Raw genomic sequence first — 56,191 nt, forward strand, 5'->3', positions numbered from 1 at the left:
CCTAATGGTCGCGAAGAAACTCAGCGCTCCAAACGTTACCAAGACTCGCTTGCTGGATGCGACAGAGGCTCTCTTCATCAAGTACGGATACGACGCGGTTTTGTTACGGCAGATTACCGAGCGTGCCCAGGTCAACCTGGCTGCGGTGAATTACCACTTCGGGGACAAGGATTCCCTGATGAAAACCCTGCTGATGCAGCGCCTGGAGCCGCTCAACGAACAGCGCCTGGAATTGTTGGCACGTTGCGAAGCCGAATCCGATGGCCCGCTGGACTGCGACACCTTGCTCGGCGTGCTTTTCGCTCCGGCCATGGGCCTGGAGCGCAGCGACCCGGCCAGTGGAGAAGGGCGCTCGTTCATTCGTTTCCTGGGGCGCGTCTACAGCGATACGTCGCCGTTTATCCAGGAATACCTCAAAGTGCATTACCAACCGGTGTTCCAACGCTTCTTCGAAGCCTTCGCCCTGGCCTTGCCGGATTTACCGCGCAACGAGCTGGGGGTGCGCCTGCAATTTGCACTCAAAGCGATCTCTGGGGTGATGGCCGGTACCGAGCTGCGCCTGCTGATGAATTCCATGAGCCTCGGCCGCCCGGCCACCGACGCGGAAGTCATGGCCAAGCTGATTACCCTGGTCTCGGCAGCGATCCGCGTGCCACAGCAGAGCCCTGAAGCGGAAACCGCGCTGGCCAAGGTGCTGGACACCCAGCGCGCGATTCGTGAAGAGGCTGCGGCGCCAAGCGCTAAAGCGTCGCGCTGAACGGCGGTTTTTTCGAGGCAAAAAAAAGCCCGCTGGGGCGGCGGGCTTGATGTGCAACATTTGTAACGGATGAGGCTTCACCCTACGTCTCGGGATGTGAATAAAGCGTGAAAAATTTGTAAGGGAAAGTGTGAATATCGTTTTGAGCGAAACAGACCTTCAGATTTTCCAGTGCCCCGCAGTTTTGCCTAGGCGCTGGCGCATGGCATCCACATTCGCCGCCAGTTGCAGCGTTAACAACCGATACCCATCCAGTGCGCTGTACACCGGCGCATCCAGCGTGCGCTCGCGGCCCGTGCCGGTACTTGGGCGCTCCAGTCGTTCGGTCATGCCGGATTTCAATGCCCGCGCCATCCCCACCAATTGCACACGGATCTGCCGATGCTCGGCCTTCAAGGCGGCCTGCATGCGGGCCATGGCTTGCTCATCGCGTGGGTCGGGACGGGTGTTGCCGAGAATTTCCAAAGTGCTGATGCACAGGCGCAAGTGACGCTGGATGGCATCCAGTTCAGTCATGGAAATGCGCACTTCCTTGGATACCGACGGCATCAGCGAGCGCAGTTGCACCATTGCCGCGTTCAAACGGTTGAGCAGTTTGACGTGTTCATCATCGGTGACCGACTTTCCGCTGATGATCCGGCTGTAGATCTGCGCGCAGTCACGCAGGGCGCTGGCCAGGTTATAGCGCCACGAATACACGGCATACAGCGGCAGGGCGAAGGAGAACGCCAGGGCCAGGACGATACCGATGAGAATATCCACGGTGCGCCACAACCCATCCGACAACGGGTTGTCACCGTGGCCGGCGACGATAAACACCGTGATCGCTGACAGCAGCGCGATATAACCGCCTTTGCCGATGGCGTGATAGGAAAAGAACCCGCACACCACCGACATCAACAGATAGGTCAGCAGCGGCAGGCCGAAGTAAGCCTGTTGCACCACCAGCAGCAGACCGACACTGGCACCGATCAAGGTGCCGTAGGCGCGTTCCACGGCTTTTTTGCCGATATTGCCGTGGTGCTGCAACCCGCCGATCACGATCAACATGGTCACCGACGCCCATTCGCCGTGGGGCAGGTTGATGCCGGTGGTCAGCAGGATCGTGGCTAGCAAGCCGATGGACACGCGCACGGCGTGGATCAGCTTGGCATGCCGGTAGCGGCGGTAGGGGTCGAGCAAGGGGCGCAACAGGCGCCGGGCGAATATCGGCAGATTCATTGATAACAAAGGACCCTCAATTCTCCAGATATAAACAATCCAAATGTGGGAGGGGGCTTGCCCCCGATGACTGTGGATCAGTAAAAAATCGGTTAGCTGACACAACCGCTATCGAATCCAAGCCCTCTCCCACATTGTTTGACCGAGGTGAACTTAGAAGATGTAGTCAGTGGTCAGGAAGCTTGAATCACGGTTGCGCAGGATCTCGCTGACCAGTGCCTTGTTGCTCTCTTGGAACTTGGTCGCCACCAGGGTGCGGATCGAAAACACGCGCAACGCGTCATGTACCGACAGCGTGCCTTCAGCCGAGTTCTTGCGCCCGTTGAAGGGGAAGGTGTCCGGCCCGCGCTGGCATTGGGCGTTGATGTTTATGCGCCCGACTTGGTTGGCAAAGGTGTCCACCAGGCGCCCGATGGCTTCGGCGTTGGTGCCGAACAGGCTGAGCTGTTGGCCGAAGTCCGAATCCAGAACGTAATCGATCACGGTATCCAGGTCGCGGTAGGGCACGATCGGCACCACCGGGCCGAATTGTTCTTCGTGGTAGACGCGCATTTGCGGATTCACTGGGTACAGCACCGCCGGGTAGAAGAACGAACCGCGACTGACCCCGCCATTGGCATTCACCACCTGGGCCCCGTGCTGCGTCGCGTCGGCCACCAGGCCGTTGAGGTAATCGACCTTACCCACTTCCGGCAACGGCGTCAGCGAAACGCCGTCTTCCCACGGCATACCGGGCTTGAGCGTCGCCAGGCGTGCGTTGAATTTTTCGATAAAAGCCTCGACCACCTCTTCATGCACGAAGAGGATTTTCAACGCGGTGCAGCGTTGGCCGTTGAACGATAGCGAGCCGGTCACCGCTTCGCTGACGGCATTGTCCAGGTCCACCTCGGGCAGCACGATGCCGGGGTTTTTCGCGTCCAGGCCCAGAGCGGCCCGCAAGCGGTGCGGCTTGGGGTGCAGTTTCTTCAGGTCGCTGGCGGCTTTGTTGGTGCCGATGAACGCAAAGATATCGATCTTGCCGCTGGCCATCAGCGCGCTAACGGTCTCGCGGCCGCTGCCATAGATCACGTTGATCACCCCGGCCGGGAAGCTGTCGCGGAACGCTTCCAACAGTGGGCGGATCAGCAGCACGCCGAGCTTGGCCGGCTTGAACACTACGGTGTTACCCATGATCAGCGCCGGGATCAGGGTGGTGAAGGTTTCGTTGAGCGGGTAGTTGTAGGGGCCCATGCACAGCGCCACGCCCAGTGGCACGCGGCGGATCTGCCCGAGGGTGTCCTGTTCCAGCTCGAAGCGGCTGGAGCGGCGATCCAGCTCTTTGAGGGCGTTGATGGTGTCGGTGATGTAGTCGCAGGTGCGGTCGAATTCTTTCTGGGAATCCTTGAGGTTCTTGCCGATTTCCCACATCAGCAGCTTGACCACCCCCTCGCGCTGCTCGCGCATGCGCCGCAAAAACGCTTCGACGTGGCGGATGCGGTCAACCACGCGCATCGTCGGCCATTCGCCCTGGCCGCGATCGTAGGCACGCACGGCGGCGTCGAGGGCGGTGAGGGCGGTGTCGGCGTCCAGCAGCGGCGTGCTGCCGATCACCACCCGTTGGTCACCCAGTTGCACCGGGCTGTGCACTTGGGCCAGCGGGCCATTCCACACCCGCAACTGGCCGTTCACCAGGTAGTCACGCTGTTCGATGGGCGCTGCCAGGCGGTATTGCTCGGGGATGTCGGCGGTGGAAGTAGGAAACAGCTGAGCGAGCAAGGGCTGAGTGGTCATGGCGCTATCCCTATAATAGTTACAAAACTTGACTGGTGCTTGACTAGAGAGTCACCCAACCAAGGGCTCTATGGCAAGGCTTGCGCGCTTTGCAGTACGCAGGGCGACTGGCGCCGGGTAAACTGCGCGCCTTTCTTGAAGGAGTTCATATGAGTCAGTACCAGTCGGGCATTCTTGCTGCACCGGTGCCGTTGCAGGCCCGCCATCTGTTTTTCGCCGTGGATTCCCTGGCCGCCGTTCCCGTTGCGCTGGACGCGTTGGTGCGGATGGCGGATGCGGCGGCGGTGGTCGGGTTGGGTGAGCCGCTGGTAACCGCGCTGGGCGTAACCATTGACGGCTTGCGGCCGTTTCCGACGATCAGCGCGCCGGGTGTGCACAACCCGTCCACCCAACAGGCGCTGTGGGTGTGGCTGCACGGTGTGGATCGCGGCGAACTGCTGCTGCGCAGTCGCGCGTTCGAGAAGGCGCTGGCTCCTGGGTTTCGCCTGGTGCAGTCGATTGAAGGCTTCCGCTACAAGACCGGCTTCGACCTCACCGACTACGAAGACGGCACCGAAAACCCTCACGACGATGCTGCCGTGGACGCCGCCTTGACCGACGGTGGCGCCAGCTTCGCCGCCCTTCAGCAATGGCAGCACGACCTCGATGGTTTCGCCGCGTTGCCAGCCCAGGAGCGCGACCACATCATCGGCCGCCGCCACGGCGATAACGAAGAACTGGAAGACGCCCCCGAGTCGGCCCATACCAAACGCACCGCCCAGGAGAGCTTCACCCCTGAGGCCTTTGTGGTGCGCCGCTCCATGCCGTGGGCCGAAAATGGTCAGGCCGGCCTGATGTTCCTCGCCTTCGGCCATTCCTTCGATGCTTTCGAGGCGCAGCTGCGCCGCATGAGCGGCCTGGAGGACGGGATTGTCGATGGCCTGTACCGCATCAGTACGCCGTTGACCGGCGGTTACTACTGGTGCCCGCCGGTCCTGAACGGGCACCTGGACTTCAGCGCGCTGGCGGTCTGATCCCTGTCTGCCCTGGCAACCGCTACAGCGGTCATGCGCGCCGGTTTGCCTTAGGTACTTTTCACGCGGTCGAGCCAGGCAGGGTCCAGGCGGGTCTGGTCGGTGTCCAGCCCCAGCGCCTGCATCTTGCTGACGTGGGCCTGCATCTCACCGACCAACTGCGCCTGGGCGCTGGAGTTGGCGTCCAGCTCATGCATCTGGGTCAGCCCCAGGTGATAAAAGCGCAGCAGCTTAATGGCTGTCGGGTCATTGGCCTGCACTCCCTCGGTGACCTTGTGCATCACATTGGTCACGCTCATCAGACTGCGCTTGAGCTGCCAGCCATACACCGCTGGGGCCAGCCACGCCTGGCCCCAGAATGGGCCACGCACCAGCGCCAGGGTGATCAGCACACCGGCGAATACGCCGCCAACGTTGAAGCGGAAATTATCCCCGCCGGGTTCGCCGAACAGCGTCACCGCCAGGCTCGACAGCACCATGGCCAGGGCCAAGAACAGCACCGCCACGATCAGCGTGCTGCGGCGAGTCTGTTGGCGGTAGAGCGCGGGGTCACAGGGTTTGAGCTCGAACATCCGGGTCAGGTCTCTAGAGGATGGCGGGGTGGCATCATCGCACGTCAGGGCAAACAAGTTGAACGTTGGTGCGCGGGGCTTTCTCTAAATCGGTGCAGGCCACCCATTATGACGAGGTGAACCATCATGCCCGAGTACAAACAGCCACCGCCCGGCACGCCAGACCCCAACCGTACCCCCGGTGAGGAGGAGCGCGACAACGACGCTCTACGCCCCAATGATCCCGCGCATCGTCAGGACACCGACGATACGGAGCAAGCCGAGCAAGACCTGGAAACCCTTCACGATAAAGCCCGTCCGCTCTAGAGGAGATAGCCATGACCGCTCCAGACAAAGGCCCGCGCTCCAGCGAGCACGCCAGTGGCAAGGATGAGCTGGGTTTCGACCCGGACTCGCCGGATGTCGCCGATCCGCAGGTCGACCCCATCGGCCCGGCCATCGCGCCGCTGGACAAGGATAAGAAAGAACACCCGGAAAAAAAGCCGCCTTACGATCCGTTGGGCGACTTAAAGAAGTGATGCAGGCCCCGCTCGATTGAGCGGGGCTTTTTGGTTTAGGGGATGGGGTTATTTAGGCGGCATCCAGGTCACATTGGTGATGCCGTATTTCTCCGCCCAGGGGCGGGTGGTTTTTTTGACTTGCTCATGGCCCACGCGGCCAATGCGACTCACATGGGCAACGTCGGCGTCGACCGCCGCCCAATGCCAGGCCTCGGCGTTATTCATCACTTCGGCGCGTACTACAAAGGACTTCGGTTGACCGTGCAGCTGATAATTAATGGTGTAGATTTTTGCGGTACTCATGGTGCCTCCCTGACTTGTTATAAATGGATAGGAAGGCGTTTAAAAAGGTTCATTCAAAATGACAATCTGCACGCGGGCGCGGCATAGTGACGCCTTCGCCCGTGCTCAAGGACCGTGCCATGCCCCGTCTCACCCATTGCCAGCGCTACCTGCAACGCCTGGGCTACGAAACTCCGCCACCGCCCACCCTGCAAACTCTGCAAGACCTGCAATTGCGCCATGTTTGCACCTTTGCCTTTGAGAGCCTGTCGACCCTGCTGCACCAGCCGGTACCGATCGATCTGCCGAGCGTCGAGCACAAAGTATTGTTCGAGGGGCGCGGCGGCTACTGCTACGAGTTGAACCAGATGTTTCTGATGCTATTGCAGGAATTAGGCTTCGACGCGCGCGGCATCACCGGCCGGGTTGTCATGGGCGGCCCGCCGGATGCGCGTACGGCGCGTACCCATCGTCTGAGCCTGGTGAACCTGGACGGAGTGCGCTACATCACCGACGTGGGCTTTGGTGGCATGGTGCCGAGCAGCCCGTTGCAACTCGATACCCAGGCGGCGCAGGCCACGGCGCATGAGCCTTACCGCCTGACATTCGATGCGCAGGAGAGCAGCTATACGCTGTGGGCCGAAGTGGCCGGGGAATGGCGCGGCTTATACGTGTTCGACCTGCAAGTGCAGGCCGACATCGATTACGAAATCGGCAACTGGTACGTCTCGACCCACCCTGGCTCGCCCTTTCTGGGGCAGCTCAAAGTCGCGCGGCTGGCCGTTGGGGAGCGGCACACGTTGAATAACGCGCATTACGCAATTCACTATCTGGACAGGCCCAGCGCCAAGCGTACGTTGCAACACAGCGATGAACTGCTGGCATTGCTACGCGACACGTTCGGCATTCAGGTGCCTAAGCACCCACGTTTGAGCGGCGCATTGGATGACTTGATTCGCGCAGGCCGCCAAGAGCCTTGATCTAGAGCGTTCGCTGAACCGTTTTACCTCCAAAATCAGGTGAATTTTTTCGAACCTTTTGCGCGCGCGGAGGTTCGAAGCGGTTCCTGAATAATTTGTCCACCTGACAAGGAGATGTAAAACGATGTCCAAACTATTCGGATCATTCCTCAAAAACGCCTCGCTGCTTGCGCTGGCCACCGCGCCGGCGATGGTGTTCGCAGCGCCGTCCACCGACCCGATTTCCATCTTCGGGCTGCAGGGCAGCTACAACGATTTCAAACTCGAAGGCGGCAGCCAGAGCGACAAGGACCACATGCCCGAAGCGGGCCTGTTCTACAACTTCGGCAACAAGCTTACCGCTGAGTCCGGTTTTATCTACCAAGCCGGCATCGAAGCTAAATACGGCGAGAAGAGCGACAACAAACTCAAGGAAGGCCAGGCCGATCTGGACCTGGGCTGGCGTGCCGCGCTGGATGCGCGCAACTTTGTCGATGTGATCGTGGGCGGTGGTTACAGCTGGACCCGCTACGAGCCGGAGTCCAACGGCAATGACCTTGAGCTGACCACCAAATCGCCATTTGCCAAGGCGGCACTGGGCTACAACCACCAGTTCGATGACATGACCCTGCGAGTTGAAGCCGGCGCTCGTCACACCCTCGACGGCCGCGTCAAAGTCAAGGTTGACGGCTTGGGCAGCGACTCCGTCGACCTCAAGGACCGCACCAACCCGTACGCGGAAGTCAGCCTGCTGATGAACCAGAAAGGCAACCTGCCTGTGATGGCGGGCCTGTACTACACCCGCACCGAATACAAACTGGATGAAGACTCCCCCGTGGCCGACAACACCAAACTCAAGCGTGACGAGTATGGGTTCAAGGTCGGTATCGCGTTCTAACCCGTTTGTAGTGAGCTGGCTGATTGGATAAGAGGGGCTTTTGTGGTGACTGAGCTTTGTGATGTACAGGCTCTTATGCTGAACAGGCTTTTGTGGTGAGCGGGCTTGCCCCGCGCCGGGCTGCGCAGCAGCCCTACCAAAGGCACTGCTAAACCCGGCTTGGCATTCCACTGCAAACCTCCAACCCAATCCCCACAATGCAAAAACGGCGCCCGAAGGCGCCGTTTTTGTTTACTCACTTCCCGCTAAGCGATCAAACACCCAGCACCGCGTGCTGCACCAAGGTGAGCAACGGCTGTGGGTAGACGCCGAGGAAGAAGGCGAGCAGGGCGATGGCCAGCAGCATCACGCCGCCAGCTTTCTGTTCCCAATGCAGCTCGGCATCCACACGACGCAGGTTCGGCTCGATCAGGTACAGGGTGACCATCACGCGCAGGTAGTAGAACACGCCGATGGCGCTGCCCAGAATCAGCGAGGCAACCAGCCACCACTCATGGGCTTCGACACCGGTAGCGATGATGTAGAACTTGCCGATAAAGCCTGCGGTCAGCGGGATACCGGCCAGGGACAGCATCATCACGGTCAGCACAGCGGTCAGGTACGGACGGCGCCAGAACAGGCCACGGTATTCGTACAGAGCGTCGGCGTCACGGCCCTTGTAAGGGGACGACATCAGGGTAATCACGCCGAATGCGCCAAGGCTGGTGATCACGTAGGTGACCAGATACACACCGATGGCTTCCACGGCCAGGCCTTTGCTCGCCACCAGGGCGATCAGCAGGTAGCCGAAGTGAGCGATAGACGAGTAACCCAGCAGACGCTTGAGGTTGTTTTGAGTCAGCGCCAGCAGGTTACCGAACAGGATCGACGCAATGGCGATCACGGTCAGTACGTTGCTCAGCACGCCGGTGTTGGCAGCGGGGGAGATCTGGAACAGACGCACCATCACCGCAAACACTGCCACTTTCGACGCGGTCGCCAGGAACGCAGCCACCGGCGCCGGGGCGCCTTCGTACACGTCCGGGGTCCACAGGTGGAACGGCACCAGCGACAGTTTGAAGGCCAGGCCGATCAGCATCATCGCCAGGCCCAGTTGGGCGATCGGTGCAGGCATGTTGGTGGCGGCCAAGGCATGACCGATACCGGTGAAGCTCAGGCTGCCGGCTTCGGCGTAGAGCAAGGCCATACCGAACAACAGGAACGCGGAACCGGCGGCCGACAGCACCATGTACTTGATGCCGGCTTCCAAAGAGCGCTTGTTGAAGAAGGCATAGGCCACCAGGCCGTACGTCGGGATCGACAGCAGTTCCAAACCGATGAACAGGCCTGCCAGGTGCTGGGCGCTGACCAGCACGATACCGCCGGCCGCAGCCAGCAGGATCAGCAGGTACAGCTCTTCGCGGTTGCCCGGGTAGCCGGTGCCGCCTTCGCCGAGGTAGGCGTGGGCGAGGGTGACGCATGCCAGGGTGGCCACCAGGATCAACGCGATGTACAGCAGTGCGAAGTCATCGATCATCATCAGCGGGGTGACCGCCAACGGCGCGACCTTGAGGGCCGGAATGATCGACAGCAGGGCCAGGTTCAACCCGGCACAGGACAGCAGGAACGTTTGCGAGTGATTGCGGCGCCAGGCGATCGCCAGCATCACCACCACGATGGTGAGGCTGGTGATCAGCAGCGGCGCAAGCGCGATAAAGTGTTGGATCGTGAATTCCATAGCGCTCTTACCGGGCCGAAGCGAGTTGAGAGAAGGCGGTGCCGAACCACTGCTGCACGCCATGCATCGTTGCGGCAGAAGTGTCCAGGAACGGTTGCGGGTACACGCCGATGTAGATCAGCAATACCGCAAGACCGAGCACCATGATCAGTTCGCGCGCATCCATCCCTTTGAGGACAGTGTCGGACTTGGCGGGGCCGAAGTAAGCGCGGTGGATCATGATCAGCGAGTAGACCGAACCGAATACCAGGCCGGAGGTGGCGATGGCGCTGATCCACGGCGTTTGTACGAACGCGCCCATCAGGATCAGGAATTCGCCGATGAAGTTGCCGGTGCCCGGCAGGCCCAGGGACGCGGCGGCGAAGAACAGGCTGATCGCCGGCAGGTAGGCAATACGCGACCACACGCCACCCATCTCGCGCATGTCACGGGTGTGCAGACGCTCGTACAGCTGACCACTGAGGATAAACAGGGCCGCGGCCGAAACGCCGTGAGCCAGCATCTGGATCACTGCACCTTGCAGCGCCAGTTGGCTGCCGGAATAGATGCCGATCAGTACGAAGCCCATATGGGAAACGGACGAGAAAGCAATCAGACGCTTGATGTCGGTTTGCGCGAAGGCCAGGAACGCACCGTAGAAAATCCCGATCAGACCGAGGGTCATGGCGATCGGCGCAAATTCGGCCGAAGCATTCGGGAACAGCGGCAGGGCAAAACGCAGCAGACCATACGCAGCGGTCTTCAACAGGATACCGGCCAGGTCCACGGAACCGGCAGTCGGTGCCTGGGCGTGAGCGTCCGGCAACCAGGAGTGGAACGGCACCACCGGCAGCTTCACCGCGAAGGCGATGAAGAAGCCCAGCATCAGCACGTACTCGGTGGTCAGGGACATCTTGGTCTTCAACAGGTCGGCGTAGTTGAAGGTAATCACACCGGTGTTGTTGAAGTTGACCAGCACCAGACCCAGGATCGCCACCAACATGATCAAGCCGGAAGCCTGAGTGAAGATGAAGAACTTGGTCGCCGCGTAGATCCGGGTTTTCTTGCCGTCCGAAGAACTGTGACCCCAGAGCGCGATGAGGAAGTACATCGGCACCAGCATCATTTCCCAGAAGAAGAAGAACATGAACAGGTCGAGGGCGAGGAACACGCCGACCACGCCGCCCAGGATCCACATCAGGTTCAGGTGGAAGAAGCCCACGTGACGCTGGATTTCTTTCCAGGAGCAGAGTACCGAGAGGATACCCAGCAGACCGGTCAGCAGGATCATCAACAGCGACAGGCCGTCGAGGGCCAGGTGCACATTGATGCCGAAGCGCTGGATCCACACGTGCTTGAATTCAAGCGCGAAGGTGGGATCCACACCCGGTGCCGGAGCAAATGAATAGTCGCCATGGGCCCACAGCCAGAGGCCGAGCGCGAGTTCCAGGGACATGGTCAGCAACGCAATCCAGCGGGGGAGGGTGGCGCCGAAGCGTTCACCCATCCAGCAGAGCAGGCCGCCGATAAAGGGGATCAGGATTAGCCAGGGCAGAATCATGACGGGCTCGTTTCCTTTCGCAAGTTCGCAAAGTTCATATCAGACCGCTACCACTACGATGGCGCCGATCACCAGCACGGCGCCAGCCGCCATGGAAGCCGCATACCAACGCAATTGGCCGGTCTCGCTGCGGCTCAGGGCGGTGTGACCGCCTTTGGCCGCGCGCGGGATCAAACCAATGGTCTGGTCGAGCGGGTCTTTACGCAGTACATGGCTGATGGCCAGGTACGGCTTGACGAACAGTTTGTCGTAGATCCAGTCGAAGCCCCAGGCAGCGAACCACCAGGCCGACAGGAAACGGCCGATGCCACTGTTGGCCACGGCGGTCACGAAGCGGCGCTTGCCGAGGAACAGCAGGGCTGCCAGCAGGATACCGGCAATGGCAATGGCGCCCGAGGCGATTTCCAGGCTGTGCTTGGCGTCGCCGCCGGCATGGCCGACGCTTTCCGGCAGTACGCCGGCCAGTGGCGGGGTGATCATGGCGCCGATAAACGTCGACAGGATGATCAGCACCGACAGTGGCAGCCAGTGGGAGATGCCATGGCCTGCGTGCGCTTCGGTCTTGGCTTCACCATGGAAGGTGATGAAGATCAGGCGGAAGGTGTAGAGCGAGGTCATGAAGGCACCGACCAGGCCTGCGTACAGCAGGTTCTGGTTACCGCTGGCAAAGGCTTCCCAGAGGATTTCGTCCTTGGAGTAGAAACCTGCGGTCACCAGCGGCAGGGCGGCCAGGGCGGCACCACCGACGATGAAGCTGGCGTAGGCCAATGGCAGTTTCTTCCACAGGCCGCCCATTTTGAAGATGTTCTGCTCGTGGTGGCAGGCGACGATTACCGCACCGGAAGCGAGGAACAGCAGGGCCTTGAAGAAGGCGTGGGTCATCAGGTGGAAGATCGCCGCGTCCCAGGCGCCGACGCCCAGGGCCAGGAACATGTAGCCGATCTGGCTCATGGTCGAGTAGGCGAGGATACGCTTGATGTCGGTCTGCACCAGCGCGGCGAAGCCGGCCAGTACCAGGGTCACGCCGCCGACCAGGCCCACCAGGTGCAGGATCTCCGGCGCCAGGGTGAACAGGCCATGGGTACGGGCGATCAGGTAGACACCCGCGGTCACCATGGTTGCGGCGTGGATCAGGGCCGACACCGGGGTAGGACCGGCCATCGCGTCCGCCAGCCAGGTCTGCAGTGGCAGTTGCGCGGATTTACCCACGGCGCCGCCCAGCAGCATCAGGGTCGCCAGGGTGATCCAGAAGTCACCGACCTGGAATTTCTGCGGCGCCAGCACCAGCAGTTCCTGGATGTTCAGCGTGCCCACCTGTTGGAACAGGATGAACAGGCCGATGGCCATGAACACGTCGCCGATACGGGTGACGATAAACGCTTTGAGTGCGGCGTTACCGTTGTTGCGGTTGCTGTAGTAGAAACCGATCAACAGGTACGAGCACAGGCCCACGCCTTCCCAGCCGAAGTACAGGAACAACAGGTTATCGCCGAGCACCAGGAACAGCATGCTGGCGATAAACAGGTTGGTGTACGAGAAGAAGCGCGAGTAGCCCGCCTCACCGCGCATGTACCAGGACGCGAACAGGTGGATCAGGAAACCCACGCCCACCACCACGCCAAGCATGGTGATCGACAGGCCATCGATGTAGAGGGCGAAGTTGGGCTTGAAGCCCTCCACCGACATCCACTGCCACAGCACCAGGGTGTAGTGACCGCCTTCCGGCGGCGCCACGTTGAATTGCCAGATGACGTAGGCGGCGACGATCGCCGACAGGCCAATGGACCCCACGCCGATCAAGGCCGAAAGGTTTTCCGACCAGCGCCCGCGAGAGAACGACAGCAGCAGGAACCCGATCAGGGGAAACAGGAAAGTCAGAAAGATCATGTTCATCCGCGCATCTCACTGGCAGCGTCGATATCAAGCGTGTGGAAGCGACGATACAGCTGCAGCAGGATCGCCAGGCCGATACTGGCCTCGGCCGCTGCCAGGCTGATCACCAGGATGAACATGACTTGTCCATCCGGCTGGCCCCAACGTGCACCCGCAACGATGAAGGCCAGTGCTGCGGCGTTCATCATGATTTCCAGGCTCATCAACACGAACAGAATGTTACGGCGAACCATCAGGCCGACCAGGCCAAGGCAGAACAGGATGCCGGCGACCGCCAGACCATGCTCCAAAGGGATAGCAGGCATCGTCATTGCTCCTTGGCTTCGTTGCGGCCCAAGTGGAAGGCGGTGACGGCTGCGGCGAGCAGCAGCATCGACGCCAGTTCGACCACCAGCAGGTACGGGCCGAACAGGCTGATGCCCACGGCTTTTGCATCCACAGTGGTGTGGCCGATGGCCTGGCCGCTCTGGTGAGCGAACAGTACATACAGCAGTTCACCCAGCAGCAGGGCCGCGAGGACAACCGGGCCGAGCCAGATGCCGGGCTTGAGCCAGACGCGTTCCTGGGCGACCGAAGCCGGCCCCAGGTTGAGCATCATCACCACAAACACGAACAGCACCATGATGGCGCCGGCGTAGGCGATCACTTCCAGTACACCGGCGAACGGTGCGCCGAGGCTGAAAAAGGTCATGGCCACGGCGATCAGCGAAATGATCAGGTAGAGCAGGGCGTGCACGGGGTTGGTGTTGGTGATCACGCGAAGCGTGGACACAACCGCGATACCCGATGCGAAATAGAAAGCGAATTCCATCTTTCTTCCTTAAGGCAGCAAGCTCTTCACGTTGATCGGCTCGGCTTCGTTTTGTGCGGCGCCTTTTGGCTTACCCGCAACGGCCATACCTGCAACACGATAGAAGTTGTAATCAGGGTTTTTACCGGGACCAGAGATCAGCAGATCTTCTTTCTCGTACACCAGGTCCTGACGTTTGAACTCGGCCATCTCGAAATCCGGTGTGAGCTGGATCGCGGTGGTCGGGCAAGCTTCCTCGCACAGGCCGCAGAAGATGCAGCGCGAGAAGTTGATGCGGAAGAAGTCCGGGTACCAGCGACCGTCTTCGGTTTCAGCTTTCTGCAGGGAGATGCAACCTACCGGGCACGCCACGGCGCACAGGTTGCAGGCAACGCAACGCTCTTCGCCATCGGGGTCGCGGGTCAGTACGATGCGGCCGCGATAGCGCGGCGGCAGGTACACCGCTTCTTCCGGGTATTGCAGGGTGTCGCGTTTGCGGAAGCCATGGCCGAAAACCATCACCAGGCTTCGCAACTGGGTACCGGTACCCTTAACGATGTCGCCAATATATTTGAACATGGGTCAAATCCTCACTGAACCGCGCCCGCTGGCGTGTTCAACAACACAACGGCAGCAGTCACCAGCAAATTGATCAGGGTCAGCGGCAGGCAGAAGCGCCAGCTGAAATCCATCACCTGGTCATACCGTGGACGCGGAATGGAAGCGCGCAGCAGGATAAACAGCATGATAAAGAACGCGGTCTTCAGGAAGAACCAGAAGAACGCCAGCTGCGGCAGGATGCCGAACGGACCGTGCCAGCCGCCGAAGAACAGCGTGACCAACAGGGCCGAGATCAAGATGATGCCGATGTATTCACCGACGAAGAACATGCCCCACTTCATGCCGGCGTATTCAATGTGGTAACCGTCGGCCAGTTCCTGTTCCGCTTCCGGCTGGTCGAACGGGTGACGGTGCGTCACGGCCACGCCAGCGATGAAGAAGGTACAGAAGCCGAAGAACTGCGGAATGATGAACCACAGGTTCTGCGCCTGGTACTCGACGATGTCGCGCATGTTGAACGAGCCGACCTGCACCACGATGCCCATCAGCGCCAGGCCCATAAACACTTCGTAGGACACGGTCTGGGCCGAGGCCCGCAAGCTACCCAGCAGGGCGAACTTGTTGTTACTTGACCAACCGGCGAACAGCACCGCATAGACCGACAGACCCGCCATGGCAAAGAAGAACAGCAAGCCGATGTTCAGGTCCGCCACGCCCCAGGTCGGGGTGATCGGGATGATCGCGAAGGCGATCAGCAAGGCGCTCATGGCCACGACCGGTGCCAGGGTGAAGATCACCTTGTCGGCAAACGGTGGGGTCCAGTCTTCCTTGAAGAACATCTTCAACATGTCGGCGGCGATCTGGAACATGCCGAATGGGCCAACGCGGTTCGGGCCGTAACGGTCCTGCCACCAGCCCAGCAGGCGACGTTCGACGAAGCTGAGCAGGGCGCCCGCCACGACCACGGCCAACAGAATCACGATGGCCTTGACGACCGAGATGATCACGTCGATCACTTCAGGGGTGAACCAGGTCATTGCGCTGCCTCCTGCAGACCGTCAACGGTTTTGCCGAAGATCGCCGGCGGGATGCCGGCGAGGCCTTTAGGCAGTGCAACCAGGCCGGCACTCAGCTCTTCGTTGATACGCAGCGGCAGACGCAGGGTCTGGCCGGCAACGTTCAAACTCAGCAGGGCACCGTCGTTGACACCCAGGCGGTCGGCTTCGGACTTGGCCATGGACACGTAGGCGGCGGGGATGCGCTCCTGAACCGGTGCGGCCTTGGAAGAGTTCTCCTCGCTGCCGAACAGGTGGAAGAACGGCACGACCTGCCAGGTGCCCGGGGCCGGGTTGAAAGGACGCGGGACCGCCGCGAACCAGTTCAGCGAATCGCCCTGGGTTTCGATCAGGCGAGTGCCTGGGTCGCCGGCGCGGATGTGGCCACCGACTTCGTCCTGGAACTTGTTCCACGCCTGTGGTGAGTTCCAACCTGGCGACCAGGCGAACGGCACTTGCTGACGCGGTTCGGCCGAACCCGAATAACCTTCCATGGAGAAGGCGAACGCGGTGTCGTTATCTTGCGGCGTACGTGGTTCATGCACGCTGATATCGGCGCGCATGGCGGTACGACCGGAATAACGCAGCGGCTCACGAGCCAGTTTCAGACCCTTGATGCGGAATGCAGCGGACGGCGCGGCGTCGACGATACGTGCCAGTTGCGGCGCGCTCGCGGCAGTGGCGGCGGTGACGTGGTCGAGCTGGGTCCAGTCGATTGGCCGATTCAGCAGGGTGGAGCGCAGGGCATGCAGCCAGCGCCAGCCTTCATGAACCAGGATGCTGGCGTCCATGTACTTCGGATCGAACACCTGGAAGAAGCGCTGCGCACGGCCTTCCTGACTGACCAGGGTACCGTCGCCTTCAGCGAAGGTGGCGGCTGGCAGTACCAGGTCGGCACGGTCGCTGGTGGCAGTCTTCTGGTGGTCGGCGACGATCAGCACCTTGGCGGCGTTCAAGGCGGCGTCCACCTTGGCCGCGTCGGTGCGGGTATACAGATCGTTTTCCAGCACCACGATGGCGTCGGCGTTGCCGTCGATCACCGTTTGTAGCGCGGCATCCACGGATTCGCCACCAAGCATGGCCAGGCCGAGGCTGTTGGCTTCCGGTACCACGAGGCTGATGGAGCCGTTCTTGTCGCGCAGCTTCAAGGCCTTGGCGATGTTGGCGGCGGCCTCGATCAGTGCCTTGGAACCCAGCGAGGTGCCGGCGATGATCAGCGGACGTTTGGCGGCCAGCAGCGCGTCGGCGATGCGCTGGGCCAATTCGACGGCTTCGGCGTCCAGGCCGTCGACGGCAGGTGCGCTCGCGTCCAGGGCATGAGCCACGGCGAAACCGAGGCGGGCCAGGTCGTCGGGGGCGGCGTGCACGCATTCTTCAGCGATATCGTCGAGCTTGGTTTCCGCCAGGCTAGCGATAAACAGTGGGTTCAGCGCGTGCTGGCCGATGTTTTTCACGGCGGCGTCGAGCCAAGGCTGTACGCGCATGGCGTCGGCCATCTCTTCAGCCTTGCCTTTGACCGACTGACGCAGCGACAGCGCGATACGCGCGGCGGTCTGGGTCAGGTCTTCGCCGAGCACGAAGATGGCGTCGTGGTCTTCGATGTCGCGCATGTTCGGCACCGGCAGCGGGCTGTCGTTCAGCACCTGCAGAACCAGGCGGATACGCTCCAACTCACCGGCTTCGATACCGCTGTAGAAGTGCTCGGCGCCGACCAGTTCGCGCAACGCATAGTTGCTTTCGAGGCTGGCGCGTGGCGAGCCGATGCCGACAATCGTGCGGCCGCGCAGCAGGTCGGCGGCTTTATCCAAGGCTTCGTCGGTGCTCAGCTTCGCGCCGCCGGCCAACAGTGGCTGGCGTGGGCGGTCTTCGCGGTTGACATAGCCATAGCCGAAACGGCCACGGTCGCACAGGAAGTACTGGTTGACCGAACCGTTGAAGCGGTTTTCGATGCGACGCAGTTCGCCGTAGCGTTCGCCCGGGGAGATGTTGCAACCGCTGGAGCAGCCATGGCAGATGCTCGGGGCGAATTGCATGTCCCACTTACGGTTGTAACGCTCGGAGTGAGTCTTGTCGGTGAACACACCGGTCGGGCAGACCTCGGTGAGGTTGCCGGAGAACTCGCTTTCGAGCACGCCGTCTTCGACGCGACCGAAGTACACGTTGTCGTGGGCGCCGAATACGCCAAGGTCGGTGCCGCCGGCGTAGTCTTTATAGAAGCGCACGCAGCGGTAGCAGGCGATGCAGCGGTTCATCTCGTGGGAGATGAACGGGCCGAGGTCCTGGTTCTGGTGGGTACGCTTGGTGAAGCGATAGCGGCGCTCGTTGTGGCCGGTCATCACCGTCATGTCCTGCAGGTGGCAGTGACCGCCTTCCTCACAGACCGGGCAGTCGTGAGGGTGGTTGGTCATCAGCCACTCGACGACACTGGCGCGGAACGCCTTGGATTCTTCATCGTCGATGGAGATCCAGGTGTTGTCGGTGGCTGGGGTCATGCAGGACATGACGATACGACCACGGGTGTCGTTCTCGTCGGTGTATTGCTTGACCGCACACTGGCGACAGGCACCGACGCTACCAAGCGCGGGGTGCCAGCAGAAATAAGGGATGTCGAGGCCTAGTGACAGACACGCCTGTAACAGGTTGTCCGCCCCATCGACTTCGAGCGCTTTGCCGTCTACGTGGATAGTGGCCATGGTTCAAAGTTCTTCGTTGGCCCGTTGTCAGCGGGCGTGGCTAATGGAATCTTGTTATTCATGTGCATCTACACAGCCTTAAAGGCGTCAGCACATGACAAGGCGAAGGGCACGGACCCTTCGCCTGTTTAAGCGTTACGCACCGACCATGGTCGGTGATACCACCTGATTGAGGTCGCCTGCGCGGGTTGGCGCGATGCCGGCCTCGAATTCAGAGCGGAAGTATTTGATTGCGCTGCCCAATGGCTCCACGGCGCCCGGTGCGTGAGCACAGAAGGTCTTGCCTGGGCCGAGGAAACCGACCAGACCCAGCAGGGTCTCGATATCACCCTCGCGGCCTTCGCCTTTTTCCAGGGCCATCAGCAGCTTGACGCTCCACGGCAGGCCATCGCGGCATGGGGTGCAGAAGCCGCAGGATTCACGGGCGAAGAACTGCTCCATGTTGCGCAGCAACGAGACCATGTTGACAGTGTTGTCCACCGCCATCGCCAGGCCAGTACCCATGCGGGTGCCCACCTTGCCGATGCCGCCGGCGTACATTTGGGCGTCGAGATGCTCGGGCAGCAGGAAACCGGTACCGGCACCGCCTGGCTGCCAGGCTTTCAAGGTGTAGCCGTCGCGCATGCCGCCGGCGTAGTCCTCGAACAGCTCGCGGGCAGTCACGCCGAAGGGCAGCTCCCACAGGCCAGGATTCTTGACCTTGCCGGAGAAGCCCATGAGCTTGGTGCCCATGTCTTCGCTGCCTTCGCGGGCCAGGGATTTGTACCAGTCCACGCCGTCGGCGATGATCGCCGGCACGTTGCACAGGGTCTCGACGTTGTTCACACAGGTCGGCTTGCCCCACACGCCCACGGCGGCAGGGAAGGGCGGCTTGGAGCGCGGGTTGGCGCGACGGCCTTCGAGGGAGTTGATCAACGCGGTTTCTTCACCGCAGATATAACGCCCGGCGCCGGTGTGCACGAACAGTTCGAAGTCAAAACCCGAACCGAGGATATTCTTGCCCAGCAGGCCGGCGGCCTTGGCTTCTTCCACGGCACGGTTGAGGTGCTTGGCGGCGGTGGTGTACTCGCCGCGCAGGAAGATGTAGCCACGGTAGGTCTTCAATGCGCGGGCACTGATCAGCATGCCTTCGATCAGCAGATGGGGCAGTTGCTCCATCAGCATGCGGTCTTTCCAGGTGTTCGGCTCCATTTCATCCGCGTTGCACAAGAGGTAGCGGATGTTGATGGATTCGTCCTTGGGCATAAGGCCCCATTTGACGCCCGTGGGGAAGCCTGCACCGCCGCGGCCTTTGAGGCCAGCGTCTTTCACGGTCTGGACGATATCGTCCTGGGCCATGTCGGCGAAGGCCTTGCGCGCTGCGGCGTAACCGTTCTTGGCCTGGTACTCGTCAAACCATACCGGTTCGGCATCGTCACGCAGGCGCCAGGTCAATGGGTGAGTTTCGGGCGACCGCTGAATGCGGTTGGCCGGGCCGAAAGAAGTCAGGGTCATGGGTAGCCCTCGAGCAATTGGGTCACGCCAGCAGGCTGCACGTCACCGAATGTGTCGTCGTCGATCATCAACGCCGGCGCCTTGTCGCAGTTGCCCAGGCAGCACACCGGCAGCAGCGTGAAGCGGCCGTCCGGGGTGGTCTGGCCGAGGCCGATGCCCAGCTTGTTCTGGATTTCGCTGACCACGGATTCGTGACCGCCGATGTAGCAGACCATGCTGTCGCACACGCGAATGATGTGGCGGCCGACCGGCTGACGGAAGATCTGGCTGTAGAACGTGGCCACGCCTTCAACGTCGCTGGCGGGGATGCCGAGGATCTCGCCGATGGCGTAGAGGGCACCGTCCGGTACCCAGCCACGTTCCTTCTGGACGATCTTCAAGGCTTCGATCGACGCCGCGCGCGGGTCTTCGTAGTGATGCAGCTCGTGCTCGATGGCCGAGCGCTCGGTTTCACTCAAGGTGAAACGGTCTGTCTGGATAAGCGTGCTGTTCATGCTTAGCGGTCCACGTCGGCCATAACGAAATCGATACTACCCAGGTACGCAATCAAGTCCGCGACCATCTCGCCTTTGATCACCGAAGGGATCTGCTGCAAGTGGGCGAAGCTTGGGGTGCGAATCCGGGTGCGGTAGCTCATGGTGCCGCCATCGCTCGTCAGGTAATAACTGTTGATACCCTTGGTCGCTTCAATCATCTGGAAGGATTCGTTGGCCGGCATGACCGGGCCCCACGAAACTTGCAGGAAGTGCGTGATCAGGGTTTCGATGTGCTGCAGCGTGCGCTCTTTCGGCGGCGGCGTGGTCAGCGGGTGATCCGCCTTGTACGGGCCTGCCGGCATATTGCGCATGCACTGCTCGATGATTTTCAGGCTCTGGCGCATTTCTTCGACGCGTACGATGCAACGGTCGTAGGCATCGCCGTTGGCCGCCAGCGGTACTTCGAACTCGAAGTTCTCATAGCCGGAATACGGGCGTGCTTTACGCAGGTCGAAATCGCAACCGGTGGAACGCAGGCCAGCACCGGTGACGCCCCATTCCAGGGCTTCCTTGGTGTTGTACTGGGCGACGCCGATGGTACGACCCTTGAGGATGCTGTTGTCCAGGGCGGCCTTCTGGTACTCGTCCAGACGCTTGGGCATCCACTCGACGAACTCCTTGACCAGGCGCTCCCAGCCGTTCGGCAGATCGTGGGCCACACCACCAATGCGATACCAGGCCGGGTGCAGGCGGAAACCGGTGATGGCCTCGATGACCTTGTAGGCGCGCTGACGGTCGGTGAAGGTGAAAAACACCGGGGTCATGGCGCCGACGTCCTGGATATAGGTACCCAGGAACAGCAGGTGGCTGGTGATGCGGAAGAACTCGGCCATCATGATGCGGATGGTGTCGACGCGGTCTGGCACCTTGATGCCGGCCAGCTTCTCGACCGAGAGCACGTACGGCAGGTTGTTCATCACGCCGCCGAGGTAGTCGATACGGTCGGTGTAGGGGATGAAGCTATGCCAGGACTGACGCTCGGCCATCTTCTCGGCGCCACGGTGGTGGTAGCCGATGTCCGGTACGCAGTCGACGATTTCTTCGCCGTCTAGCTGCAGGATGATGCGGAAGGCACCGTGGGCCGAAGGGTGGTTAGGACCCAGGTTGAGGAACATGTAGTCCTCGTTGGCGCCGGAACGCTTCATGCCCCAGTCTTCCGGGCGGAAGCGCGCGGCCTCTTCTTCAAGCTGCTGCTTGGCGAGGTTGAGGCTGAACGGGTCGAATTCCGTGGCACGGGCCGGGAAGTCCTTGCGCAACGGGTGACCTTCCCAGGTCGGCGGCATCATGATGCGCGACAGGTGCGGGTGACCCGGGAAGTCGATGCCGAACATGTCCCAGACTTCGCGCTCGTACCAGCTGGCATTCGGCCAGATGCCGGTCACGGTTGGGATGCTCAGGTCGCTCTCGGACAGCGCGACCTTGATCATCACATCGCTGTTACGTTCCAGCGACATCAGGTGATAGAACACGGTGAAATCGGCGCCGCTCGGCAGCCCTTGACGCTTGGTGCGCAGACGTTCATCCACGCCATGCAGGTCATAGAGCATGACGTACGGCTTGGGCAGGTTGCGCAGGAAGGTCAGGACTTCGACGAGCTTGGCGCGCGCCACCCACAACACCGGCATACCGGTGCGCGTGGCCTGGGCGGTGAAGGCGTCAGGGCCAAAACGGTTATTGAGTTCGACGACCACATCCTGGTCGTCTGCCTTGTAAGGCGGGATGTACAGAGCACTGCCTGTAGTCATGGTTTTTTATCGCTTTCGGTCAACGTAAAGAATGAAGCCAGGTTTTCGTTCTATGAAAGAAGCGGCGCTGGATCAGACTTCGTCGGGGCTGCGCAGGTTGGTGACCTGAATACGCTGTTCGCGGCGCTGTTCCTTTTGTGACGGCATCTCGGCGCGATATACGCCTTGATCTCCGACAACCCAGGAAAGTGGGCGACGCTCCTTGCCAATCGATTCCTGCAACAGCATCAAGCCTTGCAGAAATGCTTCAGGACGGGGCGGGCAGCCAGGCACGTAGACGTCCACGGGCAGGAACTTGTCCACCCCCTGGACCACGGAGTAGATATCGTACATGCCACCGGAGTTGGCGCACGAACCCATGGAGATAACCCACTTCGGCTCGAGCATTTGCTCGTAGAGACGCTGGATGATCGGCGCCATCTTGATAAAGCAGGTACCGGCGATAACCATGAAATCCGCCTGGCGCGGCGAGGCCCGGATCACTTCGGCGCCGAAGCGCGCAATGTCGTGGGGCGCCGTGAAGGCGGTGGTCATTTCCACGTAGCAGCACGAAAGGCCGAAGTTGTACGGCCACAGGGAGTTCTTACGCCCCCAGTTGACCGCGCCACTCAGCACGTCTTCGAGTTTGCCCATGTAGATGTTTTTGTGGACTTGATCTTCTAACGGATCGGAGACGGTTTCCCGTTCGCCGATGGGGTACTGCTCGTTAGGAGCATCCGGGTCGATCCTGGTGAGATTGTATTGCATCGCCAAAGCCTCATTGTTTCAGCTTCGCTTGCCGCTTGCGACGAGCTTCCGGAGCCCAGTCAAGGGCGCCCACTCGGAACAGGTAGACAAGACCTGCCAACAGAATTGCTATGAAAACGAGAGCTTCGACGAATCCGGTCCAGCCGCTTTCGCGGACGGACACAGACCAGGCAAAGAGAAAGAGGGCTTCGATATCGAAGATCACGAACAGCATCGCGACCAGATAGAATTTGGCTGAGAGCCGCAAGCGGGCGCCACCTGTAGGTAGCATGCCGGACTCGAACGGTTCGTTTTTGCTGCGGCCCCAGGCTTTTGACCCGAGGAGGCTGGAGACGCCGAGCATGAAGGCACAGAGGCCGACAACACCGAGGAGGAAAATGGCAAAGCCCCAGTTGTGGGCCATGAGTCCTGTCGCTTCGGTCATGCTGGAAATCCTTAACAGAGAGCAAAGGTCTCTGAGCTCGAAAAAAGTAACGATGCAGTGACGATATGTCGCAGCGTAGTCAACCGCGGTGATTTTATGGCTAAACACCGGGCAAGTAAAATTCCGATGGCGAAATTATTCGATGGAATAAGGACATAGTGCACCTTTGTGGGGCTGCAGCCCTTGTGGCGTGGGCATTAGCGGGCATTTGATCAATTGTGTTTTGTTTAGGTTGTAACGAAGTTTCTATGTTCTAAATGATAATGAATATTGTTTGGGCGAGTTTTAAGCGGGTGGTCATGGTGTGGCGAGGGAAGTTGCCGTTACTTGCTCGGTTACCGCTAGTTGTTGGAGCGGAACTTTTAACCGATTTATCTGCAACGAATACCGCTCTGGATCAAGGTTTTGTACAAAATCTTCAGGTTGCAAGGTTCCTCATGCGGGAGGGGGGGCCCCGATGGCTGAGTGTCAGGCTATAGCTTTCTTGCTGATCCCCCTCTATCGAGGGCAAGCCCGCTCTCTGATGAGGTGTGTGCGGGCAAAAAAACGCCCCGAACCAGTCGGGGCGTCAGATCGTGCGGCACTGCGGTTAGCTTTTTAAGAAGTCCGCCGTGGCCGTGTACTCACATCGATCAGTGAAACTGCTCTTCTTCGGTCGAACCGGTCAGCGCGGTCACGGACGAGGTGCCGCCCTGGATCACGGTGGTCATGTCGTCGAAGTAGCCGGTGCCCACTTCCTGCTGGTGAGCCACGAAGGTGTAACCCTTGGCGGCGTCAGCGAATTCCTGCTCTTGCAGCTTGACGTAAGCGGTCATGTCGTTGCGGGCGTAGTCGTGCGCCAGGTTGAACATGCTGTGCCACATGTTGTGGATGCCAGCCAGGGTGATGAACTGGTGTTTGTAGCCCATGGCGGACAGTTCGCGCTGGAACTTGGCGATGGTCGCGTCGTCCAGGTTCTTCTTCCAGTTGAAAGAAGGCGAGCAGTTGTAGGACAGCAGTTGGTCCGGGTATTCCTTCTTGATCGCTTCGGCGAAGCGACGGGCTTCGTCCAGGTCCGGCTTTGCAGTTTCGCACCAGATCAGGTCGGCGTACGGGGCATAGGCCAAGCCGCGGGCAATGGCTTGATCCAGACCTGCGCGCACTTTGTAGAAACCTTCCTGGGTACGCTCGCCCGTGACGAACGGCTGGTCGTACGGATCGCAGTCCGAGGTCAGCAGGTCGGCAGCGTTGGCGTCGGTGCGGGCCAGGATGATGGTCGGCGTGCCGGCAACGTCAGCAGCCAGACGCGCCGCGGTCAGTTTCTGTACCGCTTCTTGGGTCGGTACCAGTACCTTGCCGCCCATGTGGCCGCATTTCTTCACCGACGCCAGTTGGTCTTCGAAGTGCACGCCGGCAGCGCCGGCCTCGATCATGCTCTTCATCAGCTCATAGGCGTTCAGTACGCCGCCGAAACCGGCTTCGGCGTCAGCCACGATCGGCGCGAAGTAGTCGATGTAGCCTTCGTCGCCTGGGTTCTTGCCGGCTTTCCACTGGATCTGGTCGGCGCGACGGAACGAGTTGTTGATACGCTTGACCACGGTCGGTACGGAGTCCACCGGGTACAGCGATTGGTCGGGGTACATGGATTCAGCGGAGTTGTTGTCCGCCGCCACTTGCCAGCCGGACAGGTAGATCGCCTGGATACCGGCTTTTACCTGCTGGACTGCCTGGCCGCCAGTGAGGGCGCCCATGCAGTTGACGAAATCTTTGTCGGGACGGAAGGATGGCTTGGCACCTTGAGTGACCAGGTTCCACAGCTTCTCGGCGCCGAGTTTTGCAAAGGTGTGCTCAGGTTGAACCGAGCCGCGCAGGCGGACGACGTCAGCAGCGGAGTAAGCGCGGGTCACGCCTTTCCAGCGTGGGTTCTCAGCCCAGTCTTTTTCAAGGGCTGCAATTTGCTGTTCGCGTGTCAGTGCCATGGGGAAAAACCTCGTCGCGTCTTTGTGGAAAATCTACTGGGTTGAACATTCCGTTGGCCAGCCACTGTAGTCAGTGCGTGGTCATGGCTGCTCGCTGATCAGAAGCGTAGGCGGTCAGGTCAGGTTCGACGGGGTAGGCGACAGGATGAACGATGGCTCAAGGGGGAGTTGAGCAGGTAAGGGCAGACTGCGAACGGTCTTCGGGCGTCGTGGGCCTTTGTACGATCCATCAGTGTGTTGCCGGGTTACCTGGTTAGCTTCCGTCCCTCGGGACAACTTCGTTCCAGTCGCAACCTCGTCAAACACGCCTTGTGGGCGGTACAGACACGAATCGGCTCGGGTGGGTAGCTTGGAGCGACGATCCGAAGGCCCTTGCCAGGGCCCCTGATTAGCGGGAGCGAGGCCATCATGCCCAGGCTTTTTTCGATCGTCAAATGTTTTGTAGTGCTTTTTTTCAGGCACTACATCTTTAGTCTAATACGACTCGTCAGTCAGTTTTTGGTGCTTCAGTTCAGGGTGTCGACCTTGACCCGCAATGTCAGGTCATCGCGGCCCTGCGTAGAGTAGGTGCGGGTTGCGGAGGTTTTATCGGCCTGAGTCTGGCGATTGATGCCGGCCAGAGGAATCCACTCGCCCAGGCGGCCGCTGATGGTTGTGTCGGTGCTTTGCACGTTCACTACATCGGGACGTTCCTGGCTCATGCGGTCACGGTTGGTACTGATCGCCAGGTGTACGGTGTCGCCGGTGACGCTGGCGGTGATATAGAACCCTTGGGTGACGTTGCGATACTGGGTCTGGTTTTGCAGGCGCCCGTAGCTGTCTTGCGAGGTGGTAGTCAGCGGGACGCTCTGGCCGACCTGGATCAGTGCGGGCACGCCTTCACTGGCCTGGATCTGCTGAATGCCGCCGTCGCGGCTGACGGTGCCGTAGCTGATGATGCGGGTCTGGCTGTCGCCGGTGTCCTGCTGATTGTTTTCATTGGTGTCGACGGTGATCAGCAGGCGCTTGGCTGGCGTATCCAGTTGTGCCAGCAGGGTGCGTAATCCCTGCACTTTGTCGGGGGCAGCGTTGACGATCAGCTGGTTGCCATAGGCGCTGACCGTACCGTCCTTGCCGATAAAATTCTGTGCCACCGGCAATAGGTCGGCGCTGGTGCGGTTGCTGAGGTTGAGGACTTCGGTGTCGGCGCTGGCCGAGACGCTTACAGCCAGGAGGAGGGCGGTGAGCAGGGTGCGTAGGTGCATGTCCGTTATCTCTGCGAGTCAATTAGGCGTGATAGTGCCAGTTTGTCGGCCTGGGCGGTCGCTTATTGAATCGTAGACGGCAAAATGCCCCGCATGGCAGGGCATTGCTGGTGGTGCTGAAATAGCTATCGGGGGCAAGCCCCCTCCCACATGTTGACCCTGTACATTTCAAATGTGGGAGGGGGCTTGCCCCCGATAGCAGCGACGCGATCTCGAATCAGGCTCCGCGCACCATATCGACATGGGGAATCCCGACTTCCAGGAATTCATCGCTGACGATCTCGAAACCCAAGCGCTCATAGAACGGTGCGGCATACACCTGGGCGCTGAGGAATTGCTTGGTCTGGCCACGTTTTTCAGCCGCTTCGATCACCGCCTCCATCAGCTTGTCGCCCACCTTCAGACCGCGCCAGTCCTTGAGTACCGACACGCGGCCAATCTCGCCGCTGGGCAGCAGGCGCGCGGTACCAATCGGAAAGTCACCCTCGTAAGCGAGGAAATGCATGGCATCTGCGTCGTCGGAGTCCCACTCCAGTTCGGGTGGGACCGATTGTTCAGCGATAAACACCGCTTCACGAATGCGCCGAATCTCAGCGATATCCTTATGCCAGTCCGCGACACTTACGTGAATCTTATTCATCGGCAAATCCCAGGCTTCCTTGCTTCACCAGTTCGCACAGCAGGGCGCGACCGTCTTCGTCCGCCAGCCACGGGCCGAGGTTCTCGGCGTGCAGGGCATCGGCGGAGCAAATCATTTTCAGCAGTTCGCGCAATTTACCCGGCAAGTAGCGACTCTGGCCGCTGGCGAACAGCAGCACGTCATCGTCCACTTCCGACCAGGCCATGCGCGCGCTCGGGTTGCGCACCAGAATCGCGCCGTCCTGCAGGCTGGCGACGAAATCTTCTTCGCCCAGCTCTTCGCCGGCTACCAATTCCGGATAGCGCGGCTCGGTCATGAATTGGCCGAACCAGGTCAGCAGCATGCGCTCGTCGCTCATATGCTCGGCCAGCAGGCTCTTGAGGCGATCGAGGGCGTCGCTCTGGATCTGGTGCGGGTCGCTGACCGGCTGGACGTCGGCGTCGGTGTAGCGCTCTTCGTCGGTCAGGTATTGAGCGAGGAAGTCGGTGAAGTGGGTCAGCACTTCGGCTGCGCTTGGGGCGCGGAAGCCGACGGAGTAGGTCATGCAATCGTCTTCGGCAATGCCGTAGTGGGCCAGGCGCGGTGGCAGGTAGAGCATGTCACCCGGTTCCAGTACCCATTCGGCGCTTTCTTCGAATTCAGCCAGGATGCGCAGGTCGGCGTGTTGCAGCAGCGGGCTCTCGGAGTTGCACATCTGGCCGATCTTCCAGTTGCGCTTGCCTTGGGCCTGCAGCAGGAACACATCGTAGTTATCGAAGTGCGGGCCGACGCTGCCGCCGGGCGCGGCAAAGCTGATCATCACATCGTCGATGCGCCAGCTTGGCAGGAAGCGGAACTGCTCTAGCAGTTCGGCCACTTCCGGTACGAACTGATCGACCGCTTGCACCAGCAGGGTCCATTCGCGCTCGGGCAGTGTGCTGAAGGCGTCTTCGGCAAACGGGCCGCGGCGCAGTTCCCATGGACGTTCGCCGTGCTCGATCACCAGGCGCGATTCGACTTCTTCTTCCAAGGCCAGGCCGGCCAGTTCGTCGGCGTCGATGGGGCTTTCGAAGTCAGGGATGGCCTGACGGATCAGCAACGGCTTTTTCTGCCAGTAGTCGCGCAGGAATTCCCGTGCCGTGATGCCGCCCAGAAGTTGAAGAGGAATATCAGGATTCATGTGTAACCTATTGAAAAAAAGCACTTTTCAGACTGGAATAAAAACGCCCGGCGCGGCCGGGCGTCTCAAGGGTCTTGCTTGGATCAGATGCGCTTGGCCTGGGCCACGGCATTACCGATGTAGTTGGCCGGGGTGAGCAGTTTCAGCTCGGCCTTGGCAGCAGCTGGCATATCCAGGCCATCGATGAAAGTTTGCAGCGCTTCAGGGCTGATGCCCTTGCCACGCGTCAACTCTTTGAGCTTCTCGTAGGGGTTTTCGATGTTGTAGCGACGCATCACGGTCTGGATCGGCTCGGCCAGTACTTCCCAGCAAGCGTCCAGGTCAGCGGCGATTTTCTGCTCGTTGAGTTCCAGTTTGCTGATGCCTTTGAGGCTGGCTTCGTACGCGATCACGCTGTGAGCGAAGCCCACGCCGAGGTTACGCAGTACGGTGGAATCGGTCAGGTCGCGCTGCCAGCGAGAGATCGGCAACTTGCTGGCCAGGTGCTGAAACAGGGCGTTGGCGATGCCGAGGTTGCCTTCGGAGTTTTCGAAGTCGATCGGGTTGACCTTGTGCGGCATGGTCGACGAACCGATTTCGCCGGCAATGGTGCGCTGCTTGAAGTAGCCCAGGGAGATGTAGCCCCAGATATCGCGATCGAAGTCGATCAGGATGGTGTTGAAGCGCGCAATGGCGTCGAACAGCTCGGCGATGTAGTCGTGGGGTTCGATCTGCGTGGTGTACGGGTTGAACCCCAGGCCCAGCTCGTCTTCGATAAATGCACGGGCGTTGGCTTCCCAGTCGATCTCGGGGTAGGCCGACAGGTGGGCGTTGTAGTTGCCCACGGCGCCGTTGATCTTGCCCAGCAACGGCACGGCGGCCACTTGGGCGATCTGGCGCTCCAGGCGGTAGACCACGTTGGCCAGCTCTTTGCCCAGGGTGGTTGGCGAGGCCGGTTGGCCGTGGGTGCGCGACAGCATCGGCACGTCGGCGAAACGGATCGCCAGCTCGCGGATAGCGTTGGCGGTCTGGCGCATCAGCGGCAGCATCACGTCATCGCGGCCTTCGCGCAGCATCAGGGCGTGGGACAGGTTATTGATGTCCTCGCTGGTGCAGGCAAAGTGGATGAACTCGCTGACCTGGGCCAGTTCCGGCAGCTTGGCCGCTTGCTCTTTGAGCAGGTACTCGATGGCTTTGACGTCGTGGTTGGTGGTGCGCTCGATCTCTTTCACACGCTCGGCGTGCTCCAGGGAGAAATTTTCCGCCAGGGTGTTGAGCACGGCGTTGGCTTCGGCGGAAAACGCCGGCACTTCGCTGATGGCAGGGTGAGCGGCCAGGCGCTGGAGCCAGCGCACTTCAACCAAGACGCGGGCACGGATCAGGCCGTACTCGCTGAAAATTGGGCGCAGGGCCTGGGTTTTGCCGGCGTAGCGGCCGTCAACAGGGGAAACCGCAGTGAGCGAAGAGAGCTGCATGGGGTGTTCTCGGACAGTCGGGCAACGAAATGGGGCGCGTATCATACATGAAAAAATCCGCCGGTCCGTCGCCAACTGACCGGCGTATTACGCGTAATGGCTTGAAAACAGCCTGCTGCTGCGACTTATTCGTTGCGCATCAACGGGTAAAGCTCTTTAAGTAATTTGCGACGGCTGATGACCAACTGCCAACGATGACCGCCCAACTGGCGCCATAACCGCGCCGAACGAATACCGGCCAGCAACAGGGCGCGGATTTTCGACGCGTTGTTGGGTTGTTGCAGGTTGCGCATGTCGCCATGTACCTGGATACGCTGGCGCAGGGTGCTCAAGGTGTCTTGGTACAGCGCACCACAGGCGGCGATCACGTTTTCGTGGGCCGGGCCGAAGTGCTCCACCTGGGACTGGATTTGTGGCAGACGCTTGCCGATGGTCTCCAGCATGTCCTCGCGCTTGGCCAATTGGCGCTCCAGACCGAGCATCGACAGGGCGTACCGCAGTGGCTCGCGTTGCAAGGTGCTGGGGTCGCGTTCCAGGGCGCCGATCAGGGCGCGATAACCTTCGCGCAGCGCCAGGTCGTCGCCGCCGTAGACTTCCAGGGTGTCCTTGGGGTCGCGGATCAACAGGCTGCCGAGCATGCAGGTCAGGCCAGCCTCGCCGACCTGGCCGGTCTTGGCGATCTTGTCCACCAGCACGGCGGCCAGAAATACGCCGCCCAGTGCGGTCAATTGCTCCTGGATCGGGCTCATGCCGGGTTGCTCCAGGGTTCGGCGACTTCGATCACGCCACCGCCCAGGCAGATCTCGCCGTCATAGAACACCACGGACTGGCCAGGGGTGACAGCGCGTTGCGGGTCATCGAAGGTGGCGCGGTAGCCGTTGGCGGTTTTTTCCAGGGTGCAGGGCTGATCGCTCTGGCGATAGCGCACTTTGGCGGTCAGGCGGCGCGGGGTGCTGAGGTCGATCGGGTTGACCCAGTAGATCTCCGACGCCAACAGCGCGCCGGAGAATAGCAGCGGATGTTCATTGCCCTGGCCGACGATCAGCACGTTGTGCTCCAGATCTTTGACCAGCACGTACCACGGCTCTTCACCGGCGTCTTTTAAGCCGCCGATCCCTAGGCCCTGGCGTTGACCGATGGTGTGATACATCAGGCCATGATGACGGCCAATGACTTCACCTTCGGTGGTCTTGATCTCGCCCGGTTGTGCTGGCAGGTATTGCTTGAGGAAGTCGCTGAAGCGGCGTTCGCCGATAAAGCAGATCCCGGTGGAATCCTTCTTCTTGGCGGTGGCCAGGCCGTGCTGCTCGGCAATCTTGCGCACTTCGGGCTTTTCCAGTTCGCCCACGGGGAACAAGGTCTTGGCGATCTGTTCGCCACCGACGGCATGCAGGAAGTAGCTCTGGTCTTTGTTCGGGTCCAGGCCCTTGAGCAGTTCGGTGCGCCCGTCGATATCGCGACGACGCACATAGTGGCCTGTGGCAATCAGGTCGGCGCCGAGCATCATGGCGTAGTCGAGGAACGCCTTGAACTTGATTTCGCGGTTGCACAGGATGTCCGGGTTCGGCGTGCGACCGGCCTTGTACTCGGCCAGGAAGTGCTCGAACACGTTGTCCCAGTACTCGGCGGCGAAGTTGGCGGTGTGCAGCTTGATACCGATCTTGTCGCACACGGCCTGGGCATCCGCCAGGTCGTCCATGGCGGTGCAATATTCCGTTCCATCGTCTTCTTCCCAGTTCTTCATGAACAGGCCTTCCACCTCATAGCCCTGCTCCATGAGCAGAACGGCGGAAACGGAAGAATCCACGCCGCCGGACATGCCGACGATGACGCGCTTCTTTTGTGTGTCAGAAGGGGCTGGATCACGCATAGGGTTTCAACGGGTGTCTTGAAAAAGGACGCGATTCTAACAGGCTGCGGCCTCTAAGGCTAAAGAGAAGGGCGGATCAATTCGAGACTGTGGCAGTGGCCGGCCAGATAATCATCGATACAGCGAATGATCAGCTCGCTGCGCCAGTCCTCGCGCAGGTCCATCAGTTCGTCGCGAGTGAGCCAGCGGGCGCGCATGATGCCTTCGTCGAGCTGATAGTCGGGATGGTGTTTCAGGGCCTTGGCGATGAAGCACACACGCTGGTAGGTCACGCCGTTGCTCGGGGCGGTGTACAGGTAGATGCCGACTATGCCGGTGGCTTCGACGTCCCAGCCGGTCTCTTCGAGGGTTTCGCGTACGGCGGCTTCGGTCAGGGTTTCATGTGGATCGAGGTGGCCGGCAGGCTGATTGAGTACGGCGCGACCGCCCTTAAGTTCTTCGACCATCAGGAACTTGCCATTGTCTTCGACGATGGTGGCGACGGTGATGTGGGGTTGCCAGGTCATGGAGGCCTCGATTAAAGATATGACGCGGTGTTTGAGCAGAATTGCGGCCAGTGTAGGAGGGGGCTTGCCCCCGATGACGGTGTGTCAATTAGCAATAGCTAGACTGATCCATCGCCATCGGGGGCAAGCCCCCTCCCACATTTGATCTGGTTTCTTCAGTTGAGCGCTGGAAACAGAAACCCCGGCACTGGGCCGGGGCTTCATTGCATCCTTACAACCTTACTTCAACTTGGCAATCGCCGCGTTGAACGTGTTGCTCGGGCGCATGGCCTTGCTGGTCAGCTCAGGGTTCGGTGCGTAGTAGCCGCCGATGTCCACTGGCTTGCCCTGTACGGCATTGAGCTCGGCGACGATGGTCGCTTCGTTCGCAGCCAGGGTTTTGGCCAGTTCGCCGAACTGTGCTTGCAATGCCGTGTCTTCGGTCTGAGCGGCCAGGGCCTGGGCCCAGTACAGCGCCAGGTAGAAGTGGCTGCCGCGGTTGTCGATGTTGCCGACTTTGCGCGATGGCGACTTGTTGTTGTCCAGGAACTGACCGGTGGCCTGGTCCAGGGTCTTGGATAGTACCAGGGCCTTCGGGTTGTTGTAGGTGACGCCCAGGTGTTCGAGGGACGCGGCCAGGGCCAGGAATTCACCCAGGGAGTCCCAGCGCAGGAAGTTTTCTTCCAGCAATTGCTGTACGTGCTTCGGTGCAGAGCCGCCAGCGCCGGTTTCGAACAGGCCGCCGCCGTTCATCAGCGGCACGATGGACAGCATTTTGGCGCTGGTGCCCAGTTCCATGATTGGGAACAGGTCGGTCAGGTAGTCACGCAGGACGTTGCCGGTCACCGAGATGGTGTCCAGGCCCTTGCGTGTGCGTTCCAGGGTGAACTTCATCGCGTCGACCGGCGACATGATGCGGATGTCCAAACCTTCGGTGTTGTGGTCTTTCAGGTAGGCCTGAACTTTCTCGACCACCACGCCGTCGTGGGCGCGCTTAGGGTCCAGCCAGAAAATGGCCGGGGTGTTGCTGGCGCGGGCGCGGTTGACGGCGAGCTTGACCCAGTCTTGGATCGGCGCGTCTTTGGTCTGGCACATGCGGAAGATGTCGCCAGCTTCGACGCTCTGTTCCATCAGCAGGTTGCCCTTGCTGTCGGTGACGCGGACCACGCCGTCAGCCTTGATCTGGAACGTCTTGTCGTGGGAGCCGTACTCTTCGGCTTTCTTGGCCATCAGGCCAACGTTCGGAACGCTGCCCATGGTGGTTGGGTCGAACGCGCCATTGGCCTTGCAGTCTTCGATGACGGCTTGGTAGATGGTGGCGTAGCAACGATCCGGGATCACAGCCTTGGTGTCGTGCAGTTGGCCGTCGGTGCCCCACATTTTGCCGGAGTCACGGATCATGGCCGGCATCGAAGCGTCGACAATTACGTCGCTCGGCACGTGCAGGTTGGTGATGCCCTTGTCTGAGTTGACCATCGCCAGGGAAGGGCGAGCGGCGTAAACGGCCTGGATGTCGGCTTCGATCTGCGCTTGTTGGTCGGCCGGCAGGGTCTTGATGCGAGCGTACAGGTCGCCGATGCCGTTGTTCAGGTTGAAGCCGATCTGTTCCAGCACGGCGGCGTGCTTGGTCAGGGCGTCTTTATAGAACTCGGCAACGATCTGGCCGAACATGATCGGGTCGGAGACCTTCATCATGGTGGCTTTGAGGTGGACCGACAGCAATACGCCTTTTTGCTTGGCGTCTTCGATCTCGGCGGCAATGAACGTACGCAGGGCGTTCTTGCTCAGTACGGCGCTGTCGAGGATTTCGCCAGCCTGAACGGAAGTCTTTTCCTTCAGCACGGTGGCGGTGCCGTCTTTGGCGATCAGCTCGATCTTCACGGTGTCAGCGGCTTCGATTTGTACGGCTTTTTCGCTGCCGTAGAAGTCGCCGTTGCTCATGTGAGCGACGTGGGACTTGGAGTCTGCCGCCCAGGCGCCCATTTTGTGCGGGTGCTTGCGTGCGTAGTTCTTGACCGACAGCGGCGCGCGGCGGTCGGAGTTGCCTTCGCGCAGTACCGGGTTTACGGCGCTGCCTTTGACCTTGTCGTAACGGGCACGGGTTTCTTTTTCCGCGTCGGTGGTTACGGTTTCCGGGTAGTCCGGAAGGGCGTAGCCCTGGGCCTGCAATTCTTTGATCGCCGCCTGCAATTGAGGGGTCGAGGCGCTGATGTTAGGCAGTTTGATGATGTTGGCTTCAGGAGTTACGGCCAGGTCGCCCAGTTCGGCGAGGTGGTCCGGTACGGCCTTGTTACCCAGTTGCTCGGGGAAGCTTGCGAGGATGCGCCCGGCGAGGGAAATGTCGCGGGTTTCCACGGCAATATCAGCGGAAGCGGTGAAGGCCTCTACGATAGGCAGCAGTGAATAGGTGGCGAGGGCTGGAGCTTCGTCGGTGAAGGTGTAGATGATCTTCGAGCGGGTGGGCATATTCGGATTAACTCTCTTCTTTGCTGAAAGCGTGCGCAGAAACTCGAGATGCGCCGGGTGGAGCGCGTTCGTTCAAAGTCATCCATGAGCGAAATATCGAGGTTTCTTCGCGGTGATGTTGGGTTGCATCAGTCGAGCGTCAAGCGGGTGGACTATTGTAATAGTCCTGCTTTCTGGCGGAGGGCCCGGTTCTAGAGCGGTCTGCCGGCGTGACTCTTGGGTCAGCGGCGGCATTATACATAGGTCGCTATGCTTACGCTGAGCCTTCATACAAAAGGTGGGTCGTCCATTGGTCTAAAGGTCGCAGGTACTGGTTTACGCCTAAAGTCGCACGATGTGCTCAAGATTGGCGTTTTTCCCTTTGCTTTCAGGCTTGTAGGCGACAATTTATGCTGTTTTCGATGCAAATGAGCATGGCGCAAGGTTTCGGTCGCCATTTATCTGGAGTAGGCTCGAACGCAGCCAGATGTTCAATCCAACGATGGAGTTCAGCATGGGATACAAGAAGATTCAGGTTCCGGCAGTCGGCGACAAAATCACCGTCAACGCAGACCATTCTCTCAATGTTCCTGACCACCCGATCATCCCGTTCATCGAGGGTGACGGCATTGGCGTCGACATCAGCCCGGTGATGATCAAGGTCGTCGACGCAGCGGTTGCCAAGGCTTACGGCGGCAAGCGCAAGATTTCCTGGATGGAGGTTTATGCCGGCGAGAAAGCGACACAGGTTTACGACCAAGATACCTGGCTGCCTCAGGAAACCCTGGACGCAGTTAAGGACTACGTGGTGTCGATCAAGGGCCCGTTGACTACCCCGGTGGGTGGCGGTATCCGTTCGTTGAACGTTGCCCTGCGTCAGCAACTCGATCTGTATGTGTGCCTGCGCCCTGTGCGTTGGTTCGAAGGCGTGCCCAGCCCGGTGAAAAAGCCTGGCGACGTGGACATGACCATCTTCCGTGAGAACTCCGAAGATATTTACGCCGGTATTGAATGGAAAGCCGGTTCGCCGGAAGCGATCAAAGTGATCAAGTTCCTTAAGGAGGAAATGGGCGTCACTAAGATTCGCTTCGACCAGGACTGCGGGATTGGCGTCAAGCCGGTGTCCAAGGAAGGTACTCAGCGTCTGGCGCGTAAAGCCCTGCAATATGTCGTGGATAACGACCGTGACTCGCTGACCATCGTGCACAAAGGCAACATTATGAAGTTCACCGAAGGTGCCTTCAAAGAATGGGCCTACGAAGTGGCTGCGCAGGAGTTTGGCGCGACTCTGTTGGATGGCGGTCCTTGGATGCAGTTCAAGAACCCGAAAACCGGCAAAAACGTGGTGGTCAAAGATGCGATTGCTGACGCCATGCTCCAGCAGATACTGCTGCGCCCAGCCGAATATGACGTGATCGCGACCCTTAACCTCAACGGTGACTACCTGTCCGATGCCCTCGCGGCGGAGGTGGGTGGGATTGGTATCGCGCCAGGCGCCAACCTGTCCGACACCGTGGCGATGTTCGAAGCCACCCACGGCACAGCGCCCAAATATGCGGGCAAAGATCAGGTCAACCCAGGTTCGCTGATTCTGTCGGCGGAAATGATGTTGCGCCATATGGGCTGGACCGAAGCTGCGGACTTGATCATCAAGGGCACCAACGGGGCGATTTCGGCCAAGACCGTGACCTATGATTTCGAGCGCCTGATGGAGGGCGCGAAGCTGGTGTCGTCGTCAGGCTTTGGTGATGCGTTGATTTCGCATATGTAAGGCAGGCTAAAAAACGGCCATTCTGCAGAACCAGAATGGCCGTTTTTTTTGCAGGCTATTTACCCAAATGTGATCAGGCCAGTTGCTTATTTTGTTTAGAGGGCTGGTCTTTTTTGGGCTGTTTTTCGTGCGTAACGTCGTGGGCCGTCCCAGGCGCTGCCGCGCAGGCCGCACAAATTGCGACGGCATGCAGTCCCTTTGGCCCCTGAATGATCTCGAACTCCACGCTTTGGCCTGCTTTCAGCGTCTTGTAGCCGTCCATGGTGATCGCTGAATAGTGCGCAAAAAGGTCCTCGCTTTTACCTTCTTCATTAATAAAGCCATATCCCTTGGCATTATTGAACCACTTGACCTTGCCTTTGATCTTGACGCCAGACATAACCCATTTCCTTCTGCACCAGACTCCATCACTGGAGTATCATCCAGTTTATCCGTCCTAACCCGAATAAATAAGGTTGACTGCGCGGACCTTTTTTACCCACTGTGGGTTCTATTGGTTGTAACACCGATTTGCCGATAGTCAAGGCGACCAATCGCTCAGCGTTGAAATTCTGACAGGTTGCCCCCACCACTGTATTGAACAACTGACGAACCTTTCTTTCCATGCATGCAATCAGCCAGATTCGACTAACATTCAATCAGGATCGACCGGATCACGAACACGATGACGACGGTTCTGCAGGCATTGCTGTTCAGGAGGCCAAGCCTGCCTTACAGGCGCCGCCGATGTACAAGGTGGTTTTGTTCAACGATGACTACACACCGATGGATTTCGTGGTCGAAGTGCTCGAGGTGTTTTTTAACCTGAACCGCGAGTTGGCGACCAAGGTAATGCTGGCCGTTCATACAGAAGGACGGGCAGTATGTGGAGTGTTTACCCGCGACATCGCCGAGACAAAGGCCATGCAGGTCAACCAGTACGCCAGGGAAAGCCAGCATCCGCTACTCTGTGAAATCGAGAAGGACGGTTAACGCCGACCACTTGGGTATGAGGTGAAGCTATGTTAAACCGCGAGCTCGAAGTCACCCTCAATCTTGCCTTCAAGGAGGCTCGCTCGAAGCGTCATGAATTCATGACCGTCGAGCACCTGCTGCTGGCACTTTTGGATAACGAAGCTGCCGCCACCGTTCTGCGTGCGTGCGGCGCCAATCTCGATAAGCTCAAGCATGATCTGCAGGAGTTTATCGACTCCACCACGCCACTGATCCCCGTGCATGACGAGGACCGTGAAACCCAGCCTACCCTGGGCTTTCAGCGGGTATTGCAGCGTGCTGTGTTCCACGTACAGAGCTCCGGTAAGCGCGAAGTCACAGGGGCCAATGTGCTCGTGGCGATCTTCAGCGAACAGGAAAGTCAGGCTGTGTTTCTGCTCAAGCAGCAGAGCGTTGCCCGTATTGATGTCGTCAACTACATCGCCCACGGTATCTCCAAAGTGCCAGGGCACGGCGATCATTCCGAGGGTGAGCAGGATATGCAGGACGACGAGGGCGGTGAGTCTTCTTCTTCGGGCAATCCACTGGATGCCTATGCCAGCAACCTCAACGAACTGGCGCGCCAGGGGCGGATCGATCCGCTGGTGGGGCGTGAGCTTGAGGTCGAGCGGGTAGCGCAGATCCTCGCGCGCCGTCGCAAGAACAACCCCTTGCTGGTCGGCGAGGCAGGTGTGGGCAAGACTGCGATAGCCGAAGGTCTGGCCAAGCGTATTGTCGACAACCAAGTGCCGGATCTGCTGGCCAATAGTGTTGTGTACTCACTCGACTTGGGTGCGTTGCTTGCCGGTACCAAATACCGCGGCGACTTTGAGAAGCGCTTCAAGGCATTGCTGGGCGAGTTGAAAAAACGTCCCCAGGCGATTCTGTTTATTGACGAAATCCACACCATCATCGGAGCCGGTGCGGCTTCCGGCGGGGTCATGGATGCTTCCAATTTACTCAAGCCGTTGCTGTCGTCAGGTGATATCCGCTGCATCGGTTCGACCACGTTCCAGGAATTTCGCGGAATCTTCGAAAAAGACCGCGCCTTGGCGCGCCGCTTCCAGAAGGTCGATGTGTCCGAGCCGTCGGTGGAAGACACCATCGGCATCCTGCGCGGGCTGAAAGGGCGTTTCGAATCGCACCATGGCATCGAGTACACCGACGAGGCGCTGCGTTCGGCTGCGGAGCTGGCATCGCGCTACATCAATGATCGACACATGCCGGATAAGGCGATCGATGTGATTGATGAGGCGGGCGCTTACCAGCGTCTCCAGCCGGTCGAGAAACGCGTCAAGCGCATCGACGTGCCGCAGGTTGAAGATATCGTGGCCAAGATTGCGCGGATTCCGCCAAAGCACGTCACCAGCTCCGACAAAGAGCTGCTGCGTAACCTGGAGCGTGATCTCAAGCTGACCGTGTTCGGCCAGGATGCGGCCATCGACTCGTTGTCCACCGCGATCAAGTTGTCGCGTGCGGGCCTCAAGTCGCCGGACAAGCCTGTCGGTTCGTTCCTGTTCGCTGGTCCTACCGGCGTTGGTAAGACCGAGGCGGCGCGGCAGTTGGCCAAGGCCATGGGGATCGAGTTGGTTCGCTTCGACATGTCCGAGTACATGGAGCGGCATACCGTGTCGCGTTTGATCGGTGCGCCTCCAGGCTATGTCGGCTTCGATCAGGGCGGTCTGTTGACCGAGGCGATCACCAAGCAGCCCCACTGCGTATTGTTGCTCGATGAAATCGAGAAGGCTCACCCGGAAGTCTTCAACCTGCTGCTGCAGGTTATGGACCACGGGACCCTCACCGACAACAACGGGCGCAAGGCGGATTTCCGCAATGTGATCGTGATCATGACCACCAACGCCGGTGCCGAAACGGCTGCGCGGGCCTCGATTGGCTTCAGTCATCAGGATCACTCTTCCGATGCGATGGAAGTGATCAAGAAGAGCTTTACGCCGGAGTTCCGCAACCGTTTGGACACCATTATCCAGTTTGGTCGCCTCAGCCATGAGGTTATCAAGAGCGTGGTGGACAAGTTCCTTACCGAGCTTCAGGCGCAGCTGGAAGACAAGCGCGTGCAGTTGGAGGTGACGGACGCCGCACGCAGCTGGCTGGCAGAGGGTGGTTACGACGCGGCAATGGGCGCTCGTCCGATGGCGCGCCTGATTCAGGACAAGATCAAGCGGCCGCTGGCCGAAGAGATCCTGTTCGGCGAGTTGGCGGACCACGGCGGCGTGGTGCACATCGATCTGAAGGACGGCGAGTTGACCTTCGACTTCGAAACCACGGCGGAAATGGCCTAATCGTTCTGTACCCATGCAAGAGGCGCCGAAAGGCGCCTTTTTGCTGTCTGGAAAAATAATTGCAAGAACAATTAAGTCCAGTGTGGGGAGGTGTCAGCAACAACCCAGGCACACAAAAACGCCCGGCATAACCGGGCGTTTTGTATTGACTTGCTTAGCGAGCGCGGTAAGTGATGCGCCCTTTGCTCAAGTCATAGGGCGTCAGCTCGACGCGCACTTTGTCACCGGTAAGAATACGAATGTAGTTCTTGCGCATCTTGCCGGAGATATGCGCGGTTACGACGTGCCCATTTTCCAACTCCACACGAAACATGGTGTTGGGCAGGGTGTCGACGACAGTGCCTTCCATTTCGAAGCTGTCTTCTTTCGACATGCAGTAAAGCCCTCGGTATCCAGTGAATGGCCCGGTGCAACTGCGCCAGGCAAAAGCGGCGTGCATTGTGCCCGAAAAAGGGTGTTTAAGCCAAGGGGTTCTAGTTAAGCGTGACCCATCTTTGATTAATCAGTAGCTCAATGGGCCGATATTGGGTCTTGTAGTTCATCTTTTTGCAGTTTTTGATCCAGTAGCCGAGGTACACCGCCTCCAGTTCCAAGCGCAGTGCTTCGCCAATCTGCCAGAGGATCGCAAACCGTCCCAGGCTGCGCCGTTCCTCGCCCGGCTCGTAGAAGGTGTACACCGCCGACAAGCCGTTAGGCAGCAGATCGGTCACCGCCACTGCCATCAGTTGCCCGTGTGCACGAAACTCATAGAATCGCGAGAACGGCAGATCGCGCACCAGAAAGGTCGAAAACTGGTCGCGACTGGGCGGGAACATATCGCCGTCGGCGTGGCGCTGTTCGATGTAGCGCTGGTAAAGATCGAAATACTCTTCGGTGAAGCGTGGCTTGGATGAGGTTACCGTCAGATCGGCGTTGCGCTTGAGGATGCGCTTTTGATTGCGGTCCGGCGTGAATTGCGCAACCGGGATGCGGGCCGGGACGCAGGCATTGCAGTTCTGGCAGTGAGGCCGGTACAGATGGTCGCCGCTGCGTCGAAAGCCCATTTCCGATAAGTCGGCGTACACATGCACGTCCATGGGCTGGCTGGGATCGAGGAACAGCGTAGTAGCCTGCTCGTCGGGCAGATAGCTGCAAGAGTGAGCTTGAGTGGCATAAAACTTCAAGCGCGCCAGCTCGGTCATGATCAACCCTCGAAATAAGCTTTGAAATAAGTGTAAGCCAGGTCGGCGCAAGACGCTTAATAAACCCAGGGTCCGGTGTTGGGTCGGTCCAAGTGCTCACGCAGAAAGCCCGCGAACTCATGGCGCGGGATGGCGCGGGCGCCCAAGCTGTGCAAATGGTCGTTGGGCATCTGGCAGTCGATCAGCACGTACCCCCAAGCCTGCAACTGGCGGGTGAGGGTGGCGAAACCGAATTTCGAGGCGTTATCGGCGCGGCTGAACATGGATTCGCCAAAGAACAGCTGGCCCATTGCTAGCCCGTATAGGCCGCCGACCAGGGTGTCGCCGTCCCACACCTCCACCGAGTGGGCATAGCCACGTTTGTGCAGTTCCACATAGGCACGCTGGATGCCTTCGGTGATCCAGGTGCTGTCGGCGTAAGCTCGTGGTGCGGCGCACGCTTGGATGACGGCGGCGAAGTCCTGGTCGAAGGTCACGGTATAGCGCTGCTGGCGCAACAGTTTGGCAAGACTGCGGGATACGTGCAGCTCATCGGGGAATATCACAGTACGCGGGTCCGGTGACCACCACAAAATGGGCTGGCCCTCGGAGAACCACGGGAAACAGCCATGACGATAGGCTTCAACCAGGCGCTCGGCCGATAGGTCGCCACCGGCGGCGAGCAGGCCATTGGGCTCGCGCATGGCCTTGGTCAGCGGCGGGAAGGTCAGTGAGTCGCGTTGTAGCCAGGTCAGCATGGGCATCCAGGTTTGCGGAAGGGGAGGGGAGTGACGGGCTTGGCGCCTGCCTCGGACAAGCTGATTATTGTCGACCCAACGCTGTGGGGCCAGCTCGAATCGGTTGTCAGGGTGGAATGGCCGGCGCAGGTGCCTCTGCAACTCTGTGTCATGGGTGTGGTCGTAATCGGGTCAGGCGCATGCAGGCCATTTGCCAAGCTTGCTTGGATTGGTAAAAACCGCGCATAAGCCTTTGTCAGCAAAGACAATGCATGCTCAAATTGAACATGCTGTCATACATTAATTGGGCGGGCTGTCGGGTAGGAGGCAATGGCGTGGCGTCGCGGGCACAAATCCGTACAATGCGGCCATTGTGGCGGTATCGCCGTTTCGCCTGGCAATCGGCAGTGTTAAAAGTAGTTTCTACCCGTTCGTTCATTTTTCAGCTGCCCGGATCCGGCAGTATTTTGCAGTCATTCAACAGATGGACGCGCTAAAAGGCGCAGGAAAAGACCCGTTTTGAAGAAAACCACCGCGACACCTAAAACAGTCGTGCCGGCCTGGCGTCAGCACCTGCATTATCGTCTCAAGGAAGGTGCGCTTATCGCGATCGGCGCTCTGTGCCTGTTCCTGATGATGGCCTTGCTCACCTATGGCAAGGACGATCCGGGCTGGAGCCACAACAGCAAGATCGATGACGTGCAGAACTTCGGCGGGCCCGTGGGCTCCTACAGCGCCGATATTCTGTTCATGGTGCTGGGTTACTTTGCCTATATCTTCCCCCTGCTGCTGGCGATCAAGACCTGGCAGATCTTCCGCCAGCGCCATGAGCCTTGGCAGTGGAGCGGCTGGCTGTTCTCGTGGCGTTTGATCGGCCTGGTGTTTCTGGTGTTGTCCGGCGCGGCTCTGGCCCATATCCATTTCCATGCGCCTACCGGCCTGCCAGCAGGCGCGGGCGGTGCGCTGGGCGAAAGCCTCGGCGACCTGGCGCGCAAGACCCTGAATATCCAGGGCAGCACCTTGATGTTTATCGCGCTGTTCCTGTTCGGCCTTACAGTGTTCACCGACCTGTCATGGTTCAAGGTGATGGACGTGACCGGCAAGATCACCCTCGATCTGCTTGAGCTGTTCCAGGGCGCCGCCAACCGCTGGTGGGCCGCCCGGGTGGAGCGCAAGCGCATGGTGGCCCAACTGCGCGAGGTGGATACCCGTGTCAACGAGGTGGTCGCGCCGAGCACGCCGGATCGGCGTGAGCAGGCCAAGGTCAAGGAACGCCTGATCGAGCGCGAGCAGGCCCTGAGCAAGCATATGTCGGATCGCGAGAAGCAGGTGCCACCGGTGATCGCCCCGGCCCCGCCCAAGGCTCCGGAGCCGAGTCATCGCGTACAGAAAGAGAAGCAGGCCCCGTTGTTTATCGACAGCGCGGTCGAAGGCACCTTGCCACCTATCTCGATCCTCGACCCCGCCGAAAAGAAACAACTCAACTATTCCCCTGAGTCCCTGGCGGCCGTTGGCCATCTGTTGGAAATCAAACTCAAGGAATTCGGCGTCGAAGTGTCGGTGGACTCCATTCACCCCGGCCCCGTGATCACCCGTTACGAAATCCAGCCAGCTGCTGGCGTCAAAGTCAGCCGCATCTCTAACCTGGCGAAAGACTTGGCGCGCTCCCTGGCAGTAACCAGCGTGCGCGTGGTGGAAGTGATCCCCGGTAAAACCACCGTGGGTATCGAAATTCCCAATGAAGACCGCCAGATCGTGCGCTTCTCCGAAGTGCTGTCGACTCCCGAGTACGACAACTTCAAATCGCCGGTCACCCTGGCTCTTGGCCATGACATCGGCGGCAAGCCGGTGATTACCGACCTGGCGAAAATGCCCCACTTGCTGGTGGCCGGTACCACCGGTTCCGGTAAGTCGGTGGGCGTGAACGCCATGATCCTGTCGATTCTGTTCAAGTCCGGCCCGGAAGACGCCAAGCTGATCATGATCGACCCGAAGATGCTCGAACTGTCGATCTACGAAGGCATTCCGCACCTGTTGTGTCCCGTGGTCACCGACATGAAGGACGCCGCCAACGCCCTGCGCTGGAGCGTGGCCGAGATGGAGCGCCGCTACAAATTGATGGCGAAGATGGGCGTGCGTAATCTTTCGGGCTTCAATGCCAAGATCAAGGAAGCCCAGGAGCGCGGCGAGACCATTCCGGACCCGCTGTACAAACGCGAGAACATCCACGACGAAGCGCCGATACTGACCAAGCTGCCGACCATTGTCGTAGTGGTGGACGAATTCGCCGACATGATGATGATCGTCGGCAAGAAGGTCGAAGAACTGATCGCGCGTATCGCCCAGAAAGCTCGTGCGGCCGGTATTCACCTGATCCTCGCGACCCAGCGTCCATCGGTGGACGTGATCACCGGTCTGATCAAGGCCAACATCCCGACCCGCATGGCGTTCCAGGTGTCGAGCAAGATCGACTCGCGGACCATCATCGACCAGGGCGGCGCCGAACAGTTGCTGGGCCACGGTGACATGCTCTACATGCCGCCGGGCACCAGCCTGCCGATCCGTGTTCACGGTGCGTTCGTTTCCGATGATGAAGTTCACCGCGTGGTGGAAGCCTGGAAGCTGCGTGGCGCCCCCGAGTACAACGACGACATCCTCAACGGCGTGGAAGAGGCCGGCAGCGGCTTCGAGAACGGCGGCGGGGGTGGTGACGACGATGCCGAAACCGATGCGCTGTACGACGAAGCCGTGGCCTTTGTGCTGGAGAGCCGTCGTGCTTCGATCTCCGCGGTGCAGCGTAAGCTGAAGATCGGCTACAACCGTGCCGCCCGCATGATCGAAGCCATGGAAATGGCCGGCGTGGTGACCGCAATGAACACCAACGGCTCGCGCGAAGTCATTGCCCCCGGGCAAATGCGCGACTGACCTCGCGCCGCATGGCAGCATGCGGCGTGCCCTGCTTACTCAATGAGGATTCCCATGCGTCTTATCCGCATGCTGTTGTTGCCGGCCCTGGCCCTGACCGCTGTTTCGGCCCACGCCGACCCGGCCTCCGTCAAAAGCCTGACCAACCTGCTGGACAAATCCAAGACCCTGACCGCGCGCTTTTCGCAACTGACCCTGGATGCCGGCGGTACTCATCTGCAGGAAACCGCAGGGGAAATGGCGGTGCAGCGCCCAGGGCTGTTCTACTGGCACACCGAGGGCAAGGCCGAGCAGACCATCGTGTCCGATGGCCAGAAAGTCACGTTGTGGGACCCGGACTTGGAGCAAGCGACCATCAAGAAGCTCGACCCGCGCCTGAACCAGACTCCCGCACTGCTGTTGTCGGGTGATGTGTCGAAAATCAGCGACAGCTTCGACATCACCTCCAAGCAAACCAGCAACGTGATCGAGTTCACCCTCAGGCCCAAGTCTAAGGATACGCTGTTTGACACGCTGTCCTTGTCGTTCGGCAATGGCGTGATCAATAACATGCGCCTGATCGACAGCGTCGGCCAGCGCACCGATATCCTGTTCTCCGGGGTCAAGGCCAACGAGCCGGTGCCGGCGTCCAAGTTCAAGTTCGACATCCCCAAGGGTGCCGACGTGATTCAGGAATAATCTGCCCCGAGGTTTCAAACGCTGCCCATGGATTTGTTTCGAAGTGACCCGATTGCCCAGCCCTTGGCCGCGCGCCTGCGCTCGACCAACCTGGATGAGTACGTCGGTCAAGAACACCTGCTCGCTCGCGGCAAGCCCCTGCGCGAAGCCCTGGAGCAGGGGGCGCTGCACTCGATGATCTTCTGGGGGCCGCCAGGCGTGGGCAAGACCACCCTGGCGCGCCTGTTGGCGAAGGTCTCGGATGCGCATTTCGAAACGGTCTCGGCGGTGCTCGCCGGGGTCAAGGAAATCCGCCAGGCCGTTGAAGTGGCCAAGCAGCAGGCCGGTCAGTATGGCAAGCGCACCATTTTGTTCGTCGATGAAGTGCACCGCTTCAACAAGTCGCAGCAAGATGCGTTTTTGCCGTATGTCGAAGACGGCACGCTGATTTTTATCGGTGCCACCACCGAAAACCCCTCATTTGAGCTCAACAACGCGTTGCTGTCGCGGGCGCGAGTCTACGTACTCAAAAGCCTCGATGAAGCGGCGATGCAAAAGCTGCTGCATCGCGCCTTGAGCGAAGACAAGGGGCTGGGCAAGCGTCGTCTGAGCGTGGGCGACGAAGCCTTCAAGATTTTGCTCACGGCCGCAGACGGCGACGGCCGCCGCTTTCTCAATCTGCTGGAAAACGCCTCGGACCTGGCCGAAGACGGCAGCGAAATCGGTGTCGACCTGTTGCAAAGCCTGCTCGGTGACACACGCCGGCGTTTCGACAAGGGCGGCGAAGCGTTTTACGACCAGATTTCGGCGTTGCACAAATCCGTGCGCGGCTCCAACCCGGACGGTGCGTTGTATTGGTTCGCGCGCATGATCGACGGTGGCTGCGACCCCCTGTACCTGGCCCGCCGCGTGGTACGCATGGCCAGCGAAGACATCGGCAACGCCGACCCGCGGGCTTTGAGCCTGTGCCTGGCGGCCTGGGATGTGCAGGAGCGCCTCGGCAGCCCGGAAGGCGAATTGGCGGTGGCCCAGGCCATCACCTACCTGGCCTGCGCGCCAAAAAGCAATGCGGTGTATATGGGCTTCAAGTCCGCCCTGCGCGCGGCCGCCGAGTACGGCTCCCTGGAAGTGCCGCTGCACCTGCGCAATGCGCCGACCAAGCTGATGAAACAACTGGGCTACGGTGACGAATACCGTTATGCCCACGATGAGCCGGACGCCTACGCTGCCGGCGAAGACTACTTTCCCGACGCCCTGGAGCCCCAGCCGTTCTATCAGCCAGTGCCGCGCGGCCTGGAGCTGAAGATCGGCGAAAAGCTCAACCACCTCGCGCAACTCGATCGCCTCAGCCCCAAACAGCGGAGAAAGTAGTGCTCAAGACAATTCTTGCCGTGTCCGTGGCCGGCATCGCTGGTACATTATTGCGTTTCGCCACCGGCACCTGGGTCAGCGCCAATTGGCCGAAGCATTTTTATGCGGCGACCTTGGCGGTCAACCTGGTGGGCTGTTTGATTATCGGGCTGTTGTACGGCTGGTTCCTGTTGCGCCCGGAAGTGCCGATTGAGATTCGTGCTGGCTTGATTGTCGGCTTTGTAGGTGGTCTGACGACCTTTTCATCCTTTTCACTGGATACGCTGCGCTTGCTGGAAAGCGGGCAGGCCCTTGTCGCCTTCGGGTACCTGGGCATCAGCGTGTTCGGCGGGCTGCTCGCCACCTGGGCTGGCCTGTCCCTGACCAAACTTTGATAAACGAGAGACCGACATGCTCGATTCCAAACTGTTACGTAGCAACCTTCAGGACGTAGCGGACCGCCTGGCTTCCCGTGGCTTTGCCCTGGATGTCGCGCGCATCGAAGCGCTGGAAGAACAGCGCAAGACCGTCCAGACCCGCACCGAAGCACTGCAGGCTGAGCGGAATGCGCGTTCCAAATCCATCGGTCAGGCCAAGCAGCGCGGTGAAGACATCGCGCCGTTGATGGCGGACGTCGAGCGCATGGGCACCGAGCTGTCCGACGGCAAGGCCGAACTGGACAAGATTCAGTCCGAGCTGGATCAGATCCTGCTGGGCATCCCCAACCTGCCGGACGCCTCCGTACCTGTCGGCGAAGACGAAGACGGCAACGTCGAAGTGCGCCGCTGGGGCACGCCGAAAGCCTTTGATTTCCCGATCAAAGACCACGTCGCCCTGGGCGAATTGAGCGGTGGCCTGGATTTCGAGACCGCCGCCAAGCTGTCCGGCGCGCGCTTTGCCTTGCTGCGTGGCCCGATCGCGCGCCTGCATCGCGCCCTGGCGCAGTTCATGATCAATCTGCACACCGGTGAGCACGGCTACGAAGAAGCCTACACGCCTTACCTGGTTCAGGCGCCAGCGCTGCAGGGCACCGGCCAGCTGCCGAAGTTCGAGGAAGAGCTGTTCAAGATCAGCCGCGACGGCGAGGCCGATTTCTATCTGATTCCGACCGCTGAAGTGTCGCTGACCAATATCGTCGCCGGCGAGATTCTCGACGCCAAGCAACTGCCGATCAAGTTCGTCGCCCACACGCCGTGCTTCCGTAGCGAAGCCGGCGCATCGGGCCGCGACACCCGCGGCATGATCCGCCAGCACCAGTTCGACAAAGTCGAGATGGTGCAGGTGGTCGAGCCGTCCACGTCGATGGAAGCCCTGGAAGGCCTGACCGCCAACGCCGAGCGCGTCCTGCAACTGCTGGAGCTGCCGTATCGCGTACTGGCGCTGTGCACTGGCGACATGGGCTTCAGCGCGGTAAAAACCTACGACCTCGAAGTGTGGGTGCCCAGCCAGGACAAGTACCGCGAGATTTCCTCGTGCTCCAACTGCGGTGATTTCCAGGCCCGTCGCATGCAGGCGCGTTTCCGTAACCCGGAGACCGGCAAGCCGGAACTGGTGCACACCCTCAACGGTTCGGGCCTGGCCGTAGGCCGTACGCTGGTGGCCGTACTGGAAAACTACCAGCAAGCCGACGGTTCGATCCGTGTACCAGAGGTGCTCAAGCCGTACATGGCGGGCGTTGAGGTCATCCGCTAAATGGAATTTCTGCCGCTGTTTCATAACCTGCGCGGCAGCCGCGTGCTGGTGGTCGGGGGCGGGGAGATTGCCTTGCGCAAATCCCGGCTGCTGGCGGACGCCGGTGCCGTGCTGCGAGTGGTTGCGCCTCAGATCGAAGACCAGTTGCGTGAGTTGGTACGGGGCAGCGGCGGGGAGCTGATTTTGCGCGGTTATCAGGAGGCGGATCTGGACGGCTGCACCCTGATCATCGCCGCGACGGACGATGAGCCGCTGAATGCGCAAGTGTCCAGCGATGCCAAGCGTCGGTGCGTGCCGGTCAACGTGGTGGATGCGCCGGCCTTATGCAGCGTGATTTTCCCTGCCATCGTCGACCGTTCGCCGCTGGTGATCGCGGTATCCAGCGGCGGCGACGCGCCGGTGCTGGCGCGCTTGATCCGGGCCAAGCTGGAAACCTGGATTCCGTCCACCTATGGCCAGTTAGCCGGGTTGGCCGCACGGTTCAGGGCCCAGGTCAAAAGCCTGTATCCGGATGTGCAGCAACGTCGCGCATTCTGGGAAGAGGTATTTCAAGGCCCGATTGCTGACCGACAACTGGCGGGGCAGGGCGATGAGGCCGAGCGCCTGTTGGTGGCGAAGGTCAACGGAGCGCCGCCTCACGCGCCGGGTGAGGTTTACCTGGTGGGTGCCGGTCCGGGTGACCCCGATTTGCTCACATTCCGCGCGCTGCGCCTGATGCAGCAGGCCGACGTGGTGCTGTATGACCGTCTGGTCGCTCCGGCGATTCTGGAGTTGTGCCGCCGCGATGCCGAGCGTGTGTATGTCGGCAAGCGTCGCGCCGAACACGCGGTGCCCCAGGACCAGATCAACCAGCAACTGGTGAACCTGGCCAAGCAGGGTAAGCGCGTGCTGCGCCTTAAAGGTGGCGATCCGTTCATCTTTGGTCGTGGTGGCGAAGAAATCGAGGAGCTGGCCGCCCATGGCATTCCGTTCCAAGTCGTGCCGGGTATTACCGCAGCCAGCGGTTGTGCGGCGTATGCCGGTATCCCGTTGACCCATCGTGACTATGCACAGTCCGTGCGTTTTATCACAGGGCATTTGAAAGACGGCACCTCGGACCTGCCCTGGCAAGATCTGGTCGGGCCTTCGCAGACGCTGGTGTTCTATATGGGCTTGATTGGCTTGCCGATCATCTGCGAACAGCTGATTCAGCATGGTCGCGCCCCAGATACCCCGGCCGCGCTGATCCAGCAGGGCACCACGTCCAACCAGCGCGTGTTCACCGGCACCCTGGCGGATTTGCCGCGCATGGTGGCCGAGCATGAAGTGCATGCCCCAACCCTGGTGATTGTCGGTGAAGTGGTGTTATTGCGTGAGAAATTGAAGTGGTTCGAAGGCGCCCAGTCTCAAGTCTGAAACTAAAGCGCCACCACCCTTTGGAAGGGGTCTTGCCCCCGATGCGGCCTGGCAGTCAGCCAGGCTGTTGGATCAGCTCCACACCCCTTTTCCGCTCAACCGCCGCCGATCGTGCACGGTATCGAACGTCTGCAATGGTCCTTTCGGCACAATCCCCGTTGGGTTGATGGTGCGGTGGCTGGCGTAGTAGTGCCCTTTGATGTGTTCGAAATCCACCGTCTCGGCCACGCCAGGCCACTGATACATTTCCCTCAGCCAATTGGACAGGTTCGCGTAATCGGCAATGCGCCGCAGATTGCATTTGAAGTGGCTGTAATACACCGCATCAAAACGAATCAGCGTAGTGAACAGCCGCACATCGGCTTCGGTCAGGTATTCCCCGGCCAGGTAGCGATGCTCGCCCAGATGCCGTTCCAAGTGATCCAGCTCGGCAAATACATCGTCGAAAGCACTTTCATAGGCTTGCTGCGAGGTGGCGAAGCCCGCGCGATACACGCCGTTGTTGACCGCCGGATAGATCCGCGCGTTCAGTGCGTCGATGGTCGGGCGCAACGGCTCAGGGTAGAAGTCCAGGGCGTTGCCAGTCAGCCCGTTGAACGCGCTGTTGAACATGCGGATGATCTCCGCCGATTCGTTGCTGACGATACGCTGGAGTTGCTTGTCCCACAGCACCGGTACGGTAACGCGTCCAGTGTAGTCGGACGTGTCGGCGGTGTAGCGTTGGTGCATGTAGGCAAAGTCGTCGAGTCGATCACCAGTTGAGCCTGTGGCCTTATCGAAGGTCCAGCCGTTTTCCAGCATCAGCCAGCTGACCACCGACACGTCGATCAGGCTTTCCAGGCCCTTGAGCTTGCGCAGGATCAACGTGCGATGTGCCCACGGGCAGGCCAGGGAAACGTAGAGGTGATAGCGCCCGGCTTCGGCCTTGAAGCCGCCCTCGCCACTGGGGCCAGGCTGGCCGTCGGCGGTGACCCAGTTGCGGCGTTGCGCCTGTTCGCGCTGGAAAGCGCCATCCGCGCTACTTTCGTACCATTGGTCTTTCCAGTGTCCTTCGATCAGCAAACCCATGACTGGCTCCTCGACTAATAAGCGTTGGAGCCCAGTCTAAAGATCAGGGTTCGATTTAAAAGCGCAAAGACTGCGGGTCACTTATCGATTAAATCGATCTATCCCGCGTTTGCCAGTAAGCCTCCGCCATCGCAAACGCCTGTTCGCGGGGGTGCCCAAGGCCGCGCAGCGCCAGTGCCATGGTGGCGATCAGCGCCAGTTGCGGATAGCTGTCCTCGACATCGCCGCGCCATACGGCTTTGAGGTGTTCAGGCTCCAGGGTTGCCGGCTTGACGTGGCGTTGGACGGACAGCGCGGGCCATTCTTCGTCCCAGCTCTGGCCGCCGGTGGTGCCGTAGAGATGGCTGAGGGTATCGGGGTTGATTTCGATCTCGCCGCCATCGCCCTTGACCACGATCACCGTGTCGCCCAGCAGGCCGCTGGCATCGCGGTGCACGCCTTGGTAACCGGGGTGGAAAATGCTTTGCAGACCGCACCGAGCGTTCAGCGGGTTGAGCAGGCGCGCCAGGGAGTGGATCGGCGAGCGCAGGCCCAGGGTGTTGCGCAGGTCGATCATGCGCTGCAGCTGCGGCGCCCAATCGCCCAGCGGAATAAACGCCAGGTTGCCTTGGGCAAACGCGGCCTCCACCTGCTGCCAGTCGCGGCACAGCGGAATCTGCAAGCCGTGCAGTAATTGCTCGGTGTACAGGCGCCCGGCGGTGTGCGCGCCGCCGCCGTGCATCAGGATACGCACGCCATTTTGTGCCAGGCACTTGGCGGCCAGCAGGAACCACGGCAGGTGGCGCTTTTTACCGGCATAGCTGGGCCAGTCGATATCGACGTTCAGCGCCGGGGCGTTGAGACGCTCGCGTACCGCCTCGGTAAAGCCGGCGAGCTCTTCCGGGCTTTCCTCCTTATGCCGCAGCAGCATCAGAAATGCGCCGAGTTGGGTGTCCTCGACTTTTTCGTCGAGCAACATGCCCATCGCCTCGCGGGCTTCTTCACGGGTGAGGTTGCGCGCACCGCGCTTGCCTTTGCCCAGGATGCGTACGAACTGCGCAAAGGGGTGCTCGGCAGGGGTTTGCAGGGTCAGCGGGGCAAAGTCGGTCATAAGCAATTCGTCGGCCTGGGCAGGCCCGCCAGCTTGGCGGCGAGTTTGGCGGGAGTGCCGTTGAACAGTTTGTTGAGGTGCAGGCTGTTGCCCTTTTCGGGGCCCAGCTTCAAGGCGGTGTATTTGATCAGCGGGCGCGTGGCCGGGGACAGTTGGAATTGGGCGTAGAACTCGCGCAGCAGGTTGAGGACCTGCCAGTGGTCCGGCGTCAGTTCCAAGGCCTCGGCGGCGGCCAGGGCGTTGGCGACTTCGACGGACCAGTCATTCAGGTCGACCAGGTAGCCGTCCTTGTCCAGTTCCAGGCTGCGCGAACCGACGGTGAGCGTATTCATAGCCAGGTATTGACCTTGTCGTAATCGATCGACAACTGCACGAACCCCGAATAATCCACGCTGCTGGCCCAGTCCGGCACTGGCAGGTTGCGCGCCTGGCTGTCTTCGGCCAGCACAAAGACTTTCACGCCTTGACTGTGCAGCGCCGGGTTGTGCAGGGCGTAGGCGCCGTCACCGCACAGCAGGATTGCGTCCTTGGCGCCGCATACCCTTAGGCAACTGGCCAGGCGACTATCGGTAAAGGGCGAGTGGGAAACCACATGGAGAGTCGACATCAGAGGGTTATCACCTGATCGTAACGGTCAATCAATTGGGAAATCGCAGCGCTGTCCACAGGCTGCGCGCTGGCGGGTGGGGTGAGCCCACGTTCCGTGAGACTGTGGCTACAGGCGAACACGTCGTCGATGCCAAACAGCCCTAGGGCCTGCAGGTTGGCACTTAGGTCTTTTTGCTGAACGGCTTTGGCGTCCTGGCCGGGCGCCAGTTGAAACACGCCGTCGTCCATAAACAGCAGGCCGATCGGCAAATCGAAGGCTCCGCCGGCCAGTACGATGTCCAGCGCTTCCCGCGCGCTGGGCCCAGACCAGGGCGCCTGGCGGCTGATCACCAATAGGGATTTGGACATGTCACGGCCCTCCAAAGCAGATCAGGCGGTCGGCGGCCTGGGCAGCGTCGTGCAGTTGGCCAAGGCCCGAGAGGGCCCAGGGGGCCTCCAGGTTCACCGCGCTGCGTTGATAGCGCGTGGCCTCTTCGGCATTGAGCACGCCTCGGCGCAGGGCAGCGGCGATGCACACCACGCCATCGAGCTGATGCTGGCTGACAAACTCACGCCACTGGCGCGCGATGTCCTGCTCATCCTGGGGGGCGACGATGCTATTGGCCGCGCTGTAAACGCCGTCCTGATAGAAAAACAGCCGCACAATCTCATGCCCGCCGGCGAGCGCAGCCTGGGCAAACAGCAGGGCACGGCGCGAAGAAGGCGCATGGGCGGCGGAAAACAAGGCAATCGCAAACTTCATGGAACACTCGGCAAGCAAACGTGGGGCAATGATAAAGCCGACTGCGCGAAAAAGCCCGCCGTGATCAAAACGGTCAGTGTCGCTGACCGTTCTGACGATTGCCGATAGGCGCCAGGCTGCCTAGGCTGTGGGAACTCGCAACCCTACAGGAGTCCCTATGTCCGGTCCCTTGGCGTCCCTTAAAGTGCTGGATTTTTCCACCTTGCTGCCCGGCCCGTTTGCTTCATTGATGTTGGCGGACATGGGCGCCGAGGTGCTACGCATCGAGTCGCCCACGCGTCCGGACCTGTTGCGCGTGCTGCCGCCCCATGACCGGGGCACTTCGGCGAGCCACGCTTACCTCAATCGCAATAAACGCAGCCTGGCGCTGGACCTCAAGCAGGCCGAGGCGCTGGAGATCGTGCGCACGCTGGTGGCGGATTACGACATTGTGCTCGAACAGTTCCGCCCCGGCGTGATGGAGCGCCTGGGGCTGGGGTATGAGGCATTGAAGGCGATCAACCCGCGGTTGATCTACGTGTCGATCACCGGCTATGGCCAGACCGGCCCCTACAAGGACCGCGCTGGCCACGATATCAATTACCTGGCACTGGCCGGCGTGGCCAGTTACACCGGGCGTCAGGACAGCGGGCCGTTACCTCTGGGCGTGCAAGTTGCGGACGTGGGGGGCGGCTCTCTGCACGCGGTGGTCGGTTTGCTGGCGGCGGTGATCGCGCGGCAGCAGAGTGGGGTGGGGCAATACCTGGATGTGAGCATGACGGACTGCTCGTTCAGCCTCAATGCCATGGCTGGCGCGGGGTATCTGGCGTGCGGTGTGGAGCCGGAATGGGAAAGCCAGGTGCTCAATGGCGGCAGTTTCTACGATTACTACCGCACGCGGGACGGGCGCTGGATGTCGGTGGGTAGCCTGGAGCCTGCTTTCATGCAGGCTCTGTGCGCAGCCTTGGGCCGGCACGAGTTGGCGGCGCACAGCCTCAAGCCCGAGCAGCAACGCGTTCTTAAACAGGCGTTGCAGGTGGAATTCGAGAAGCGCAGTTTCGATGAGCTATGTGAATTGTTTGCCGGGTTGGATGCGTGTGTGGAGCCTGTGCTGACGCTCAGTGAAGCCGTGGCTCATCCGCAGCTAAAGGCGCGGGCGTTGGTCAGCCAAGTACCCAGAGGCGATGGCTCAAGCCAGGCGCAGATTGCCTGCCCGCTGAAGTTTTCAGAAGGGTTGCCGGCGCCTCGACACATTGGCGTAGCCGTGGGCGCACACAGCGATGAAGTGTTGGCGGAGCTGGGTTTCAGTGTTCAGCGGATAGCCGAATTGCGGCGCAGCAAGGTGGTCGGTTGAATGACCCACTGCTATCGGTGCATGGGTATGCACCCATCTTCAGTGAAAACCTCAACTATCAAAGGTGGGAGGGGGCTTGCCCCCGATGGCGGTGGGGCAGTGGCAGATAAACTGACAGACCCACTGCTATCGAGGGCAAGCCCCCTCCCACCTTTTGAGCCGGTTCTTTCAGTTAATACTGGTGATACCTAGGGCTAGTAGGGCAAGCCCCTTGCCACATTTTAATCGGTTGCTCTGCTCTAAATGGGCGCTTGCCTCGATAGCGCCCGATGACCACCGACCCCATCACTCCACGCGAGTTTCTCCGGTAAACACCAGTGTCTGCCGACACCGCCGGCATAAATACCTGCGCCCCTGACGCACTAGGCCGTGACGCTGTGAGGAAAATGGAAAATCGCTGTCGGCACACGGGCAACGGTAGATGTAGCGCGTTACCTGGCGCCGTTTCACCGCGTAGGTATGGCAGCGGTCCGGCGGCAGTTCGTACACGCCGCGCATGATCAATTGCCATTCTTCGCCATGGGGCTGGATGCGCTCGCCGAATAGTTGGTGGGCGATCAGGTGGGCCACTTCATGGGCCACGGTCTGCTTGAGGAAGTGTTGGCTGTTTTCCTGGTAAAGCTGGGGGTTGAAGCGCAGCAGGTTCTCGTGCAAATGCGCGACGCCGGCCTTTTGACCGCGCAGCTTGAGGCTGACTTGGGGACGCTTGAAGTTTCGTTTGAAAAAGGACTCGGCTAGCTGGAAACACTCTTCGACGCGGGTATTGAGTTGCTCGGGCATGCTGTATCTATCTCCAGAGACGCCCAGTATGCCGTAAAACCAGGTGTTTCCGAATCTGTCAGGCGCCGAATGGTCGTGCCAGACGCACAAGGCCACCTTGCGGTGGCCCTGCCTGCGCGGTGGTGTGCGTCAGTTGGTGTAGATCGGCCCAACGCCCAGGCCCCAGACAATCACGGTAAACGCCATGATCGCCACCAGCACCACCAGCCCTACGGCCAGTATGGAGCTGGAAAACAGGAAGCCTTCATCCGGATCGATGCTCATAAAGGTCGGCACGCCGACATACAACAGGTACACCGTGTAGCAGATCGCCGCCGTCCCCACGACCATGCCCAACCACATGTGCGGGTACAAGGCCGCCAGCCCGCCGATAAACAACGGCGTCGCGGTATAAGTGGCGAAGGCCACACAGCGCGCCATGCTGGGGTTGGCGTCATAGGTGCGCGCCATCCAGTGGATAAAGGCGCCCATCACCGCCACGCCGGCGAGCATCGCCGCGTAGGACATGATGGTCATCCACAATGCGCTTTCCTGGGTCAGCATAACGGGGGCGCGGTTGCCGATGACCCAGCCGACCTGGGTGGTGCCGATAAAGGCCGATAGGGCGGGGATCGCCGCCAGGATCAGCGTGTGAGTGAGGTACATGTGGCCGATGCTTTCTTCTTTATCGCCACGGATTTCCCGCCATTCCTGGTCGGGATGGGTAAACAGCCCCACGACGTGATGGATCATGCCAGTCACTCCTGTCGTTATTACTATCGCCCCCCAACGGAGCGCCCACGGGCCAGTTGGCCTGAAAGGTCTGGATAGCTTGTGCGCGACCTTATGTCGCAGTATAGGAATGGATGACCGGAAAAACTGTAAGGCCTTTAGAGCATATTGCACTGTAAACATTGGGCTTAATCGCGGCAGGCTCTGTAGAAGGAGCAATATAAGCGCGCATTGGACTCGCTGGCGCATACCGGTAAAATGCTGCGCTTTTCGTCACACACCTCAAGCGGATCCAAGCGCCATGGGCACTCTTACGGTCAACCAGAACAAACTGCAAAAACGCCTGCGTCGCCTGGCCGGTGAAGCGGTCGCCGATTTCAACATGATCGAGGACGGCGACAAGGTGATGGTCTGCCTCTCCGGAGGCAAAGACAGCTACACCATGCTTGACGTGCTGCTGCACCTGCAAAAGGTCGC

Annotated in this window: 55 protein-coding genes (1 of these 55 cut by a window edge); 17 read left to right on the forward strand and 38 right to left on the reverse strand. The window is 60.3% G+C overall.

Annotation, left to right across the window (positions count from 1 at the left end):
• Positions 1 to 4 precede the first annotated feature (4 nt).
• Complete coding sequence (locus YA0848_RS09710) at positions 5 to 757, forward strand: TetR/AcrR family transcriptional regulator (protein WP_034098727.1); 753 nt, start codon at positions 5 to 7, stop codon at positions 755 to 757.
• Between the two features lie 159 nt (positions 758 to 916).
• Here YA0848_RS09710 and YA0848_RS09715 read toward each other — a convergent pair whose 3' ends face one another.
• Positions 917 to 1,978 carry an FUSC family protein gene (locus YA0848_RS09715; RefSeq protein ID WP_047881880.1) on the reverse strand — a complete coding sequence of 354 codons (1,062 nt, stop codon included), beginning with the start codon at positions 1,976 to 1,978 and terminating at the stop codon, positions 917 to 919.
• A 153-nt stretch (positions 1,979 to 2,131) separates the two neighbouring features.
• The gene (locus tag YA0848_RS09720) at positions 2,132 to 3,748 is read right to left on the reverse strand and encodes an NADP-dependent glyceraldehyde-3-phosphate dehydrogenase (RefSeq protein WP_034098723.1); all 1,617 of its coding nucleotides are present in this window, start codon (positions 3,746 to 3,748) and stop codon (positions 2,132 to 2,134) included.
• A gap of 149 nt (positions 3,749 to 3,897) precedes the next feature.
• Between YA0848_RS09720 and YA0848_RS09725 the strand changes: the two genes are divergently transcribed.
• Complete coding sequence (locus YA0848_RS09725; protein WP_034098721.1) at positions 3,898 to 4,761, forward strand: Dyp-type peroxidase; 864 nt, start codon at positions 3,898 to 3,900, stop codon at positions 4,759 to 4,761.
• Positions 4,762 to 4,811: 50 nt separating this feature from the next.
• Here YA0848_RS09725 and YA0848_RS09730 read toward each other — a convergent pair whose 3' ends face one another.
• The gene (locus YA0848_RS09730) at positions 4,812 to 5,333 is read right to left on the reverse strand and encodes a DUF3087 domain-containing protein (protein WP_034098720.1); all 522 of its coding nucleotides are present in this window, start codon (positions 5,331 to 5,333) and stop codon (positions 4,812 to 4,814) included.
• 126 nt (positions 5,334 to 5,459) lie between these two features.
• On the opposite strand from YA0848_RS09730, the gene YA0848_RS09735 reads away from it, so the two are divergent.
• Both YA0848_RS09735 and YA0848_RS09740 read left to right on the forward strand, forming a co-directional pair.
• On the forward strand, positions 5,460 to 5,639 hold the full coding sequence (locus YA0848_RS09735; protein ID WP_034098717.1) for a hypothetical protein: 180 nt from the start codon (positions 5,460 to 5,462) through the stop codon (positions 5,637 to 5,639).
• 11 nt (positions 5,640 to 5,650) lie between these two features.
• Positions 5,651 to 5,851: a DUF6021 family protein gene (locus YA0848_RS09740; protein WP_034098715.1), complete on the forward strand. Its 201-nt coding sequence runs from the start codon at positions 5,651 to 5,653 to the stop codon at positions 5,849 to 5,851.
• Between the two features lie 48 nt (positions 5,852 to 5,899).
• Here YA0848_RS09740 and YA0848_RS09745 read toward each other — a convergent pair whose 3' ends face one another.
• Positions 5,900 to 6,136, reverse strand: coding sequence for a DUF6555 family protein (locus YA0848_RS09745; RefSeq protein WP_034098712.1), 237 nt, complete (start codon positions 6,134 to 6,136; stop codon positions 5,900 to 5,902).
• A 119-nt stretch (positions 6,137 to 6,255) separates the two neighbouring features.
• On the opposite strand from YA0848_RS09745, the gene YA0848_RS09750 reads away from it, so the two are divergent.
• Positions 6,256 to 7,095: an arylamine N-acetyltransferase family protein gene (locus tag YA0848_RS09750; RefSeq protein ID WP_169903549.1), complete on the forward strand. Its 840-nt coding sequence runs from the start codon at positions 6,256 to 6,258 to the stop codon at positions 7,093 to 7,095.
• A gap of 124 nt (positions 7,096 to 7,219) precedes the next feature.
• Positions 7,220 to 7,972 carry an outer membrane beta-barrel protein gene (locus YA0848_RS09755; RefSeq protein WP_034098710.1) on the forward strand — a complete coding sequence of 251 codons (753 nt, stop codon included), beginning with the start codon at positions 7,220 to 7,222 and terminating at the stop codon, positions 7,970 to 7,972.
• A 253-nt stretch (positions 7,973 to 8,225) separates the two neighbouring features.
• On the opposite strand, the gene nuoN is transcribed toward YA0848_RS09755, so the two are convergent.
• The 22 genes from nuoN to YA0848_RS09865 all read right to left on the reverse strand — a co-directional run bounded on the left by nuoN (position 8,226) and on the right by YA0848_RS09865 (position 34,443).
• Positions 8,226 to 9,689 (reverse strand): NADH-quinone oxidoreductase subunit NuoN, encoded by a 1,464-nt coding sequence (gene nuoN, locus YA0848_RS09760; protein ID WP_034098709.1) that lies wholly within the window; start codon positions 9,687 to 9,689, stop codon positions 8,226 to 8,228.
• 7 nt (positions 9,690 to 9,696) lie between these two features.
• Positions 9,697 to 11,229 (reverse strand): NADH-quinone oxidoreductase subunit M, encoded by a 1,533-nt coding sequence (nuoM, locus tag YA0848_RS09765; RefSeq protein ID WP_034098707.1) that lies wholly within the window; start codon positions 11,227 to 11,229, stop codon positions 9,697 to 9,699.
• A 39-nt stretch (positions 11,230 to 11,268) separates the two neighbouring features.
• Positions 11,269 to 13,122, reverse strand: a complete 1,854-nt coding sequence (gene nuoL / locus YA0848_RS09770) for an NADH-quinone oxidoreductase subunit L (RefSeq protein WP_034098705.1) — start codon at positions 13,120 to 13,122, stop codon at positions 11,269 to 11,271.
• Positions 13,119 to 13,427, reverse strand: a complete 309-nt coding sequence (gene nuoK, locus YA0848_RS09775) for an NADH-quinone oxidoreductase subunit NuoK (protein WP_003174727.1) — start codon at positions 13,425 to 13,427, stop codon at positions 13,119 to 13,121. Before nuoK ends, nuoL begins: the two co-directional genes overlap by 4 nt.
• Before the next feature lie 2 nt (positions 13,428 to 13,429).
• On the reverse strand, positions 13,430 to 13,933 hold the full coding sequence (gene nuoJ, locus YA0848_RS09780) for an NADH-quinone oxidoreductase subunit J (protein WP_016974048.1): 504 nt from the start codon (positions 13,931 to 13,933) through the stop codon (positions 13,430 to 13,432).
• Positions 13,934 to 13,942: 9 nt separating this feature from the next.
• Positions 13,943 to 14,491 (reverse strand): NADH-quinone oxidoreductase subunit NuoI, encoded by a 549-nt coding sequence (gene nuoI, locus YA0848_RS09785; protein ID WP_003174725.1) that lies wholly within the window; start codon positions 14,489 to 14,491, stop codon positions 13,943 to 13,945.
• Positions 14,492 to 14,502: 11 nt separating this feature from the next.
• Entirely contained in the window at positions 14,503 to 15,510 is a 1,008-nt protein-coding gene (gene nuoH, locus YA0848_RS09790; RefSeq protein WP_017137518.1) for an NADH-quinone oxidoreductase subunit NuoH, read from the reverse strand.
• Positions 15,507 to 18,221 (reverse strand): NADH-quinone oxidoreductase subunit NuoG, encoded by a 2,715-nt coding sequence (gene nuoG, locus YA0848_RS09795; RefSeq protein ID WP_040268711.1) that lies wholly within the window; start codon positions 18,219 to 18,221, stop codon positions 15,507 to 15,509. Before nuoG ends, nuoH begins: the two co-directional genes overlap by 4 nt.
• Positions 18,222 to 18,356: 135 nt before the next feature.
• Positions 18,357 to 19,715, reverse strand: coding sequence for an NADH-quinone oxidoreductase subunit NuoF (gene nuoF, locus YA0848_RS09800; protein WP_034098702.1), 1,359 nt, complete (start codon positions 19,713 to 19,715; stop codon positions 18,357 to 18,359).
• Positions 19,712 to 20,209, reverse strand: coding sequence for an NADH-quinone oxidoreductase subunit NuoE (gene nuoE / locus YA0848_RS09805; protein ID WP_003174721.1), 498 nt, complete (start codon positions 20,207 to 20,209; stop codon positions 19,712 to 19,714). The genes nuoF and nuoE overlap by 4 nt, the downstream gene beginning before the upstream one ends.
• Positions 20,210 to 20,211: 2 nt before the next feature.
• On the reverse strand, positions 20,212 to 21,996 hold the full coding sequence (gene nuoC, locus YA0848_RS09810; RefSeq protein WP_034114186.1) for an NADH-quinone oxidoreductase subunit C/D: 1,785 nt from the start codon (positions 21,994 to 21,996) through the stop codon (positions 20,212 to 20,214).
• Between the two features lie 72 nt (positions 21,997 to 22,068).
• On the reverse strand, positions 22,069 to 22,743 hold the full coding sequence (locus tag YA0848_RS09815; RefSeq protein WP_003219572.1) for a NuoB/complex I 20 kDa subunit family protein: 675 nt from the start codon (positions 22,741 to 22,743) through the stop codon (positions 22,069 to 22,071).
• A gap of 10 nt (positions 22,744 to 22,753) precedes the next feature.
• The gene (locus YA0848_RS09820) at positions 22,754 to 23,167 is read right to left on the reverse strand and encodes an NADH-quinone oxidoreductase subunit A (RefSeq protein ID WP_003219575.1); all 414 of its coding nucleotides are present in this window, start codon (positions 23,165 to 23,167) and stop codon (positions 22,754 to 22,756) included.
• A gap of 632 nt (positions 23,168 to 23,799) precedes the next feature.
• A complete protein-coding gene (gene aceA, locus YA0848_RS09825) occupies positions 23,800 to 25,125 on the reverse strand; it encodes an isocitrate lyase (RefSeq protein WP_003174717.1) in 1,326 nt (441 codons plus the stop codon).
• A 506-nt stretch (positions 25,126 to 25,631) separates the two neighbouring features.
• Positions 25,632 to 26,369: a secretin N-terminal domain-containing protein gene (locus YA0848_RS09830; protein WP_198712446.1), complete on the reverse strand. Its 738-nt coding sequence runs from the start codon at positions 26,367 to 26,369 to the stop codon at positions 25,632 to 25,634.
• A gap of 217 nt (positions 26,370 to 26,586) precedes the next feature.
• Complete coding sequence (locus YA0848_RS09835) at positions 26,587 to 27,009, reverse strand: GNAT family N-acetyltransferase (RefSeq protein ID WP_034098695.1); 423 nt, start codon at positions 27,007 to 27,009, stop codon at positions 26,587 to 26,589.
• On the reverse strand, positions 27,002 to 28,168 hold the full coding sequence (locus YA0848_RS09840; protein WP_034098693.1) for a ribosomal protein uL16 3-hydroxylase: 1,167 nt from the start codon (positions 28,166 to 28,168) through the stop codon (positions 27,002 to 27,004). Before YA0848_RS09840 ends, YA0848_RS09835 begins: the two co-directional genes overlap by 8 nt.
• An 83-nt stretch (positions 28,169 to 28,251) precedes the next feature.
• A complete protein-coding gene (gene purB / locus YA0848_RS09845) occupies positions 28,252 to 29,622 on the reverse strand; it encodes an adenylosuccinate lyase (RefSeq protein ID WP_034098692.1) in 1,371 nt (456 codons plus the stop codon).
• Between the two features lie 125 nt (positions 29,623 to 29,747).
• A complete protein-coding gene (gene hflD, locus YA0848_RS09850; protein ID WP_034098690.1) occupies positions 29,748 to 30,371 on the reverse strand; it encodes a high frequency lysogenization protein HflD in 624 nt (207 codons plus the stop codon).
• Positions 30,368 to 31,492: a tRNA 2-thiouridine(34) synthase MnmA gene (gene mnmA / locus YA0848_RS09855; protein WP_034098688.1), complete on the reverse strand. Its 1,125-nt coding sequence runs from the start codon at positions 31,490 to 31,492 to the stop codon at positions 30,368 to 30,370. The genes hflD and mnmA overlap by 4 nt, the downstream gene beginning before the upstream one ends.
• Positions 31,493 to 31,551: 59 nt before the next feature.
• Positions 31,552 to 31,998, reverse strand: a complete 447-nt coding sequence (locus tag YA0848_RS09860; RefSeq protein WP_034114183.1) for an NUDIX hydrolase — start codon at positions 31,996 to 31,998, stop codon at positions 31,552 to 31,554.
• A gap of 219 nt (positions 31,999 to 32,217) precedes the next feature.
• Positions 32,218 to 34,443: an NADP-dependent isocitrate dehydrogenase gene (locus tag YA0848_RS09865; RefSeq protein ID WP_169903546.1), complete on the reverse strand. Its 2,226-nt coding sequence runs from the start codon at positions 34,441 to 34,443 to the stop codon at positions 32,218 to 32,220.
• A 493-nt stretch (positions 34,444 to 34,936) separates the two neighbouring features.
• Here YA0848_RS09865 and icd point away from each other — a divergent pair, with 493 nt between their 5' ends.
• A complete protein-coding gene (gene icd, locus YA0848_RS09870) occupies positions 34,937 to 36,193 on the forward strand; it encodes an NADP-dependent isocitrate dehydrogenase (protein ID WP_034098676.1) in 1,257 nt (418 codons plus the stop codon).
• A gap of 73 nt (positions 36,194 to 36,266) precedes the next feature.
• Here icd and cspD read toward each other — a convergent pair whose 3' ends face one another.
• Positions 36,267 to 36,572, reverse strand: a complete 306-nt coding sequence (gene cspD, locus YA0848_RS09875) for a cold shock domain-containing protein CspD (RefSeq protein ID WP_034098674.1) — start codon at positions 36,570 to 36,572, stop codon at positions 36,267 to 36,269.
• A 224-nt stretch (positions 36,573 to 36,796) separates the two neighbouring features.
• Between cspD and clpS the strand changes: the two genes are divergently transcribed.
• Entirely contained in the window at positions 36,797 to 37,165 is a 369-nt protein-coding gene (gene clpS / locus YA0848_RS09880) for an ATP-dependent Clp protease adapter ClpS (RefSeq protein ID WP_010567912.1), read from the forward strand.
• Positions 37,166 to 37,194: 29 nt separating this feature from the next.
• Positions 37,195 to 39,465 carry an ATP-dependent Clp protease ATP-binding subunit ClpA gene (clpA, locus tag YA0848_RS09885; protein ID WP_034098673.1) on the forward strand — a complete coding sequence of 757 codons (2,271 nt, stop codon included), beginning with the start codon at positions 37,195 to 37,197 and terminating at the stop codon, positions 39,463 to 39,465.
• Between the two features lie 154 nt (positions 39,466 to 39,619).
• On the opposite strand, the gene infA is transcribed toward clpA, so the two are convergent.
• From infA to aat, 3 genes are all read right to left on the reverse strand, one after another.
• Entirely contained in the window at positions 39,620 to 39,838 is a 219-nt protein-coding gene (gene infA / locus YA0848_RS09890) for a translation initiation factor IF-1 (protein ID WP_002553999.1), read from the reverse strand.
• A 100-nt stretch (positions 39,839 to 39,938) separates the two neighbouring features.
• Positions 39,939 to 40,646: an arginyltransferase gene (locus YA0848_RS09895; RefSeq protein ID WP_034098670.1), complete on the reverse strand. Its 708-nt coding sequence runs from the start codon at positions 40,644 to 40,646 to the stop codon at positions 39,939 to 39,941.
• 56 nt (positions 40,647 to 40,702) lie between these two features.
• Positions 40,703 to 41,383 carry a leucyl/phenylalanyl-tRNA--protein transferase gene (gene aat / locus YA0848_RS09900; protein WP_034114180.1) on the reverse strand — a complete coding sequence of 227 codons (681 nt, stop codon included), beginning with the start codon at positions 41,381 to 41,383 and terminating at the stop codon, positions 40,703 to 40,705.
• Positions 41,384 to 41,881: 498 nt separating this feature from the next.
• Between aat and YA0848_RS09905 the strand changes: the two genes are divergently transcribed.
• The 6 genes from YA0848_RS09905 to cysG are packed head-to-tail and all read left to right on the forward strand — an operon-like array spanning position 41,882 to position 49,381.
• Positions 41,882 to 44,287, forward strand: coding sequence for a DNA translocase FtsK (locus YA0848_RS09905; protein ID WP_034098666.1), 2,406 nt, complete (start codon positions 41,882 to 41,884; stop codon positions 44,285 to 44,287).
• Positions 44,288 to 44,341: 54 nt separating this feature from the next.
• Entirely contained in the window at positions 44,342 to 44,965 is a 624-nt protein-coding gene (lolA, locus tag YA0848_RS09910) for an outer membrane lipoprotein chaperone LolA (RefSeq protein ID WP_047881869.1), read from the forward strand.
• A 27-nt stretch (positions 44,966 to 44,992) separates the two neighbouring features.
• Positions 44,993 to 46,315, forward strand: a complete 1,323-nt coding sequence (locus tag YA0848_RS09915) for a replication-associated recombination protein A (RefSeq protein WP_034098663.1) — start codon at positions 44,993 to 44,995, stop codon at positions 46,313 to 46,315.
• On the forward strand, positions 46,315 to 46,689 hold the full coding sequence (gene crcB / locus YA0848_RS09920) for a fluoride efflux transporter CrcB (RefSeq protein ID WP_034098661.1): 375 nt from the start codon (positions 46,315 to 46,317) through the stop codon (positions 46,687 to 46,689). The genes YA0848_RS09915 and crcB overlap by 1 nt, the downstream gene beginning before the upstream one ends.
• A 16-nt stretch (positions 46,690 to 46,705) precedes the next feature.
• The gene (serS, locus tag YA0848_RS09925; RefSeq protein ID WP_034098658.1) at positions 46,706 to 47,986 is read left to right on the forward strand and encodes a serine--tRNA ligase; all 1,281 of its coding nucleotides are present in this window, start codon (positions 46,706 to 46,708) and stop codon (positions 47,984 to 47,986) included.
• Positions 47,987 to 49,381 (forward strand): siroheme synthase CysG, encoded by a 1,395-nt coding sequence (gene cysG, locus YA0848_RS09930; protein ID WP_034098656.1) that lies wholly within the window; start codon positions 47,987 to 47,989, stop codon positions 49,379 to 49,381.
• Between the two features lie 72 nt (positions 49,382 to 49,453).
• Here cysG and YA0848_RS09935 read toward each other — a convergent pair whose 3' ends face one another.
• From YA0848_RS09935 to tusD, 6 genes are all read right to left on the reverse strand, one after another.
• Positions 49,454 to 50,449, reverse strand: coding sequence for a glutathione S-transferase family protein (locus YA0848_RS09935; RefSeq protein ID WP_169903545.1), 996 nt, complete (start codon positions 50,447 to 50,449; stop codon positions 49,454 to 49,456).
• An 88-nt stretch (positions 50,450 to 50,537) separates the two neighbouring features.
• Positions 50,538 to 51,521, reverse strand: coding sequence for a glycosyl transferase family protein (locus tag YA0848_RS09940; protein WP_169903559.1), 984 nt, complete (start codon positions 51,519 to 51,521; stop codon positions 50,538 to 50,540).
• A gap of 14 nt (positions 51,522 to 51,535) precedes the next feature.
• Entirely contained in the window at positions 51,536 to 51,871 is a 336-nt protein-coding gene (locus YA0848_RS09945; RefSeq protein ID WP_040268693.1) for a TusE/DsrC/DsvC family sulfur relay protein, read from the reverse strand.
• On the reverse strand, positions 51,868 to 52,146 hold the full coding sequence (tusB, locus tag YA0848_RS09950) for a sulfurtransferase complex subunit TusB (RefSeq protein WP_169903544.1): 279 nt from the start codon (positions 52,144 to 52,146) through the stop codon (positions 51,868 to 51,870). Before tusB ends, YA0848_RS09945 begins: the two co-directional genes overlap by 4 nt.
• The gene (gene tusC, locus YA0848_RS09955; protein WP_034114169.1) at positions 52,146 to 52,496 is read right to left on the reverse strand and encodes a sulfurtransferase complex subunit TusC; all 351 of its coding nucleotides are present in this window, start codon (positions 52,494 to 52,496) and stop codon (positions 52,146 to 52,148) included. The genes tusB and tusC overlap by 1 nt, the downstream gene beginning before the upstream one ends.
• Position 52,497: 1 nt before the next feature.
• Complete coding sequence (gene tusD / locus YA0848_RS09960) at positions 52,498 to 52,890, reverse strand: sulfurtransferase complex subunit TusD (RefSeq protein WP_034098644.1); 393 nt, start codon at positions 52,888 to 52,890, stop codon at positions 52,498 to 52,500.
• Between the two features lie 157 nt (positions 52,891 to 53,047).
• On the opposite strand from tusD, the gene YA0848_RS09965 reads away from it, so the two are divergent.
• Positions 53,048 to 54,223, forward strand: coding sequence for a CaiB/BaiF CoA transferase family protein (locus YA0848_RS09965; protein WP_169903543.1), 1,176 nt, complete (start codon positions 53,048 to 53,050; stop codon positions 54,221 to 54,223).
• Positions 54,224 to 54,508: 285 nt separating this feature from the next.
• Here the strand turns inward: YA0848_RS09965 and YA0848_RS09970 are convergent, their stop codons facing one another.
• Positions 54,509 to 55,003, reverse strand: a complete 495-nt coding sequence (locus YA0848_RS09970; protein ID WP_034114164.1) for a SprT family zinc-dependent metalloprotease — start codon at positions 55,001 to 55,003, stop codon at positions 54,509 to 54,511.
• Between the two features lie 129 nt (positions 55,004 to 55,132).
• Positions 55,133 to 55,735, reverse strand: coding sequence for a Yip1 family protein (locus YA0848_RS09975; protein WP_034098638.1), 603 nt, complete (start codon positions 55,733 to 55,735; stop codon positions 55,133 to 55,135).
• A gap of 280 nt (positions 55,736 to 56,015) precedes the next feature.
• Between YA0848_RS09975 and ttcA the strand changes: the two genes are divergently transcribed.
• On the forward strand, positions 56,016 to 56,191 hold the 5' portion of the coding sequence (gene ttcA / locus YA0848_RS09980) for a tRNA 2-thiocytidine(32) synthetase TtcA (RefSeq protein WP_034098636.1). Its footprint extends 649 nt past the window's final position; only the first 176 of its 825 coding nucleotides appear in the window; the start codon lies at positions 56,016 to 56,018; the stop codon falls past the right edge of the window.

The sequence above is a fragment of the Pseudomonas sp. S4_EA_1b genome, from assembly GCF_016307435.1.
In the GTDB taxonomy this organism is placed as follows: Bacteria; Pseudomonadota; Gammaproteobacteria; order Pseudomonadales; family Pseudomonadaceae; genus Aquipseudomonas; species Aquipseudomonas rhodesiae.

Bases quoted from the DNA above. Each gene is read 5' to 3' on its own strand.
- YA0848_RS09710 (WP_034098727.1), top strand. From the start codon at position 5: ATGGTCGCGAAGAAACTCAGCGCTCCAAACGTTACCAAGACTCGCTTG.
- YA0848_RS09715 (WP_047881880.1), bottom strand. From the start codon at position 1,978: ATGAATCTGCCGATATTCGCCCGGCGCCTGTTGCGCCCCTTGCTCGAC.
- YA0848_RS09720 (WP_034098723.1), bottom strand. From the start codon at position 3,748: ATGACCACTCAGCCCTTGCTCGCTCAGCTGTTTCCTACTTCCACCGCC.
- YA0848_RS09725 (WP_034098721.1), top strand. From the start codon at position 3,898: ATGAGTCAGTACCAGTCGGGCATTCTTGCTGCACCGGTGCCGTTGCAG.
- YA0848_RS09730 (WP_034098720.1), bottom strand. From the start codon at position 5,333: ATGTTCGAGCTCAAACCCTGTGACCCCGCGCTCTACCGCCAACAGACT.
- YA0848_RS09735 (WP_034098717.1), top strand. From the start codon at position 5,460: ATGCCCGAGTACAAACAGCCACCGCCCGGCACGCCAGACCCCAACCGT.
- YA0848_RS09740 (WP_034098715.1), top strand. From the start codon at position 5,651: ATGACCGCTCCAGACAAAGGCCCGCGCTCCAGCGAGCACGCCAGTGGC.
- YA0848_RS09745 (WP_034098712.1), bottom strand. From the start codon at position 6,136: ATGAGTACCGCAAAAATCTACACCATTAATTATCAGCTGCACGGTCAA.
- YA0848_RS09750 (WP_169903549.1), top strand. From the start codon at position 6,256: ATGCCCCGTCTCACCCATTGCCAGCGCTACCTGCAACGCCTGGGCTAC.
- YA0848_RS09755 (WP_034098710.1), top strand. From the start codon at position 7,220: ATGTCCAAACTATTCGGATCATTCCTCAAAAACGCCTCGCTGCTTGCG.
- nuoN (WP_034098709.1), bottom strand. From the start codon at position 9,689: ATGGAATTCACGATCCAACACTTTATCGCGCTTGCGCCGCTGCTGATC.
- nuoM (WP_034098707.1), bottom strand. From the start codon at position 11,229: ATGATTCTGCCCTGGCTAATCCTGATCCCCTTTATCGGCGGCCTGCTC.
- nuoL (WP_034098705.1), bottom strand. From the start codon at position 13,122: ATGAACATGATCTTTCTGACTTTCCTGTTTCCCCTGATCGGGTTCCTG.
- nuoK (WP_003174727.1), bottom strand. From the start codon at position 13,427: ATGCCTGCTATCCCTTTGGAGCATGGTCTGGCGGTCGCCGGCATCCTG.
- nuoJ (WP_016974048.1), bottom strand. From the start codon at position 13,933: ATGGAATTCGCTTTCTATTTCGCATCGGGTATCGCGGTTGTGTCCACG.
- nuoI (WP_003174725.1), bottom strand. From the start codon at position 14,491: ATGTTCAAATATATTGGCGACATCGTTAAGGGTACCGGTACCCAGTTG.
- nuoH (WP_017137518.1), bottom strand. From the start codon at position 15,510: ATGACCTGGTTCACCCCTGAAGTGATCGACGTGATCATCTCGGTCGTC.
- nuoG (WP_040268711.1), bottom strand. From the start codon at position 18,221: ATGGCCACTATCCACGTAGACGGCAAAGCGCTCGAAGTCGATGGGGCG.
- nuoF (WP_034098702.1), bottom strand. From the start codon at position 19,715: ATGACCCTGACTTCTTTCGGCCCGGCCAACCGCATTCAGCGGTCGCCC.
- nuoE (WP_003174721.1), bottom strand. From the start codon at position 20,209: ATGAACAGCACGCTTATCCAGACAGACCGTTTCACCTTGAGTGAAACC.
- nuoC (WP_034114186.1), bottom strand. From the start codon at position 21,996: ATGACTACAGGCAGTGCTCTGTACATCCCGCCTTACAAGGCAGACGAC.
- YA0848_RS09815 (WP_003219572.1), bottom strand. From the start codon at position 22,743: ATGCAATACAATCTCACCAGGATCGACCCGGATGCTCCTAACGAGCAG.
- YA0848_RS09820 (WP_003219575.1), bottom strand. From the start codon at position 23,167: ATGACCGAAGCGACAGGACTCATGGCCCACAACTGGGGCTTTGCCATT.
- aceA (WP_003174717.1), bottom strand. From the start codon at position 25,125: ATGGCACTGACACGCGAACAGCAAATTGCAGCCCTTGAAAAAGACTGG.
- YA0848_RS09830 (WP_198712446.1), bottom strand. From the start codon at position 26,369: ATGCACCTACGCACCCTGCTCACCGCCCTCCTCCTGGCTGTAAGCGTC.
- YA0848_RS09835 (WP_034098695.1), bottom strand. From the start codon at position 27,009: ATGAATAAGATTCACGTAAGTGTCGCGGACTGGCATAAGGATATCGCT.
- YA0848_RS09840 (WP_034098693.1), bottom strand. From the start codon at position 28,168: ATGAATCCTGATATTCCTCTTCAACTTCTGGGCGGCATCACGGCACGG.
- purB (WP_034098692.1), bottom strand. From the start codon at position 29,622: ATGCAGCTCTCTTCGCTCACTGCGGTTTCCCCTGTTGACGGCCGCTAC.
- hflD (WP_034098690.1), bottom strand. From the start codon at position 30,371: ATGAGCCCGATCCAGGAGCAATTGACCGCACTGGGCGGCGTATTTCTG.
- mnmA (WP_034098688.1), bottom strand. From the start codon at position 31,492: ATGCGTGATCCAGCCCCTTCTGACACACAAAAGAAGCGCGTCATCGTC.
- YA0848_RS09860 (WP_034114183.1), bottom strand. From the start codon at position 31,998: ATGACCTGGCAACCCCACATCACCGTCGCCACCATCGTCGAAGACAAT.
- YA0848_RS09865 (WP_169903546.1), bottom strand. From the start codon at position 34,443: ATGCCCACCCGCTCGAAGATCATCTACACCTTCACCGACGAAGCTCCA.
- icd (WP_034098676.1), top strand. From the start codon at position 34,937: ATGGGATACAAGAAGATTCAGGTTCCGGCAGTCGGCGACAAAATCACC.
- cspD (WP_034098674.1), bottom strand. From the start codon at position 36,572: ATGTCTGGCGTCAAGATCAAAGGCAAGGTCAAGTGGTTCAATAATGCC.
- clpS (WP_010567912.1), top strand. From the start codon at position 36,797: ATGCATGCAATCAGCCAGATTCGACTAACATTCAATCAGGATCGACCG.
- clpA (WP_034098673.1), top strand. From the start codon at position 37,195: ATGTTAAACCGCGAGCTCGAAGTCACCCTCAATCTTGCCTTCAAGGAG.
- infA (WP_002553999.1), bottom strand. From the start codon at position 39,838: ATGTCGAAAGAAGACAGCTTCGAAATGGAAGGCACTGTCGTCGACACC.
- YA0848_RS09895 (WP_034098670.1), bottom strand. From the start codon at position 40,646: ATGACCGAGCTGGCGCGCTTGAAGTTTTATGCCACTCAAGCTCACTCT.
- aat (WP_034114180.1), bottom strand. From the start codon at position 41,383: ATGCTGACCTGGCTACAACGCGACTCACTGACCTTCCCGCCGCTGACC.
- lolA (WP_047881869.1), top strand. From the start codon at position 44,342: ATGCGTCTTATCCGCATGCTGTTGTTGCCGGCCCTGGCCCTGACCGCT.
- YA0848_RS09915 (WP_034098663.1), top strand. From the start codon at position 44,993: ATGGATTTGTTTCGAAGTGACCCGATTGCCCAGCCCTTGGCCGCGCGC.
- serS (WP_034098658.1), top strand. From the start codon at position 46,706: ATGCTCGATTCCAAACTGTTACGTAGCAACCTTCAGGACGTAGCGGAC.
- cysG (WP_034098656.1), top strand. From the start codon at position 47,987: ATGGAATTTCTGCCGCTGTTTCATAACCTGCGCGGCAGCCGCGTGCTG.
- YA0848_RS09935 (WP_169903545.1), bottom strand. From the start codon at position 50,449: ATGGGTTTGCTGATCGAAGGACACTGGAAAGACCAATGGTACGAAAGT.
- YA0848_RS09945 (WP_040268693.1), bottom strand. From the start codon at position 51,871: ATGAATACGCTCACCGTCGGTTCGCGCAGCCTGGAACTGGACAAGGAC.
- tusB (WP_169903544.1), bottom strand. From the start codon at position 52,146: ATGTCGACTCTCCATGTGGTTTCCCACTCGCCCTTTACCGATAGTCGC.
- tusC (WP_034114169.1), bottom strand. From the start codon at position 52,496: ATGTCCAAATCCCTATTGGTGATCAGCCGCCAGGCGCCCTGGTCTGGG.
- tusD (WP_034098644.1), bottom strand. From the start codon at position 52,890: ATGAAGTTTGCGATTGCCTTGTTTTCCGCCGCCCATGCGCCTTCTTCG.
- YA0848_RS09965 (WP_169903543.1), top strand. From the start codon at position 53,048: ATGTCCGGTCCCTTGGCGTCCCTTAAAGTGCTGGATTTTTCCACCTTG.
- YA0848_RS09970 (WP_034114164.1), bottom strand. From the start codon at position 55,003: ATGCCCGAGCAACTCAATACCCGCGTCGAAGAGTGTTTCCAGCTAGCC.
- YA0848_RS09975 (WP_034098638.1), bottom strand. From the start codon at position 55,735: ATGATCCATCACGTCGTGGGGCTGTTTACCCATCCCGACCAGGAATGG.